This window comes from Paenibacillus sp. MZ03-122A (genome assembly GCF_024213325.1).
Classification (GTDB): Bacteria; Bacillota; Bacilli; order Paenibacillales; family Paenibacillaceae; genus Paenibacillus; species Paenibacillus polymyxa_B.
On record NZ_JANAVI010000007.1, the window covers coordinates 230,687 to 288,357 of the forward strand.

General features: G+C 50.1%; 44 protein-coding genes (2 of these 44 running past the window's edge). 8 read left to right on the top strand and 36 right to left on the bottom strand.

Annotation, left to right across the window (positions count from 1 at the left end; translation table 11 throughout):
• On the bottom strand, positions 1-1,200 hold the 5' portion of the coding sequence (gene melA / locus NLX74_RS17055) for an alpha-glucosidase/alpha-galactosidase (RefSeq protein WP_254329442.1). The gene continues 300 nt to the left of window position 1, outside the view; only the first 1,200 of its 1,500 coding nucleotides appear in the window; its start codon is at positions 1,198-1,200; the stop codon falls past the left edge of the window.
• Between the two features lie 218 nt (positions 1,201-1,418).
• Here melA (NLX74_RS17055) and NLX74_RS17060 point away from each other — a divergent pair, with 218 nt between their 5' ends.
• The 4 genes from NLX74_RS17060 to NLX74_RS17075 all read left to right on the top strand — a co-directional run bounded on the left by NLX74_RS17060 (position 1,419) and on the right by NLX74_RS17075 (position 6,802).
• On the top strand, positions 1,419-2,417 hold the full coding sequence (locus NLX74_RS17060) for a sugar-binding protein (protein ID WP_254329396.1): 999 nt from the start codon (positions 1,419-1,421) through the stop codon (positions 2,415-2,417).
• Positions 2,414-3,862: a sensor histidine kinase gene (locus NLX74_RS17065; RefSeq protein ID WP_254329397.1), complete on the top strand. Its 1,449-nt coding sequence runs from the start codon at positions 2,414-2,416 to the stop codon at positions 3,860-3,862. The genes NLX74_RS17060 and NLX74_RS17065 overlap by 4 nt, the downstream gene beginning before the upstream one ends.
• A complete protein-coding gene (locus NLX74_RS17070) occupies positions 3,837-5,174 on the top strand; it encodes an AraC family transcriptional regulator (RefSeq protein WP_254329398.1) in 1,338 nt (445 codons plus the stop codon). Before NLX74_RS17065 ends, NLX74_RS17070 begins: the two co-directional genes overlap by 26 nt.
• Before the next feature lie 227 nt (positions 5,175-5,401).
• Complete coding sequence (locus tag NLX74_RS17075) at positions 5,402-6,802, top strand: sugar porter family MFS transporter (protein WP_235307485.1); 1,401 nt, start codon at positions 5,402-5,404, stop codon at positions 6,800-6,802.
• A gap of 69 nt (positions 6,803-6,871) precedes the next feature.
• Here NLX74_RS17075 and NLX74_RS17080 read toward each other — a convergent pair whose 3' ends face one another.
• The 15 genes from NLX74_RS17080 to NLX74_RS17150 all read right to left on the bottom strand — a co-directional run bounded on the left by NLX74_RS17080 (position 6,872) and on the right by NLX74_RS17150 (position 27,226).
• Positions 6,872-7,783: an AraC family transcriptional regulator gene (locus NLX74_RS17080; protein ID WP_254329399.1), complete on the bottom strand. Its 912-nt coding sequence runs from the start codon at positions 7,781-7,783 to the stop codon at positions 6,872-6,874.
• A gap of 148 nt (positions 7,784-7,931) precedes the next feature.
• Positions 7,932-8,591, bottom strand: coding sequence for a TetR/AcrR family transcriptional regulator (locus NLX74_RS17085; protein WP_254329400.1), 660 nt, complete (start codon positions 8,589-8,591; stop codon positions 7,932-7,934).
• The gene (locus NLX74_RS17090; RefSeq protein ID WP_254329401.1) at positions 8,584-9,783 is read right to left on the bottom strand and encodes an MFS transporter; all 1,200 of its coding nucleotides are present in this window, start codon (positions 9,781-9,783) and stop codon (positions 8,584-8,586) included. The genes NLX74_RS17085 and NLX74_RS17090 overlap by 8 nt, the downstream gene beginning before the upstream one ends.
• A 340-nt stretch (positions 9,784-10,123) precedes the next feature.
• A complete protein-coding gene (locus NLX74_RS17095; RefSeq protein WP_254329402.1) occupies positions 10,124-11,962 on the bottom strand; it encodes an ABC transporter ATP-binding protein in 1,839 nt (612 codons plus the stop codon).
• Positions 11,943-13,679: an ABC transporter ATP-binding protein gene (locus NLX74_RS17100; RefSeq protein WP_254329443.1), complete on the bottom strand. Its 1,737-nt coding sequence runs from the start codon at positions 13,677-13,679 to the stop codon at positions 11,943-11,945. The genes NLX74_RS17095 and NLX74_RS17100 overlap by 20 nt, the downstream gene beginning before the upstream one ends.
• A gap of 241 nt (positions 13,680-13,920) precedes the next feature.
• The gene (locus tag NLX74_RS17105) at positions 13,921-15,057 is read right to left on the bottom strand and encodes a homocitrate synthase/isopropylmalate synthase family protein (protein WP_254329403.1); all 1,137 of its coding nucleotides are present in this window, start codon (positions 15,055-15,057) and stop codon (positions 13,921-13,923) included.
• Positions 15,035-15,799 (bottom strand): HesA/MoeB/ThiF family protein, encoded by a 765-nt coding sequence (locus NLX74_RS17110; RefSeq protein WP_254329404.1) that lies wholly within the window; start codon positions 15,797-15,799, stop codon positions 15,035-15,037. Before NLX74_RS17110 ends, NLX74_RS17105 begins: the two co-directional genes overlap by 23 nt.
• A gap of 91 nt (positions 15,800-15,890) precedes the next feature.
• Positions 15,891-16,280, bottom strand: coding sequence for a NifB/NifX family molybdenum-iron cluster-binding protein (locus NLX74_RS17115; protein WP_254329405.1), 390 nt, complete (start codon positions 16,278-16,280; stop codon positions 15,891-15,893).
• On the bottom strand, positions 16,277-17,584 hold the full coding sequence (nifN, locus tag NLX74_RS17120; protein ID WP_254329406.1) for a nitrogenase iron-molybdenum cofactor biosynthesis protein NifN: 1,308 nt from the start codon (positions 17,582-17,584) through the stop codon (positions 16,277-16,279). Before nifN ends, NLX74_RS17115 begins: the two co-directional genes overlap by 4 nt.
• Positions 17,574-18,935 (bottom strand): nitrogenase iron-molybdenum cofactor biosynthesis protein NifE, encoded by a 1,362-nt coding sequence (gene nifE / locus NLX74_RS17125; RefSeq protein ID WP_069291235.1) that lies wholly within the window; start codon positions 18,933-18,935, stop codon positions 17,574-17,576. Before nifE ends, nifN begins: the two co-directional genes overlap by 11 nt.
• Positions 18,936-19,014: 79 nt before the next feature.
• On the bottom strand, positions 19,015-20,544 hold the full coding sequence (gene nifK / locus NLX74_RS17130) for a nitrogenase molybdenum-iron protein subunit beta (protein ID WP_254329407.1): 1,530 nt from the start codon (positions 20,542-20,544) through the stop codon (positions 19,015-19,017).
• A complete protein-coding gene (nifD, locus tag NLX74_RS17135; protein ID WP_254329408.1) occupies positions 20,541-21,989 on the bottom strand; it encodes a nitrogenase molybdenum-iron protein alpha chain in 1,449 nt (482 codons plus the stop codon). The genes nifK and nifD overlap by 4 nt, the downstream gene beginning before the upstream one ends.
• 87 nt (positions 21,990-22,076) lie before the next feature.
• Positions 22,077-22,943, bottom strand: coding sequence for a nitrogenase iron protein (gene nifH, locus NLX74_RS17140; protein WP_254329409.1), 867 nt, complete (start codon positions 22,941-22,943; stop codon positions 22,077-22,079).
• Positions 22,944-22,949: 6 nt separating this feature from the next.
• Positions 22,950-24,449 carry a nitrogenase cofactor biosynthesis protein NifB gene (gene nifB / locus NLX74_RS17145; protein ID WP_254329410.1) on the bottom strand — a complete coding sequence of 500 codons (1,500 nt, stop codon included), beginning with the start codon at positions 24,447-24,449 and terminating at the stop codon, positions 22,950-22,952.
• Between the two features lie 305 nt (positions 24,450-24,754).
• On the bottom strand, positions 24,755-27,226 hold the full coding sequence (locus NLX74_RS17150; RefSeq protein WP_254329411.1) for a rhamnogalacturonan lyase: 2,472 nt from the start codon (positions 27,224-27,226) through the stop codon (positions 24,755-24,757).
• Positions 27,227-27,594: 368 nt separating this feature from the next.
• On the opposite strand from NLX74_RS17150, the gene NLX74_RS17155 reads away from it, so the two are divergent.
• From NLX74_RS17155 to NLX74_RS17170, 4 genes are all read left to right on the top strand, one after another.
• Positions 27,595-28,179: an RNA polymerase sigma factor gene (locus NLX74_RS17155; protein WP_235307469.1), complete on the top strand. Its 585-nt coding sequence runs from the start codon at positions 27,595-27,597 to the stop codon at positions 28,177-28,179.
• Entirely contained in the window at positions 28,151-29,350 is a 1,200-nt protein-coding gene (locus NLX74_RS17160) for a DUF4179 domain-containing protein (RefSeq protein ID WP_254329412.1), read from the top strand. Before NLX74_RS17155 ends, NLX74_RS17160 begins: the two co-directional genes overlap by 29 nt.
• 68 nt (positions 29,351-29,418) lie before the next feature.
• Positions 29,419-29,994, top strand: a complete 576-nt coding sequence (locus NLX74_RS17165) for a hypothetical protein (protein WP_254329413.1) — start codon at positions 29,419-29,421, stop codon at positions 29,992-29,994.
• Between the two features lie 223 nt (positions 29,995-30,217).
• A complete protein-coding gene (locus tag NLX74_RS17170; protein ID WP_235307466.1) occupies positions 30,218-31,225 on the top strand; it encodes a DUF5643 domain-containing protein in 1,008 nt (335 codons plus the stop codon).
• Positions 31,226-31,521: 296 nt separating this feature from the next.
• On the opposite strand, the gene NLX74_RS17175 is transcribed toward NLX74_RS17170, so the two are convergent.
• The 20 genes from NLX74_RS17175 to NLX74_RS17270 all read right to left on the bottom strand — a co-directional run.
• Complete coding sequence (locus NLX74_RS17175; protein WP_254329414.1) at positions 31,522-34,815, bottom strand: DUF5704 domain-containing protein; 3,294 nt, start codon at positions 34,813-34,815, stop codon at positions 31,522-31,524.
• A 3-nt stretch (positions 34,816-34,818) separates the two neighbouring features.
• Positions 34,819-35,763 (bottom strand): copper amine oxidase N-terminal domain-containing protein, encoded by a 945-nt coding sequence (locus NLX74_RS17180; RefSeq protein ID WP_254329415.1) that lies wholly within the window; start codon positions 35,761-35,763, stop codon positions 34,819-34,821.
• A gap of 440 nt (positions 35,764-36,203) precedes the next feature.
• Positions 36,204-38,504, bottom strand: a complete 2,301-nt coding sequence (locus tag NLX74_RS17185; RefSeq protein WP_254329444.1) for a glycoside hydrolase family 127 protein — start codon at positions 38,502-38,504, stop codon at positions 36,204-36,206.
• 85 nt (positions 38,505-38,589) lie between these two features.
• On the bottom strand, positions 38,590-39,813 hold the full coding sequence (locus NLX74_RS17190) for an NAD(P)/FAD-dependent oxidoreductase (RefSeq protein WP_254329416.1): 1,224 nt from the start codon (positions 39,811-39,813) through the stop codon (positions 38,590-38,592).
• Positions 39,810-40,145, bottom strand: a complete 336-nt coding sequence (locus NLX74_RS17195) for a (2Fe-2S)-binding protein (protein ID WP_254329417.1) — start codon at positions 40,143-40,145, stop codon at positions 39,810-39,812. Before NLX74_RS17195 ends, NLX74_RS17190 begins: the two co-directional genes overlap by 4 nt.
• Positions 40,142-40,456, bottom strand: a complete 315-nt coding sequence (locus tag NLX74_RS17200) for a (2Fe-2S)-binding protein (RefSeq protein WP_254329418.1) — start codon at positions 40,454-40,456, stop codon at positions 40,142-40,144. The genes NLX74_RS17195 and NLX74_RS17200 overlap by 4 nt, the downstream gene beginning before the upstream one ends.
• A complete protein-coding gene (locus NLX74_RS17205; RefSeq protein ID WP_254329419.1) occupies positions 40,449-41,885 on the bottom strand; it encodes an aldehyde dehydrogenase family protein in 1,437 nt (478 codons plus the stop codon). The genes NLX74_RS17200 and NLX74_RS17205 overlap by 8 nt, the downstream gene beginning before the upstream one ends.
• A gap of 15 nt (positions 41,886-41,900) precedes the next feature.
• Positions 41,901-42,788, bottom strand: coding sequence for a dihydrodipicolinate synthase family protein (locus tag NLX74_RS17210; protein WP_254329420.1), 888 nt, complete (start codon positions 42,786-42,788; stop codon positions 41,901-41,903).
• Positions 42,789-42,851: 63 nt separating this feature from the next.
• Positions 42,852-43,853: a proline racemase family protein gene (locus tag NLX74_RS17215; RefSeq protein WP_254329421.1), complete on the bottom strand. Its 1,002-nt coding sequence runs from the start codon at positions 43,851-43,853 to the stop codon at positions 42,852-42,854.
• On the bottom strand, positions 43,850-45,058 hold the full coding sequence (locus tag NLX74_RS17220) for an NAD(P)/FAD-dependent oxidoreductase (RefSeq protein ID WP_254329422.1): 1,209 nt from the start codon (positions 45,056-45,058) through the stop codon (positions 43,850-43,852). The genes NLX74_RS17215 and NLX74_RS17220 overlap by 4 nt, the downstream gene beginning before the upstream one ends.
• A 47-nt stretch (positions 45,059-45,105) precedes the next feature.
• Complete coding sequence (locus tag NLX74_RS17225; protein WP_254329423.1) at positions 45,106-46,140, bottom strand: Ig domain-containing protein; 1,035 nt, start codon at positions 46,138-46,140, stop codon at positions 45,106-45,108.
• Between the two features lie 37 nt (positions 46,141-46,177).
• A complete protein-coding gene (locus NLX74_RS17230; protein ID WP_254329424.1) occupies positions 46,178-46,633 on the bottom strand; it encodes a hypothetical protein in 456 nt (151 codons plus the stop codon).
• A gap of 67 nt (positions 46,634-46,700) precedes the next feature.
• Positions 46,701-47,810, bottom strand: coding sequence for a M24 family metallopeptidase (locus tag NLX74_RS17235; protein ID WP_254329425.1), 1,110 nt, complete (start codon positions 47,808-47,810; stop codon positions 46,701-46,703).
• Between the two features lie 164 nt (positions 47,811-47,974).
• Positions 47,975-48,901 (bottom strand): carbohydrate ABC transporter permease, encoded by a 927-nt coding sequence (locus NLX74_RS17240; RefSeq protein WP_254329426.1) that lies wholly within the window; start codon positions 48,899-48,901, stop codon positions 47,975-47,977.
• Positions 48,898-49,803, bottom strand: coding sequence for a carbohydrate ABC transporter permease (locus tag NLX74_RS17245; protein ID WP_235307454.1), 906 nt, complete (start codon positions 49,801-49,803; stop codon positions 48,898-48,900). Before NLX74_RS17245 ends, NLX74_RS17240 begins: the two co-directional genes overlap by 4 nt.
• A 33-nt stretch (positions 49,804-49,836) precedes the next feature.
• A complete protein-coding gene (locus NLX74_RS17250; RefSeq protein WP_254329427.1) occupies positions 49,837-51,192 on the bottom strand; it encodes an ABC transporter substrate-binding protein in 1,356 nt (451 codons plus the stop codon).
• 123 nt (positions 51,193-51,315) lie between these two features.
• Positions 51,316-52,908, bottom strand: a complete 1,593-nt coding sequence (locus NLX74_RS17255) for a response regulator (RefSeq protein ID WP_254329428.1) — start codon at positions 52,906-52,908, stop codon at positions 51,316-51,318.
• A 16-nt stretch (positions 52,909-52,924) separates the two neighbouring features.
• Positions 52,925-54,751, bottom strand: coding sequence for a cache domain-containing sensor histidine kinase (locus NLX74_RS17260; protein ID WP_254329429.1), 1,827 nt, complete (start codon positions 54,749-54,751; stop codon positions 52,925-52,927).
• 13 nt (positions 54,752-54,764) lie between these two features.
• Positions 54,765-56,063, bottom strand: a complete 1,299-nt coding sequence (gene melA, locus NLX74_RS17265; protein ID WP_254329430.1) for an alpha-glucosidase/alpha-galactosidase — start codon at positions 56,061-56,063, stop codon at positions 54,765-54,767.
• 135 nt (positions 56,064-56,198) lie between these two features.
• On the bottom strand, positions 56,199-57,671 hold the 3' end of the coding sequence (locus tag NLX74_RS17270; RefSeq protein ID WP_254329431.1) for a DUF5695 domain-containing protein. Its footprint extends 2,556 nt past the window's final position; the window shows 1,473 of its 4,029 coding nt (coding positions 2,557-4,029); the start codon falls outside the window, past its right edge; its stop codon occupies positions 56,199-56,201.

Sequence of the window (57,671 nt, forward strand, 5' to 3'; positions counted from 1 at the left end):
ATCATCTCCGTGTACAGCCGCTTCGACAGCCAAACGCTGGACGGAAATACTTACATTGCAGACGGCAGCAAGACCGAGCGGAAGATCTCCTACATGTGGCATGGAGATACCATTCCGATCCACGTATCCAGGTGCTTCAATAATCGCATCGTCCGGCAAATTGGAAATCACACCGTTATTAACGACATTAAAATGCCCCCGGTATACACGTCCGGTTTCCAGACCTTCGATAATGTATGAACCATGCTCTTCACCGCGATTTTCGACCTTGTACTCCAATGGGTCTTCTTTCATCCAATTAGGGAAATCTGTTTCAAACCAATTACGTCCTTCTGTACATACACGCAGATAGCCGCCTGTTTCTCCGTTGATCCAGCTGCCTAGATCAATCCAGTCCATAATTTCATTCGGACGCTTCCGGTACCAAGGTACATATTCACTGAGATGACCATTCGACTCTGTGCTGTAATAGCCAAAACGACGAAGCATGTCGATGCGTACCTTTTCGGTGCGGCTATATTCGGGATGTTTTTCAAAAACCTCCAGCAGTCCGGCTGTCAGATCCTTGCCTTCATGTGACGCCTGAATGTACCACGTCTGGTGATTGATTCCGGCACACACAATGTCCACATCCTGCTTCTCCAGACCATACACCTCGGCAATTTGGTGATGCCCATGCTGGACGCCGTGACATAGACCGATTGTACGCACACCGCTGTATTTATTGCAGGCCCACGTCATCATCGCCATGGGGTTCGAGTAGTTCAGCAGCAATACATCCGGTGCACTTAGCTCGCGGATATCCTTGCAAATCTCCAGCATTTCAGCAATGCCGCGCTGACCATACATGATGCCTCCTGCACACAGGGTATCGCCCACGCATTGATCCACGCCATATTTCAGCGGAATATCCACATCGGTCGCAAAGGCTTCAAGACCGCCAACCCGGATGGTACAAATGACGTATTTGGCATCCTTTAAAGCTATCTTTCGGTCCGTAGAGGACTGTATTTGTATCGATAAACCGTTCTCCAGAATATCCCGTTGGCACAGCTCAGTGACCATATCCAAATTGTGCTCACTGATGTCCGTAAAAGCCACTTCAATATCATTAAATTCCGGCACCGTTAACAGATCTCGTAAAATTCCACGGGTAAAACCGATGCTTCCTGCTCCAATAAACGCTACTTTAAATGACACGGCATTCAACCTCCGGTAATTAGAATGGGTATATACCGTCATTGTAGCAATAGGCTCGTAGAAAGCGTTATCAAAATCATGACCAGTTTCGTATTTAGGTGTCAAAAATCCTAACTTCCGCATTAATAAATGCTGCTTGCCGTTGACGATAGCTGCCTACGCTTCTTTTGTTGCTGTATAATGAGTTAAGTCTCTAAATATTGACAAAGGAGCAATACATGTCAAACCGTAAATGGACATTTATCCTTATCCCCGTCTTCCTGCTATTTGCCTGGCTGCTCTTTCAGTTCACTCTGTCTTCTTTTCAGATTCACCAATTTGCAGAGTTATTGAAAACAGTTTCTCCAAAAGACGGGGTTTCCGATACAAAAGTCGTACTGATATCACAGGAGTTGGATAATTATTACTGGCGGTCAATCGAACAAGGAGCCCGAAAGGAAGCGGAACAGTACGGTATGCGGCTCGATTATATCGGGCCGGACCGCATTAATCCGTCCGAGCAGGTCAAACTGCTGGATAAAGCGATCGCCAGTAAGGCGGATGCAATTCTGGTTCAGGGGATAAATGATCCAGAGTATCGCCGATTAATCGACAAAGCAGCCGGACTTGGCATACCCGTCATCACGATCGATACGGATGAACCAGACTCCCGTAGACTAGCTTACGTGGGAACGGATAACGAAGGAGCAGGAAAACGGATGGGCGCGCTATTAGCGAAAGCCTCTGGAGAGCGTGGCGACATCGGAGTTATGATCAGTAGCGAGCGTGTCGAGAATCAGCGACTCAGGCTTGCTGGATTTCGTTCCGTGATCGGTCGTTATCCCAAGCTCCGCATTGTGGAGATTCGCTCCTCAAATATTTCACGGCTTCAGGCAGCACAGCAAGCTCAGAACATGCTCACCCGGTATCCGCAGATCCGCTACATGGTCGGATTCAGTGCGCTGGACGGCCTTGGCATTCTGGAAGCCTCGGAGCGGCGCGGCGCGCGGAGTTTGCAGATTTTCGCTTTTGACGATATGACCGAGACGTTGGAAGCCATCAGAGATGGCAAAATTGAACTGACCATTGTTCAACAGCCAGAGGAAATGGGGGCTAAGGCCATAAAATTGCTGAATGATTATCTAAAGGGGAATGCCCCCCAGGAATTAACCTACACCAGAATATATGAGATGCATGCGGACACTCCCGACAACATGTCCGGAGATGACAGACGATGACGATCAGAACGAAGCTGCTTCTGTTCATCCCTCTTCTAGTTGTGTTCGCCAATATCATCGCTTATTTTGTATTCCAAAGCGGAAAGGTCGTACAACAGAGCTACGATGAAATGCTTGGCCGAATTCTCCTCATTGAGCAAACCTCCGAATCGGCGGAGAGCAACTTAAAGCTCCTATATGCCTATCTGCTTAATCCAAGAGGCGATAAGGCTGTGCAGGGTCCGACAGAATACCAATTAATGCAGTTGAAAGCCAGAATTCAGGAAGTCTCCGACTCGACCGACCCTTCTTTCGCCGAAGAGGACTACATGAATCTGTTGGCCACATTTCTTGAACAGAAACAAGCCGCAGTTCTGGATGCAAAGGCACAAGATCCACAATCGGCTTTTGAACATTATATTGAAGCGGAAAAAACCGTCAGCTATATTCATGAGGAGGGTCAGCAACTGATCGATGCTGAACTGGCTTATTACCGGCCAATCATTGAGAACATCCGGAACAAGAATGAGCGAATGAACGGATGGGGAGTCGCGTTGTTCGGCATGAACGCGCTGATGGGGGGGTTGCTTGCAATCTGGGTCTCGCGCAGCATTACTGGCCCTGTCGGCAGACTTGTCGGACTGGCGAAGCGAATCGCCACAGGTGATCTGAATATTAGGCCCCAACCGCGACGGGATGACGAGCTAGGCGTACTGTCGGACGCCATTTCGCAAATGTCCACCGATTTGAGCATCCTTATCGAGAAGGATAAACAGAGTCTGGAAATGCGGCGGCTTGTGAAGGAACTGGAGCTTCTGGCTCTGCAAAATCAAATTAACCCGCACTTTTTATTTAATACCTTAAATGTGCTCTCCAAGCTGGCGATCCTGGAAGGGGCGGAGAAAACCAGCGACCTGATCGTTTCGCTGTCCAATCTGCTACGGTACAGCCTGCAGAAGCTGGACAAACCCGTAACTCTCCAGGAGGAACTGGATCATATCCGCGAATACGTAACCATCCAGCAGGCGCGCTTCAGGGACAGGATTCGCTTTGATCTTCACTTTGACGCTTCCGTACTTCAGCAGCAAATTCCGGCCCTGACGATCCAGCCATTTATTGAAAACGCTTTTCTTCATGGTGTGGAAGATATGGAAAGCGGAGCCATTATCGTGTTAACGCTGTCGAGAGCGAACGAAGATGTACAAATTGAAATTTCGGACAACGGAAAGGGCATGACGGAGGAAACCCGACTGTCCGTACTCCGTCTTAAAGGCGAAGCCGAAAGCGGCAGTTCAACAGGACTTGGAATGCAAAATGTGTTTAGGCGGCTGCAGTTGTTTTACGGAAAGGAAGAAGAAATGGTTGAAATCAATAGCAATATCGGACGAGGTACTACCATAACCATACGAATTCCAGTCAAGAAGGAGAGTGAGCGGACTGATGTATCGGTTGTTGATCGCGGATGACGAGGCTTTGGAGAGGGAAGGACTGGAATTGACAGTGGAACGGGCGATGCCGGGGATATTCCGGTTTATTCATGCTGGCAACGGCCGCATGGCGATTGAATGCGCGGAAGAGCACCGTCCCCATATTGCCATTCTGGATATCAATATGCCCGGAATTGACGGGCTTGAAGCGCTTCGTGAATTAAAGGAGCGGCTTTCCGATACCCGATTCGTGCTCGTCACTGCCTACGATTATTTTGCCTATGCCCAGAAGGCGCTCTCTTTGGGCGTAAAAGAATATATTCTGAAGCCGGCGAAGCGAGAACTCATCATCGGCACATTGAAACGACTGATTGAAGAAATTGAGTGCGAGAAGCGGGCACGTACGGAAGAATTGGAGCTTAGGCATAAAATCTCACAGTTAATGCCGCTCGCAGAAAATGAGCTGGCTTTAATGCTTATGGTCGACCAGACCGTGGATTCGAGCGCTTCCCAGCTATCAGAATGGCTGGACTTTCCTCTTGATCAGGGAAGCGCCATCATTGCCGCCTTTGACGGATATACGGACGAGCAGGATAAAAAGAAAATTTACGATCATTTCCGAAGCTATGTAAAAACGCATGGCCCGAATGCCATTGTAAGCTCTTTGATCGACCATCATGTAGCCACTTTTTTACGCAAGCCGTCTGCCACCAGCGAAAACGACTGGCGCCAGTTGGTTAAACACCTCGTTCAGCAGCTTTCCGAGCTTGCCCAGCAGCAACTTGGTATAAAGACAGCCATTGGAATTGGATCGCTGCATAGCGGTGAGGAAGGACTTCGCAAGTCCTATTTCGAAGCCGTTTTTGCCTCCACCCTACGCAAGCGGGATGGAGGTTACTGCCACTTTGACGAACTGAAGTCATCAGAGGCTGGAAACGCTTCTTTGCTTGCCATCAAAGCGGAGAATGGAATGCTTCAGCAGACGTACGTCATGTCAGCACTGCAACGGATACGCGAACAGCGAGAGGTTCAAACACTGACTATGCTGGGTAGGGCGAAAATGTATATCGAGGAACGGTTCAACGATGATCTTTCGCTGGAAGAAGTGGCTGATTTTGTCCATTTGAATCCTCACTACTTCAGTAAAATTTTCAAACAGGAATACGGAGAAACATTTATCGACTTTGTAACCCGGCTGCGGATTGATAAAGCCATCTCTCTGATTAAGGCTGGCAACCTTACTCTTAAGGAAATCAGCTTTGAAGTGGGTTATAAGGACCCGAACTATTTTAGCCGTGTCTTTAAGAAGATAACGGGCGTTCCTCCTACTGAGTTCAAAGGCCAAAAATAGTAGAGATTCATCCATGCCGACTATCGGCATGGATTTTTTTAAGCTCGAATGACAAGGTAATGCTAGGTTCAGCCCCTCTATCTCCGATTCGGGAACCGAAGCCAAAATCGTGCATGAAAAGGTCCGTTTATTGAAGACGATAACCCGCCTTTCTTTTATAAGCGCATGTTATACTTCTCCTCGAAGAACGGAATGAGGTTCCAGAGATCTGGAGGGGAGATGATCATATGGCAGTAATCATCAATAATGAAAGCGCTAAACAGAAAGCGCTTCAATCAGAAAAACCCAATATGCTTTTTGTGACGTTGGTATCCATCGTAGCTGCGCTCGGAGGCATCCTGTTCGGTTTTGATATCGCGGTTGTTTCGGGAGCAGTCGAATTCCTACAGCAGCGTTTTTCGCTGAGCGAATTTCAGGTTGGTTGGGCCGTTTCAAGTCTGATTGTCGGGAGTGTCACCGGAGCAGCTCTCTCCGGCTACATGAGTGAAAAGATCGGCAGAAAAAAGGTATTACTGGCCGCCGGATTTTTATTCGTCATCGGCTCGATCTGCTCTGCGCTTCAAGACACGTTCACCGGGTATGTTATCTTTCGCATGATCGGCGGCATTGGCATAGGAATCACTTCCACCGTTTGTCCGGTGTACAACGCGGAGATCGCCCCCGCCAAATACCGAGGCCGTTTGGTTGCTTTAAATCAGTTGGCGATCGTAACAGGGATTTTCCTGGTTTATTTTCAGAATTCGTGGATCGTCAGCATGGGAGATGAAGCCTGGGGTGTCTCAACAGCCTGGCGCTGGATGTTCGGAGTGGGAGCCGTTCCGGGACTGATCTTTATGCTCTTGATGCTCTTCATACCCGAAAGCCCGCGATGGCTTATTAAACAAAATCGGCCCTATGAAGCGCTGCCGATTTTGCTGAAAATTCACGGTGAAGAAGCCGCTAAGCAGGAAGTGCTTGATATCAAGGAATCATTCAAAAATGAGAACAACTCATTGAAGCAATTGTTTGCTCCCGGTATTCGGGTCGCTCTCTTTATCGGTGTCATGCTCGCCATTATGCAGCATATTACCGGCATCAATGCCATTTTGTATTACGCGCCGGTTATCTTTAAAGGAATGGGACTCGGTACGGACGCTTCTTTGACCCAGACCATTTGGATCGGGTTGATCAATGTGTTGTTCACCATCGTATCCGTATGGCTGATCGACAAAGCGGGACGAAAAGTCCTGCTGATCATCGGCACCTCATTGATGACCTGCTGTTTGGTCATTATTGGAGCCGCATTCAAAATGGGTTTGACCACCGGACCGCTCGTACTCATCCTAATATTGATCTACGTGGCCTCCTATGCTATATCGCTTGGGCCGATCGTATGGGTCATGATCTCAGAGATCTTTCCGAACCGCATTCGCGGCAAAGCGGTAGCCATCGCTTCGATGGCATTGTGGGCCGGCGATTATCTGGTATCGCAGGCATTCCCTCCTCTGCTGAGTTCAGCCGGCCCGTCCAATACCTTCTGGTTATTCGGAGCCATCTCGTTGTTCGTCGTAGTCTTTATATGGCGCAAGGTTCCCGAAACCAAGGGGAGATCACTTGAACAGATGGAAAATATGTGGCTTGGGAAATGACCCAACTTTAGCCACGCCCTCTGAGTCATACCGACCTTAAATCGGCAATGGTTCAGAGGCTTCTTATTATCAGCTCCTATCCTCCTCCGCATAGTTCCTCACATTGCGCTCCACAGCTGAGCGGTATTCTACAGGGGTTTGGCCTGTGTGCTTTTTGAACAACATATGAAAATACTGCCTGCTGGCCACGCCTACATAATCGGCAATTTCTTGAATGGGAATGTCCGTTTGCTGAAGAAGCATACGGGCCTTGTCCATTCGCAGCATCGTTAAATACGCGGTAAGCGTTTGCCCAGTATGTTTTTTGAAAATACGGTGCAAATAACCTGGGTGCAGATTCACGGCTGCCGCCATGTCCTTAACCACAATATCTCGGTCATAGTTCAGATGGAGAAATTCAATGCATCGTTTGATGTACATATCCGCTTGCTGCGTGTTGCTGCGCTCTGCCTCTTCTCGTAGACGTGCAATTCGTACTAGCAATTGCATAAAAAGCATCTCGGCCATTGCACCCGGCTGTTCTTTGCGTTGGTCCAGCTCCAGTACGAGACTTTTCAGCGCATAATATACCTCTTCCGGGTCCGATAGTACCAAATACGGGAACGGACGTGACATGAGCGTCGTGACCTCCTGCTCCTCTGCTGCCATTTGTCGGATAGACGGTCCTACTCTCACTCCCTCCGAAAAACCAAACTCTACATTTAGCATCCGGCACGGTTGTTCTCCTTCCACCACCAGTCGATGCGGTACACCTGCGTCTAGCATAATAAACTCGCCTTTACGCAGCGTGATGCTTTCTTCCACATTCTCTCCCGTTTGTACATCTACCCTGCAAAAGCCGGAAATCATGTACATAATTTCGGTAGAATGATGATCGTGGTAAGACATGGTATAGTCATGCCATTGCTTGTAATAGTAAGCAAAAAAACGGGGAATATAATCCCCGTCACGCAGCCGTGGCTCAAACAGACTTCCGTTCATCCCCGCACCTCCACAAAATAGATAAGGCTAACACAGCAACGTATCTGCAACCGCTCTATTTTCACAGTTTAACAGACTGAGCCATGTACTTCTATTTCACTCCATCAGACGATCTGAAATCCTCTGGAATATGACAGGCGACTTCTGCCTAAAAGGTTGGGGATTTATCACTTTCTGGACTTAAATACTGAATTAACATTCCCGCAAATCGGTTAGCAATTTCTATATCATCGAGTTCGTTATTCCAATCGTCCTTGGACGTCAGACTCATTTTCTGGAGTATACCCATCATAGACGTGAAGATAAAATGAGCGGTCTTTAAGGGTTCCGTATCAGACTTCAATGATCCATCTTGGAATCCAGCTTCCAGAGCATCCATCAGGAAATGTCGTTCCTTTCCCCTGCTAACAAAATTTTTGTACTGTTCTTTGAGTTCTTGATTTGAATCATAAGCTTCGTAATGCAAATCGAATAAAAGAATAAACTTGATGTATTCCGGATGTTGCCAAGCGTAATCAATCCATGCATCAAGCATCGAAGTAAGCATCTTCTTCCCGCTCATTTCGGCTGAAGGCACCCTTCTAACAAATTCGGTCATGCTCTCCAGGATTTCCATCTGAACCTCAAAGATCAGTTCGTTCATGGACTGAAAGTGCTTATAGAATGTGACCCGGCTTACACCAGCCACGTTGCATACATCCTTAACATTAACTTTGAGAAAGCTTTGCTTCATAAAAAGTTCCTTCGCAGCAGCAATGAGCTCTTCCCGATTTTTGTTTTTCAAATTCTGGTGCCAGTTCTCAGTCATTAGCAACCATCCGTTTCTCATTTTTTGGTTTTTGTAAGGTTAAGAAAAGGGCAGATGCAAGAATAAGTGCACCAAAAATATAAGGAATATGAATGTGCTTGTCAAACAACAAACCCGCTAAAATAGGCCCCAATATATTGCCTAGGCTGGTATACGTCGTATTCAATCCGGCGGCATATCCTTGACGATCACCAGCTGAGTTCGCGATCATTGTACTTACGGTTGGCCTTAGGAAGGCATTAAAAGCAAAAAACAGTGCCGATACCGCCAGCAAATAACCTAAATTGATCTTAAGTAACATTAACAATAAAGCGATGGCTGTCATGATCAAAGAGAGACGTATTAGCTTCATCTCTCCAAGTCTCTTGATGAGATAATCGAGCAGCCAAATCTGCACAACGATGCCTATAATTGCACCAACCGTAATGATCATTGAGATTTTAGTGGCATCAAAACCGTATTTTCGTTCTACAAAAAGAGCATACACTGTTTCGTAATTCATCAAACCTAATGTCATGACCAGAATGAGGAGGAGATAACGAAAATAGGATGTCCGAAATGAATTTAGGATTTGGCTGCGAATTGGCTCCCGGCGGCCCCATTGGCTAGCGGGTTTTCGTTTTTCCTTGGGTAATGTCTCTGGCATACACAAGCTAAGCAGCGTAGCTACAAGTCCAAGTCCACCAGCAAAAAAATAGGGCACCCTGATGCCAAACTCAGCGATCATACCGCCTAACCCCGGACCAAGCACCATACCTAAATTCATGGAGGCACCCAAGTATCCCATTCCTTTAGCTCGGGTTTCAGAAGTGGTAATATCCGCGACGTAGGCCATATTGGAAGGAACCATTAGTCCAATACCTATCCCCCCGATAAATCGGGCAATATATAGAAGAGGCAATGTCGTAGAAACAGCAAACATGAGATCCGAGATGACCGTTAAAAACAGACCGGTGATGATCATGGATTTTCGACCCCATCTATCCGAAAGCTGCCCACCTAGGGGCGAAAAAATAAACTGTGCTGCTCCAAAAGCGGCAATAAGATACCCCGCAGCAGCTCCTGCCGCATTAAATTGTTTCAGATATTCAGGCAGAATGGGAATCACCATACCTTGACCCAATAAAGCAATAAACAAATTCAGCATCAGAATGAAAAGTGGAAATGTAGCAGACTTAGGTAAGCTGCTCATATTTGTAACCCCCTCCAACCATTTACACTATGTAACCCTTTACTATGTGTAAACCATATTAGTTGAAATAGGGGCCATTGTAAATAAAAATACAAACCTATTAAGCCTAGCTATTGGGCTCCTGTTTTGCAAACTCCTGTAACATGCCTCTTATTTGTTCTACCAATTTAGCAGGAGCTTTCTTGGGTGAACCCGTGTCACATGTCTTCTCCCAATTCCCATGCCACAACCAGAACAATGTCCTTTAATAGTACGTACCTGTAAAAAGGCATACTTAAAAAGGACCACCCCGGGGTAGTCCTCTTTAAGTATACCTGCAAAGCTGTTAATCGCGAGCCGCTTAAGAGCTTTGCTTTCTCAACTGACCATAATATAAATCACTGTAAAAGCCTTTGTGAGCCAGCAGTTCATCATGAGAACCCTGCTCCTCCAGACGGCCATCCTTCAAGACCAGAATCCGGTCAGCCTGACGAATGGTATTCAGCCGATGCGCGATGACGAAACTTGTTCGCCCCTGCATAAGCCGCTCCAGTCCTTCTTGTATCTTCATCTCAGTAATGGTGTCAATGCTGCTGGTTGCCTCGTCGAGTACAAGGATAGAAGGGTTGGCTAAAATAGCACGGGCAATAGCCAGCAGCTGTTTTTGCCCTTGACTGATGCCGCTGCCATTCACTTCCAGCACCTTGTCGTATCCGTCCTTCATCCGCATGATAAAGGAATGGGCGTTGGCCAATTTCGATGCTTGTTCAACCTCCTCATCGGTGGCGTCCAGTCTGCCGAAGCGGATATTTTCACGAATCGTCCCCTGAAACAGGAAGGAGTCCTGTAGCACAAATGCCATACGGGAACGCAAGCTTTCACGCCGGATGGTAATAATGTCGCGCCCGTCCAGCGTAATCGTTCCCTTGTCGGGGCTATAGAATCTGGAAAGGAGCTGGATCAGTGTCGTTTTCCCTGCCCCGGTTGGGCCGACTAGTGCGATCATTTCACCAGGTTTGGCTTCAAAGGAGATACCTTTCAGCGTAGCGCTTCCCTCATCATAACCGAAGGAAACATCCGTAAACCGCACCGCCCCCTCCACATGCGCTACCTCCACTGCCCCGCGTTCATCCTTGGACTCTTCATCTTCATCCAATATTTCAAATACACGCTCAGCTCCGGCAATAGCGGACAGCAGGGTGTTCCACTGGTTAGCCAAATCGTTCAGCGGTCTGGTGAACTGGCGGGCATATTCTACGAATACAATAATTGTACCTATAGTAATGGAGCCGCGAATGGCCAAAATCCCACCGATCCCCGCTACAATAGCAAAGCTGAGATTATTCAGTCCGTTCATCAGCTTCGGTATGAAGCCTGAAATCGTTTGGGCCCAGAAACCCGACAGCCGAATACGGTCATTACGCTCGCCAAAACCATAGATGACTCTCTTTTCCTGCGAAAATGCTTTAATAATCTGCTGCCCGGACAGCGTTTCTTCGATGTATCCGTTCAGTTCGCCCACATTCTTCTGGCGTTCCTTATATAAGGGCCCGGTACGACGTGTGATCCAGCGCATCCCGGCAGCCATTAACGGCACCACGATAAAAGTCAGCAGGGTCATCAGCGGGCTTAACCACAGCATCACCGTGAGTGTACCGATTAGCGTCAATATGCTCGAAAAAATCTGAATGGCGGAGCTGTTCAGCGTAGAACTGACATTTTCGATATCATTGGTCAAACGGCTCATGATCTCTCCCTGCTGACGTTTGCCGTAGAAAGGAATCGGTAGTCGATGCAAATGTGAAAACAGATCGAAACGCATGCGGTACACCGTCTCTTGGGCAATCTCGATCATCCAGATATTTTGCAGCCAGGAGGTCAGCGAGTTGAGCAGATATACAGCTCCTAATCCGATGAGAAAATAAATCCACGTGCGTCCACCTGGACCTTCGAGAAAATCATCAACCGCCACGCCGACCAGATATGGACCCAGCAGAGCTAGCCCGGAGCTGAGCAGGACCATGAACAGTACCAGCATCAGTTTGGCCTTACGGCGAGCCAGATAAGCCCATATCCGTCCTAAGGTGCCAGACCAGTTCTTCGCTTTGGCCTTGTGGCGTCCTTCAGCTCCCGCTGGATTTCGCAGCACACCAGACGGCGGTGTAGGCTGACGGAACGGTTCAATGAGTTCCTTGAACATGCGACTCCTCCTTTCCATATTGTGATTCATAGATACGCCGATACAGATCCGAACTATCCATGAGATGCTCATGGCTTCCACTTGCCATCAGGCGACCCTCATCCAGCAGTAAAATCTGATTTGCCGATGCGGTCGAGCTGATCTTCTGCGTAATGAGAAATGTCGTGCAGGACAGACCATCGAGTGCATTCAGTAGTGCTGCTTCTGTCCCTACATCCAGCGCACTTGTGCTGTCGTCCAAAATCAACACTGCCGGCTGACGTACCAGTGCGCGGGCAATCGAAAGCCGCTGTTTCTGTCCGCCAGACAGATTGACGCCACGCTGCCCGAGCATCGTGTCATAGCCTTGCGGCAAGCGTTCAATCATATTATGGATTTGCGCCATGCGTGCGGCTTTCTGAATTTGCTCCAGGCTGGCACTCTCCAGCCCCCAAGCAATATTATCCCGAATCGACCCGGTGAATAGCAGCACTTCCTGAGGGACATAGCCAATCGCCTCTCGTAATATGGACGCATCCAGTTCACGAGCGTCCTTTCCGTCAAAGCGCACATGACCTTCATCTTCTTCATACAGACGTGTAATCAACTGCACAAGTGAGGATTTTCCCGAGCCAGTGGCCCCCATAATAGCTATCCGCTCGCCCGGTCGCGCCCTAAAAGACATATCCTTTAGTACAGCCAAATCACTGCCCGGATAATGAAAGCTCACCCGGTCCATTTCCACCTGTCCCTTAATCCGTGTATGATGTGTTGAAACAGACTCCATCTCTGACCCATCTTCATTAGATGTTTCCAAGACCTCTCGAATCCGCCCGGTAGATGCAGTAGCTCGGGAAAATACAACAACGATACCCGACAAGGCAGACAAGGCCCCAATCGTCCGCAGTGAATAATTGACGACTGCGACCACCTGTCCTACACTGGCATCCCCAGTGGAAATTTGACCGCGTCCGAACCAAAGTACTGCAATAATCCCTGCATTCATCGTAAACAAAATGAACGGCATCGTCGTTTCTGTCCAGCGTAAAGCGGACACCGTCCCTTTCATCAATTCGCCTCCATAATGGGCAAAACGTTCGATTTCATGCCGCATCCGCACAAAAACCCGGATGAGCCGAATTCCTGTCAGGTTCTCCTGAATCACTCCGTTAACGTCATCCAGGCGACGCTGGACACCCTTAAATAAAGTGACCGTTCGCCGCATCATCACCAGCACAAACACGAACAGCACCGGGGCCATAACCGCCAATAGCAGCCCAAGCCTGAAATGTACAACCAGTGCCATCACAATACTGCCGATGACTACAAGCGGAACCCGTGTCATAAACCGCAGGCTCATAAACACCGTATCTTGTACTTGCGTGACATCCCCGGTCAGGCGCGTAATCAGCGACGAAGTGGCAAAACGTTTAAACACAGGATACGAAAAAGATTGCACTTTACGGTACAACTTTTCCCGCAAATCATAGCCGAAGCCCTGACTTGCATGTGAAGCAAAAAAAGAGCTGGATATGCCCGCCATAAAAGCGATAACGGCACTCCCCACCAGTACACTGCCCCATAACCAGACGACGGACAAATCCTGCTGTCGGATGCCCTCATCAATGATTTTAGAGATCAAATATGGCTGCGATAGCTCTAGCGTCAATTCCAGCAACATCATCACGAGCGCTGCGATGGCTGGAACCCGATATTTTTTCAGAAAAGAAAACATCATTCCCACAAGCATTCCTCCAATTGCCCATAGCCGTCCTTCCAGATCAGCGTGTCATGGTTATATGAATCAAGACCTGCTGTAAAACCATATATACGCACTTTATACAGCACTATATTTTATTATACCCTTCTGAACGGCTTCGTTTAACCAGCAAATTGGAGACTCGGGTTGTGAAATTAAAAGATATACAAGAAAGCGTTCCAGTCACGGTCACACTTACCGGACGGGAACGCCTTTTCGGTTATTTCGGCAGCTCTGCCGGATAATACTGCAGCCAGCGCCTTAAATCCGCGCTATGGATGACACGCTTGGGATCTTCACCGACTAGGCGAAGTCGCTCCAGCACAAACTTGATTTCACCGGAGCCTGCCTCGATTCCTTCCTGCTCCAGCATATATTGAACTGCACTTCTGCCCGAATGCTTGCCGAGTATGAACGAATGGTCAGTGCCCAGCTCGTTTGGATCAAGGGCCTGATAGGCGGCACGCTCCTTTAGCAGACCGTTGATATGTATGCCGGATTCATGGGCGAATACCATGTCTCCCACAATGGGCTTGCCTTCGGGAACGATTCGGTTGGAGGCTTTAGACACCAGTGCAGCCAGCGGGTTCAGCAGTTCGGGACGGACGTTGCAGGTTCCTTGATATAGGTCCCTCCACGACATCACCACCTCCTCCAGCGCCGTATTGCCTGCTCTTTCCCCAAGTCCCGACACCGTGGTACTGGCCCAGACAGCTCCCGCCTGCAAAGCTGCCAGTGTATTGGCAAGCGCTAGACCATAATCATTATGACAGTGAATCTCAAGCTCCACATCCTGCGGCACGCGCGATACAAGCCTGTCTATACGGGCAGCTATCGCAGCGGGATGGTGAACAGACAGCGTATCGGCATATCTGAAGCGCCGGATGCCATCCCTGTAGAGCTGATTCGCCAACTGCTCAAGGAACAGGTCATCTGCCCTTGAAGCATCCTCAAAGCCTACGGAAACAGTCAATCCTTTACACTGACCGTAATCGACAGACTTGCGGATCAGCTCTGTCACCTGCTCAGGATTCATACCCAGCTTGGCCTTCATCTGCACCGTCGACACGGGAACCGAAATATGGGCCCAGCCGACGCCTGTCGATTCAGCTGCATCAATATCCGTGAACACCGCGCGATTCCAGGTCATTAGCTTCATCTGAAGTCCGAGAGCAGCAATCCTGGCAATAGACCTGCACTCCGCCTTTCCCATTGCCGGAATTCCGATCTCAGCCTGCTCCACCCCCGCCGAATCCAGCATGATGGCAATTTCAGTTTTCTCCTCGGCCGAAAAGGCAACGCCCGGAGCCTGTTCTCCGTCACGAAGTGTCGTATCACAAATATGCAACTGACTCATCTATATCCCCTCCCGTTCCGCAGCAAGGACAACACGGGTTGCGTTTGACTGCTATGGTGCAGCTGCTCATATCCAGCACATTCATACGGTACATACGGTCAGTGAACAGATTGCCCGCATCTGTAATCCATTTGACCGCTTCCAGTGCAGCCATACAGCCAATCAAACCGGAGGTAGCTCCCAGAACCGGGAATCCCAGAGGCTCCCAAGGCTGTCCGCCTTCCGGGTAGAGACATTCCAGGCATGCCGTCCTACCGGGATCAATGGTCATCAATGATACTTCATAGGCGTACATGGCCGCTTCTATCATCGGTCTGCTATGTCGAACACATAGTCTGTTCAGCGCATATCTTTCCGGAAAGTCATACCGTGCATCAATCACGATATCCGCCGCTTCTACCCATGGTCCAGAGGATCCTTCCGTGATTCTGTGGGCGTAGCCCTCAAGTTGGGTCTCTGGGTTAATACGATACAAATGCTGCAATGCCGTCTCCATCCGTTCCTCCCCGATTCGTCCGCTGTCCATCAGCACCTGCCGGTTCATATCGGGTAAATGGATTACGCCCTCATGGGCCAATATCAGCTTTCCCACTCCGGCAGCGGCCAGGTACATGGCCGCTGTTCCTCCCAATCCTCCGATGCCTGCGACCATAACAGTAGCTTGCTTTAGCTTGTTCTGACCTTCCACTCCCAGCAGCTTCAACTGGCGTCCGTATCTACTGTCTTCCAGCAGCTGTACCATTCTCCACCCCCTCCATATGCGGCCCCGCCATTAAGATATTCGGTCCGCAGGATCTTGACACCATATCTGGTTTCTCTTCCTTACAGAAGGCTCATGATTCGGCTTTGCCACTGCCCTCCTCAGCATGCAGGATTTTGGCAAGCCACATGGGCGGATTACGAGCCAGCATATTCTGGAGACGCTGGACCTGCTCCTCAATGGTGCTGCCGAAGGCCACCTTCACAGGCATAATGGTCCGCTTGGTAACCTGTGCGGCGGCCGAAGCGCCGATCTGTACCAGAAAGATCAAGGCACAATCCTCGATCAGGCTAATTCGGCTGGCGATCTTGCCCGCCTCGTTCTCATCGCTCCCCAGGGCTATCCGCCGATGCTCCAGGAACTGGACGCCTGAGTGCCGGATTTCGAATACAGTGAACATAGGACTCTGCCCAAAATGAGCATTCACAAGCACACCGTCTTCCGTCGCAAATGCAACCTTCATCCTCCCTTCCCCCTCTCGGCAAGTAATACATTGCCCACCTTATTCACCCATTCCATGGTTCCACGGTATCCGACGCTTACGGATGTGTGGGCGCCCAGCTCGTCATACACCGGCAAGCCTGCCGGCACGAATGAGGCGCCAGCCCGTGCCGCTCCCTTTCTTCCATGCGAATTGCTGATCCACAAATCAACGCCCTGCGCGCTCTCCTCTGCGTCATCCAGATCACCGATCCAGACTTCCCGTTCTGTCTTTTGCAGTGCGGGCGTGCTGCAGGGTGTTATTAGCCGTTTCAGTTCCACTCCCATCTCCTCCAGCCAGGCTGCGGTCGACAGCATATGATCCGGTTCTAGCGCCACTACAGCGGAAGCGCCGGAATAATAGAAATGGGCATCCAGTATGCTGTCCAACAGATTTTCACGCTGCCAGCGGAAGCGAACAGGGGCTGGCTCGCGGCTGATTTTCTGCAGAAAATGTATGAATGCATCGCTCGCGGCCAAGCCAGACAGACCCGTGAACAAGTGGTAGGGAATGCCTGCGGCATGAGTCAGCCTGCGCGCCGGACGCTCCATGCTCGCGCCAATGGCAATGGTGCAGGAAGACTCCAGCATCTGGCAGGCTGAATCCAGCGGAGTCCCCCCTCTCGTCAAAGGGGAAAAACCTGTCAGCAGATGACCGGACAAGGAAGTGGAGATATCGGGGAGTGTAATAACCTCCAGGCCGAAGGAAGCAATAATATCCTTGATTTCCATGACATCTCCGGCAGTCAGATAAGAAGCCGGCAGCAGATTGACCTGCGTCCGGCGCTGTTTTTTGGGGGACTTGCCTCCGACTAACCCGAGTACGGCATCCACTAGCGACTCTACTGTACTGCTGTAGCCCGTCTCCAGAGAACCGTGAAAATCAGGCAGCGATACAGAAAACAGCAGACTGTCCTTCAATGCCCGTTCTCGCTTGAATGCCTTTACCCTAGACTGAAAATCAACGCCTGCCACCTCGGTGAGGGCCGTGCTGATCACGCCGATGACATCTGGATGGTGTTTGGACCAGATATGATCCAGCGCCTCCTCCAGATTCCGATCTGCATCAAATATAACGTCCATCTCTTGCAGCGCAGAGGTCTGAACGGCAATCGGCTCTCGAAAATGGCGAGTCAGCAGCGCCTTGGAGAAGGCCGAGCAGCCCTGAGCGCCGTGCAGCAAAGGCATTGAGCGATACATCCCCTGCAGAGCCAGCACGCCGCCCAAAGGCTGTCCTACCTTGAGCGGGTTGACACTGACAGGCTTCGTGGCGGATTTAATCGGCAAATTCCGTCTCCTCCTCCCATGGAGCCAATTTGGCGGTCAGTTCCCATACCGGATGCTGTAGCGTATGCACAAGCTGTTTCGCCAGAGATAACAGCCCGTCATAGCCCGCATAGGCTTTGTGCCGTTCTTGATTGATGTCCACAAAAGGAATTTGTTCCTTAAGCGCCATATACATGTTCCGGCCCCCGGCAATGACCATGTCTGCCTTGCGGCTCCGTACGGTCTTGAGAATCTGCCGGGCGCCGCCTTCCGGGATGTATTCCGCATCATCTCCGATACGGTCAGCAATCCGGGATACATCCTCGGCAGTGCTTTTATTCGTGCCTACACCAACCACCTTAATGCCCAGCTCCTGCAAAGCCGTAATGACAGACCAGCTCTTTACACCCCCGGTATAGAGCACTGCCCGCTTTCCTTTCAGCTGCTTGCGGTAGGGCTCCAGCTCCAGCGATAGCCTCATTTCCTCCCGTGCGGCCAGCTTATCCACCCGTCTCTCCACATCACGATCTCCGGTCAGGTAAGCCATCTGTCGCAAGGAATAACTCGTCTCCTTTGCTCCATAAAATGAACCTTCAAAATAAGGAATGCCGTATTTACGCTCCATTTGGACTGCCAGACCCAGCAAAGCCCGGCTACATACGACCATATTGGCCTTGGCACGATGCGCCCATCCCACCTCACGAAACCGACCGTCTCCGGTAATTCGGGACAGGATACTCATTCCCGCCTGCTGCATCAGCCGCTCGATATGCCACATCTCGCCGGCGATATTGTATTCCCCAATGAGATTGATATCATGGGAGGTTGTCTGTTCCGGCTCGGTGCTGCCGATAATATGCTGGAACAGCACGTCTCCGGCCAGCCGGGTCCCGAGATTCTTGCTGCCCACAAATCCCGGGCTGTTCACCGGAATGATCGGCGTTCCCAGCTGCTCTGATTCAGCCTTGCAAACTCCCTCGATATCTTCACCCGTGAGGGCTGTGACGCATGTGGTATAGACGAATACAGCGGGAGGAGCAAAGCGGCTGACAATGTAGCGGATCGATTCATGCAGCTTTTGTTCACTACCAAAAATGATGTCCTGTTCTCCAAGATCAGTAGTGAAGCCATACGCCGACAGCTCCGGGCCGCTGGACAGGCTGCCTCTGCTCTCCCAGCTATTGCCGAGACACGCAATCGGCCCGTGCACCAGATGAGCCGCATCTGCAATGGGGATCAGTGTAATCTGGGCCCCGTCAAAGGAGCAGCCACCCGAAGCCTCCCCCGGCACAGGCCGGGGACAGGGCGTGCTTTTGGGAATTTTTTTGCCGCAGGATACCTCCAGCCTTCCGTTAGACACAGCCGGCTCCATCCGCACAACCCCCTTATTTCAGATAGAATCCATTGAAATCACAAGCAAGCTGTCAACTTCCATCTACGCGATACAGCAGTTAGCGCACTAGATCAAAGCTATGATCCGGAGCCTGCTCCTCCATGACATCCAGTACGGTATTCACGAATTGGGTAAGCAGATTTAGCGCACCCTGGTAGCCGATAATCGGATAACGATGCAAATGATGCCTGTCGAAGATCGGAAAGCCCACACGGAGCAATGGAATTTTCGCTTCTTTCGCCGCGAACTTCAGGTGGGAGCTACCAATAGCCAGGTCTACTGGGGTCTGGAACAGCAGCGAACGCATATGCCACAAATCCTGACCGGAATGAACCGTGGCTTCTGCACCGTAAGGGCTGGACTTCAGCAGAAGCTCTGCTTCCTTCTCAAATTTCCGGTCCCCATTGGAGCACACAATATGCACCGGCTCCATGCCCAGCTCCAGACAAAAGCCAATCAGGCCGATGAGCATATCCGGGTCTCCCGCCATAGCCACTCGTTTGCCGTGCAGATAAGCATGCGAATCCATCATGGCATCCACAATTCGGGCGCGCTCCTGCTTCAATGCCTCGGGAATTTCTCTTCCAGACAGGCGGCTAATCTCCTCAAGCAACCGATCTGTAGCCCGGATGCCCAGCGGTGTGGAGATGGAGAACACCTGCTGCCCCCAGGTTTGCTTCATATAACCTAATGTTTTACGAAGAGAGTACTGCTGGATCGCCAACGTGCCGGCAGCATCTGCGGCCTTGGGCACATCCTCAAGCGGCGTTCCCCCGTTATAGTAGCTGTACTCTCCAGTAGCCCCTGAATCAAAATTACTGCTGTGGTCACCTAGAATGGTATACGTAGCGCCGAACATCCCCAGTATGCGCCGCATTTCCGCAAAATTGCCCGTATATCCGTCAAACCCGAGCAGCACATTCAGCTTCAATTCATGACCAGGCTGCGGCGTCCGGCCTGACTTGTTATACAGCGTCTCCAGCACAGAGCGCAGCATGACGTCATAGCCTGTAATATGTGAACCGGAGAAGCTGGGGGTATTGGCAAAAGGAACCGGCATATCCTCGGGAAGGGCTCCCTCCTGACGGGCATTGGCCAGGAAGGCAGACAGATCATCCCCGATCACCTCTGCCATACAGGTCGTGCATACCGCAATCATCTCCGGCTGATACAAGGCAATGCAGTTCTCTATACCGTCAATGAGGTTGCGCATGCCGCCGAATACGGCGGCATCCTCGGTCATCGAGGTGGAGACGGCAGGAACAGGCTCTTTGAAGTGGCGGGCAAGATGGCTGCGGAAATAAGCCGTACAGCCCTGTGAGCCATGAATGAACGGGAGCGTTTTTTCGAAGCCCAGCGCAGCCATGACCGCTCCCAGCGGCTGACAAGCCTTGGCCGGGTTCACAACTACGGCTGTACGAGCGAAATTCTTATCCTTGTATTCCTTGGTCTTGGTATACTCCAGGGTGGCGGTAACCTCCTCTGGCGAGCAAGGGGCCTCAAAAGCCCGTTTCTCCTCACGCTGGCGCACATATTTATCCTGCCGAAACAACTGATTGTGATCGACAATGTTCAGACGCTCGCTCATACCGACACCTCCGCAGTCTGCCGTGATGGCAGCAGGCTCCATACTGGACTGTTTATGGTCATATCCATATCACGCGCAAAAATCTTAAAGCCGTCAAAACCATGATAAGGCCCGCTGTAATCCCAGGAGTGCATTTGACGGAAGGGAATGCCCATTTTGTGATACACGTATTTCTCCTTGACTCCGGCGCCCATTAAGTCAATATTCAGCCGCTGGGCCAATTCCTCCAGTTCATAGGCCGTTGGATCATCGTACAAAACAGTGCCTTCCTTTACATCGGGAAACGTCTTTTCGTAATCATCCTTATGGGCAAATTCATAGCCTGTAGCCACAATTTCCATACCCAGATCCTCATAGGCACCGATGGTATGCCTTGCCCGCAGCCCGCCAATCAGAAGCATCACCTTTTTGCCTTCCAGACGTGGGCGGTATTTACGGATGACCGCCTCCATCTGCGGCATATATTGGGCAATGACCTGCTCACATTTTTCCTGAATCGTCTCGTCAAAGCGGGCAGCAATCGCTCTGAGGCTTTCCATCGTCTTCGTCGGGCCAAAGAAGTTATATTCCATCCAGGGAATTCCGTATTCCTGCTCCATTGTTGTGCACATATAATTCATGGAACGATGACAATGGATCAGATTGAGCTTGGATTTATGGGCAATCCCCAGCTCATTGATCGTACCGTCACCCGACCACTGCGCTATGACCCGCAGTCCCATTTCCTCCAGCAAAATGCGCGAGGCCCAGGCATCACCGCCGATATTGTAGTCCCCGATAATGGAGACATCATAAGGCCCGCACTCCTTTAGCTCACGGCGTCCCATTAGAAAATCTCGGATAGCATCATTGGCAATGTGATGACCCAGAGACTGACTCACCCCGCGAAAGCCCTCACAACGTACAGGAATGACCGGAATGCCCAGCTCCTCTGTCATCTTTTTGGCCACAGCCCCGATATCATCACCAATCAGTCCGACCGGACATTCAGATTGTACGGAGATGCCTTTGGCCAGCGGGAACATCTCCTTAATTTCCCTGCAGATCACCTCCAGCTTCTTATCTCCGCCGAACACGATATCCTTTTCCTGAAAATTGCTGGTAATCTGCATGGCGGTAAAATTATCGATGCCCAATACCCCATTCGCATAATTGCGTCGGGTACCCCAACTGTATTGCCCGCAGCCGATGGGACCATGGCTAATGTGCACCATGTCTTTAATCGGGCCCCATACCACACCCTTGGAGCCTGCAAAAGCACACCCCCTTGCTGTCATAACGCCGGGCCGTGATTTCATGTTGGACTTGATGGAACAGGTTCCGCAGTTCACAAGCTCCTCATCCGCGATCTCAAAATGCTTGGTCCGATCCTTCTTGGCCTTCTCGGGATATATCTCCAGTATCTCCTCTACGATCTGCTTTCCCTTATCCACAATACTGCTCATTTGGCCTATTCCTCCCTCCTGCGAGCTGTGCGTTCAGCTCCCCCACCATCACACGATGATTCCGTCATTAAGCCTTCTGGCTACAGCCTACTGCCCAGACGCCTCAGCTTTGTTAATTGCGGTTTCTTCATCCTCAATAATGCCGAATTCCATCAATAGCTCCTCCAGATCTTCCATGGAAATAGGAGTAGGAACCGTCAGCATATCGTTATTCAAAATCTTACCTGCCAGCTCTTCATACTCCGCAGCCTGCTTATGTTCCGGGTTATATTGGGTAACAGTCATACGGCGCAGCTCAGCATGCTGCACAACATTGTCACGCGGCAAAAAGTGGATCATCTGCGTATTCAGTCTTCTTGCAAGCTCTGTAATCAATTCCGCTTCCAGGTCCGTATTCCGGCTGTTGCAGATTAATCCGCCCAAACGCACCCCGCCGCTGTTAGCATACTTCAATATCCCGCGCGCAATATTGTTGGCAGCGTACATAGCCATCATTTCGCCTGAGCATACAATGTAGATTTCCTGCGCCTTCTTCTCCCGGATCGGCATGGCGAAGCCCCCGCACACGACGTCCCCCAGTACATCGTAGGATACAAAATCCAGCCCTTCGTAGGCCCCCTCTTCCTCCAGAAAATTAATGGCTGTGATGATGCCGCGTCCTGCACAGCCGACACCAGGCTCTGGCCCGCCGCATTCCACGTTCAGAATGTCACCGAAGCCCTTCTGGACAACATCCTCCAGCTCCAAATCCTCTACCGTGCCCCTTTCAGCAGCCAGATGTAGCACGGTCTGTTGGGCCTTCGTATTCAAAATAAGACGGGTGGAGTCTGCCTTGGGATCACAGCCTACGATCATAATTTTTTGTTTGAATTTGGTCGCGAGTTGAGCCAGTGTATTCTGCGAGGTTGTCGATTTGCCGATACCGCCTTTACCGTAAAACGCAATTTGTCTCATATTTTCTCAGCCTCCAAAATGTTCAATGGGTAAATCCGAATGATTGCCCTTAACTCCCTTATTGCGCTTACTTCCCTTATTGCTCTGCACAGGATACATATAACGCAGAAATTTTACATATTCCAGAACGGATTCCTCAATATCCCCGCCGCATACAATAGGCAGCACGCCAGCTTCCTGCAATGCCTCTTTGGGAGCTTCGCCTATGCCGGACGACAGCAGCAATGCACAGTCATGCACCATGGAAAGGATCTCCTTCATCGTCTCGACCTTGTCTCCATTGCAATCGGCTTTCCCATGGCAGTAGGATTGCACCTTACGAATGCCTATGAAATTTACGATAGTCCCGTCGCTTTCATAGATCATGAATTCCTTGGCACGACCGAAATGCTGATTCACCTTCCCTCCGCCACGACTGGCCACAGCGATTAGGACTGGCTTTGAGGTAAAGCTTGCTTCAGGCTTATCCTCCGATAACGGGCAGCTACATCCAACCCCGGTTGACGTTTTTTTGTGGTGCGATTGTCCCTCCTTGCGTTCCATTCTCACTCTCACCTTCTCATCCAGTTCTTTCTGAAATTGTGCCCTTGCCTCTTCATCCATGGGAGGAGCAGCCGCAATGTTCTCCCATGTAAAATCCTGATTGCGATCCTCGCCCAGCAGTCCAATCGCATCCGCCCTGCACTGACGGCAATGGCGCATAATGACAGCTCCCGCCTCAGCACATTGCTCCTGCAGCTGCCGGACCAGACGGGGACGGGGGGCCCGCATCCCTTCCTGCTCATACTGACTGCCGGGTGCGATGATGAGCGGCATAATGTTGTGCAGTACCGCGCCGTGCTCCTTGACCACCCTGGCTACCTCTGGCAGATGGGCATCATTGACTTCGGGAATCAGCACCGAGTTTACCTTGCACAATACGCCTCTCGAAGCCAGCATCTTCAAGCCTGCCAGCTGGCGGTCAATCAACAGCCGCGCGGCCTCCTCTCCTGCATAGCGTTTTCCTTCATCGTAGACCCATCCATAAATGCGGCTCCCCACCACTGGATCTACAGCATTAATCGTGATCGTGACATGCGAAATACCCAACTCTACAATCCTGTCGATATGCCTGATCAAGGTAAGGCCATTCGTGCTGAGACAGAATATGACATCCTTAACTGTCTCACGGACCCGGCGGAAGGTATCGAAGGTTGCCTCCGCATTGGCCAGCGGATCTCCAGGTCCCGCAATGCCGACAACGGACAGTTGCATCAGCTGTGCCGCTACGCCATAGGTCTTGCTCGCCGCCTGCTCCGGCGTGAGCAGTTCACTAACAACGCCGGGACGGCTTTCATTGACGCAATCGAATTTGCGGTTGCAATAATGGCACTGAATATTGCATGCCGGGGCTACTGGAAGATGAATGCGTGCAAAATAGCGATGTGCCTCTTCGTTATAACAGGGATGTCGTCTAAGGGTGTCCAATGCTAAGGGGGTTTCCGAGAGATCAGCTAAAGAGTCCATTCATTCCCTCCTCTCTACGTTATATTCCCTAACACAATTCTCTGTTTTTGCCTGGAATATAATTACATCTTAGAGACAGGGACAAATACAGTCAATTCGCTTCTCCATGAAATCCCTGACATTTATCCTCATTTCACATATGTGTCAAATTTTACGTCAAGTAATGTATCGTACACTTTACATGTGCGCGGTTACATTTCATATTCTCAATAACATCAAGACGTAAAAAAAGAGAGTCCGTAAATACGGCTCTCCTTTTGAGACAAGAAATTTCATTATATATTTTGGGAAATAGTCTCCTCTTATCATTCCTTCACATCTATTTCCGTCCCATCGACTTTCGTTCCATCGACTTCTTTTTCATCTACCTCTGCTGCCTTTGCCTCATCCACCTCTGCTGCCTCTACTTCATCCGCTTCGTCACTGCTCTCTTCCTCTATTAAGGCTTTTGGCGTGTAGAGCTTGGGAATCGGCACATTCGCCCAATCCATATCGGACGCAAAGTAAAAGCTCGTATAGGACGGCTGGTTATACCCGGTATTTTGACGTGCCACATCCGTGCGATACTGCGGATCATGCATCAACGTGTACAATTTATGCGTCGTAGGTTCTGTGCTCAGATAGATACGGATTGCTGAGCTATCCGCTGTACGGACGAGCATTTCCTCCCGCCAATCTCCGAAAATGTCGGCTACCAGCGATGGCGTTCCTTTCGTATAGTTGTTCGTTTTGGTTCCAGTGGCGGTCAACAATGTACCTCGTTTCCAATCCTCAATGGTTGGGGTTACATCAATTGCGCCGTTTACGATTTGTGTGGTCATATCAGCTGCCCATTTGATACTCATATTGGTACCGGGCATCTTCGTATCCAGCTGTTTACCCGCTGCGGTCCACAGGCCTATGGCCCAGGTCTCCAGACCTCGCTGATCCGGGTCTATGTCACCGACCATTCCCCGACCTGTATCCTTGCCGGAATATGCGCCGTAAATGATTTCACCTGTTTTGGCATCCCGCAAAGAATAGCCATATGGAGCGTAAGTGCCACCTTCATGTACCATAAAGATTTCTTTGCCGGGGCGATCCGGGTCAATATCGGTTACATGCAGCGCATCACCATGTCCCAATCTGGCGGTTTGACCCCGAGTTGCGCTTTCAGGAGGCATGACATCAAATGAGCTGTACAACAGGCTGCCATCATGGTCAATCGTGGCGGAACCGTATACGATTTCGTCCTTGCCGTCACCGTCCACATCCACCACGCTCAAAGAATGCGCTCCTTGTGTGGTCAAGGTGCCAAATTTCGGGTCCGTTCCATCACGCCCATGCGGACTATCGTTAAATGGATTGGTCATCGGTGTCCAGCCACTGTCTACCATCCAATGTTTTTGGAGATGGCGACCATCCCATGTGTAGGTAGCCAAGGTGGAACGCGTATAATAGCCGCGTGCAAATACGGCGTACGGCTTGCGCCCGTCCAGGTAAGCCACACCTGCCAGGAAGCGGTCCACGCGGTTGGCGGGTTCAATTCGGGCCATAGCGTAGTCGCCCCACATGAGGCCATCGTCATGACGCTCCGGCTCATAGCGGATGGTATCCAGCTCAGCTCCCGTTTTCCCCTTGAAAATCGTCAAATACTCCGGTCCATCGACAATGAAGCCCTCGAACTCTCTCAGCTTGTTTTTGTCGCTCCGTGATGGTGCATATACATCCATAAAGTAGTCTGTCAGGCTTTCCGCATCCTTTCGGGATAACGGATAACTGTACTTCGGAGCGATGCCAAAGCATTCCTCCAGCGTAGCAGGCCATTGTCCCTTGACCACTTCTTCATGCTTCGTCCAGTTCATGAACATGTTCACCACATGCTCATAATAATCCGAGCGACTCAAACGGTAATCGTCCTCATGTGTAATCCCTGCTTTGCGATCCTCACGTGGCAGAGTAATATACTTTTCTTTTTTCGGCTTGCCCTTCTTATCAAAAGAAATCGTTTTGGTCCCTGGAGCCGTTTTGAACATCAGCTCGGCTTTACCATCGCCGTCAAAATCGTACACCATTATCTGTGTATAATGTGCACCTGATCGAATATTCACGCCCAAGTCGATCCGATACAACAGCTTGCCTTCGGCCGTATACGCATCGACATACGTATTTCCGGTATACCCCTTCTGAGATACATCCTTGGAGTTCGACGGGTCCCATTTTACAAAAAATTCATATTGCCCGTCTCCGTCCACATCCCCCACACTCATATCGTTGGCCGAATAAGTATAGGATTCACCTGCGGGTGTTACACCATCGGCAGGCTTTTGGAGAGGAAGTTCATAGTAACCCTGCTGCCATGGCTTCACTTTAGCGCTACGATCCTTTTCCTTACCTTTTACGACTGAAGCTACTCTGTACACCGCATTTCCGGTTCCTTCCTTATCCACATAGTTGGTGCTGTCAGTCACCGTCGCGATCTTCTTACCGTCACGGTATACGTTAAAGTCTGCTCCTGTCAGCCCCGTTGGACCGTAACCGTTCACTTCTTGAGCCAATAACCGCCAGCTTAAAAATATCCCCTCCTGCGTCACCGCAGCTACCAATCCGCGATCCAGCTTTTCCAGCTGAATGCTGCCGCTACGGTTCTGTTCTACTGCAATTGCTGATTCCGCCTGCAGTGTGGGTTCGGATAAGTCTTCCGCAGCCACTCCTCCAGTCGTCCCCGTCATCGCCAGCATCGCTGCCAACGCGGCGGTCAAGCTTCCCTTTCGCCACACGCCTTTCCCTCGAGCCATTCAGGTCGTCCTCCTCAATTGTATTGTGATGACAAGCTAATACCTGAAATGATTGCGCTTACATAAATTAAATTTCCTTACTATTATAGTTTTGCCGTTCCCCCAAACGCGTTTAAATATCCGAGGATTTCTCTACACAAATCCGTGTTGTTGTCCGTTTCAATTGAAATGTCCCCATTAGCCCGCTACTAACGGTCCATTTTTGAACCAACTATGTTAGTTGAAGTGAACATATCCGAATATCATAAGATGATAAAATGGACGAGCTGTGATCAAAACATACATACCTATCAAGGTTTCACAAAAATGATGTCACAAAACGGCCCGTTGCGATTGTTATATAGACATAAATACAAGGAGGTGAGCTCTTGCAGGCAACCATCCCCGGGGATCAACAGGATAAACACAGCCAGATCGAGCTGACCGTAGAACGCGTCAAGGCTGGTGAACAGCAGGCTTACGAAATCATTATTCGACAATTCGAGCGGCAGATGTACACCTACTGCTTCTATATTTTGAAGAATCATGAAGCCACAGAGGACGCGGTTCAGGACATATTCATCAGAGCCTATGAGCATCTTCATCAATACAGCAGACAGACCAGCTTCTCGGCATGGCTATACAAGATGGCCTATCATCACTTAATGAACATCAAAAGGAAACACAGCCGCTGGCTCAAACTGGTTCAGCAGGTCAAGGAACAAAAGTCAATCGCTCAGGTATCCCCTCATAAAAGTGTTATTGAAGAACTGTTGACTTATCTTACACCAGAAGAGCGCCATATTCTGCTACTGAAGGCTGTTGAGCAATACAGCTTTGAGGAGATTAGCAACATTATGGGCTTAAAGTCAGCAACCATCCGTAAAAAATACGAGCGGCTTCGGCGCAAGCTGCTGGACCAGAGAAGCAAAGGAGGACTTGTTAATGGACAAACATCCAACACCACCTTATGAGCGCGAAATGGACCGGTTGGAGAATTGGATCAATGAATCAGTCATGCCCAGAGGCAGTATGAGTGATCAAATTATGAAGGAGATTGAAAAAAGAGCCCTGCAAAGAAAGACGACGAAATCGAAATTTGCAAAACGGGCTGTTCTGGCGGCATCCGTAGTTGGCATATTAGGGACAGGAGTGGTAAGCGCCGGATTTGTATCACCCACGATGGCGGCCACACTCAAGCAAATTCCCGGAATTGGCAGTATTTTTTATGGATTGAGCTCGGATGAAATTCAGACTGCTGTAGATAAGGGCATTCTCAGTCATCCTAATGAAAGTGTGACTCATGACGGAATTACGCTGACATTAAGCGATGTTCTGTATGACGGTACACGCCTGTCTTTCTCCATTGAGCGTCAAGGCGAGAATATGCCGGAAACCTCTATGAATCCTTATATACCTATGGATGCCAAAACTGAAAATAGCGATGACGAATGGGTAAAAGCACATAAAGTGCCTGAGAAGGATCAGCTTAAGGGCTACCTTAAACGTCCAGAAGTACTGATAAATGACAAAAAAGTGGACTCTCAGCGATTCATGTTTGGGGATGATTCACGCAAAAATAATTCAGTTATAGGGGAATACATGCAGTTGGACTCCCTGCCAGATGAGTTTGATTTGACGGTCAGAACTTCAGTTACAGGTGTTGACGGGTCGTATGAATTTAAGGTTCCGGTAAAAGTGGACAACACCATGATTGCCGTTCAGCCGAATGAGACAAAGACCAGTGGCAGCTTCAGTTATACCGTGAAGGAACTGAACTCCACCTCAACAACGACTCGTCTAGTGCTGGACAGTACAGGTGAAGTGCCTGCTTCCCCGGAGCAAACGGGAGAGTATGCGCCAACGATGATGTATTACGATATTGTGGATGATCAGGGCAACGTTATTGAGCAACGCCAATTCGGTTATTTCTACAGTAAGCCTAGAACAAAATACCATGTGGATGAGCTGTATAATGCACTTAAGCCAAATACAAAATACGTGACGATTAAGCCTTTCACCTTGACCGTCAAGCCGGCTGATTGGAGTATTGTCGGTGAAGGCATGGGATCTGACGGCAAGCATAAAAGAGGAGATAAAACGTACATCAAGGAACTCGAAATGAAGATTCCCCTGAATAACTAATTAGAAATGATTCAAAAATACAGAAATTTCGCATAACACAAACTTCCGTGGAAGGAGCATATTATCCAATGCAACAGACAAGCTTTAAATTTACATTTCTAAAACAAGTATTACTTACAGCATCGGCTTTCGCAATATTGGGAACGGGAGCAGCATTACCAAAATTTATGTCCCCCATTGCAGTAGCCGCTAGTAACACGAAACCCGCACAAGCCGCTTCTTCCAAGCTTAGCCTGACGCAAAACGGGGTTACACTGAAACTTGGCGATGTGTCCTATGATGGCAAAATCCTGTCCTTCTCCATCGAACGGGAAGGCAAAAATTTGCCTAAGCAGGTCTTAAGTCCGTATATTCCAATGGACGCCAAAATAACTAATAAAAGTCTCAAAAAGCGCATGGTTCCTGAAAAAGATCAGAAAAAGGGCTATATCAAAATACCTGGGGTTCTGATAGAAGGGAACAAACTGAAAAGTTTTGGCATGTTTGGGGATAAAATATCCAAAAAAAATACGATAGAAGCTATATACAGTAAGCTGGATTCACTTCCAGACAGCTTTGAAATGACCGTCCAGGTAGGCGTTACCGGAATCAGCAAACCTTTTGAATTCAAAGTCCCTGTCAAAAAAGTCAACAAAGGTTCCTGAGAATCATGCCGAAGTGCTGATCAGCGGGAACAGACAGACCTTCAGTGATTCATGTATAGTGATGCTCTACATGAAAAGAATTCAGTTACAGGAGAGCTTACGCAGTAGGGCTCTCCTGTACAACACCAGGAGTGTTATATAGACGAATCAGACAAGGCAAAGTCGCCGTGATATTCAATGTATAGATTGGATATCACGGCTTCCGGAGAGGAGATATTCTAAAGTGCAACAGACAAACTCAAAATCCACATTTCTAAAACGGGTATTACTTACAACGTCGGCTTTCGCGATATTGGGATTAGGGGCAGCGATGCCAAAATTCATCTCCCCCATTGCAGCAGCAGCTACTGATGCAAAATCTGCGCAAGCCGCTTCTTCCAATCTGAGCCTGACGCAGGACGGGGTTACGCTGAAGCTTGGCGATGTGTTCTATGATGGCACACGCTTGTCCTTCTCCATCGAACGGGAAGGCAAAAATTTACCTGAGGGAGTCATGAGCCCATATATGCCAATAAACCCCAAAGGAACCAATGAAAAATTCAAAAAGCGCATGGTTCCTGAGAAAGATCAGAAGAAGGGCTATATCAAGACCCCCGAGGTTCTGGTAGACGGGAACAAATTGAAAAGCATCCATTCCATGTTTGGAGACAAAGTATCTCAAAAGAATGCCGTAGAAGCTGAATACAATCAGTTGGGTGCACTTCCAGACGAGTTTGAAATGACGATCCAGGTAGGGGTTACCGGAATCAGCAAGCCTTTTGAGTTTAAAGTCCCTGTTAAAAAGGACGGTAATATGGTGAGTATCAAGCCGAATAAAACCCAAAAGAGTGGGAAATTCAGTTACACAGTCAAACAGCTCGATATTACCTCCCATACAACCCGGCTGGTGCTGGATAGCGAAGGTCAAGTGCCTGCGTCTGCCAAGCAGACAGGAAAATACGCTCCATCCATGATGTATTATGACATTGTAGATGATCAGGGGAAAACGCTTCAGCAACGGAGAGTCGGCTTCTCAAATAGCAAGCCTAAAACGAAGTATCATATTGATGAACTGTACGGTGCTGTAGGCAGCAAACCCCGATATGTGACGATCAAACCGTATACATTTACAGTCGATCCCTCAAATTGGAGTATTGTCGGTCAAGGTAAGGGAGCTGACGGGAAATTTAAAAACGGCAATAAAACATACATTAAGGAACTCGAAATGAAGATTCCCGTGCCAGCCCAATAACATCAATGCAAGAAGCGAGCAAGCCTGAATGATTATCCAGGCTTGCTCGCTTTGTCTACTTTACACTAAGCCTTTCCTTCCTGGGCTTACTTTACTGGTTCTACTGGTTCTACTGGTTATACTGGTTATACAAGTATCAGAGTGGTCTCATTTATTGGCTCCCACTGCACCCGCACCAGAAAGATACATAAATATAAAAATATATAAATATATGAATATTATTACAGTAGCTTGTAAGTTTGTACAATATCGTTAAGGAAAGGTTTAGGCTATCCTTAATCTTGTATATATCCCAATTAGTGAGGGACAAATGAACTCAAATCGTCTCGGCTGGACTGATCTGTATGATAAAACACGACATCCCCGTCCTGTAAATGAAAGGTATGCCCGTACGGGTCTTTTATCTCTCTGCGGTAACCCTCCAGTAGCCACTGGTTCAACAGCGGGCCATTTATATACTGTAAATGTGGATGCTCAGCGTCCCCCTGACGCAGTGACTCCACATTAAAGCGGACGACGATAAAGCCCGTTTTCTTGAATATATCTGTATGCTCGTTTAGCTCCTGACGGCGACTGACTTCGCGCAAATTCGTGCCTTTGGTGACTGCGTACACATCAGCAGGCAGGCTATATTCGCCATACCAGCGCTGAATCGACGCATTAGCGCGATCCACGTTGACCCCATTCGGCAGGTCTGTCTTCGGACCAATCAAGGTACGCACAGCCGCAGGCAGCACCAGCCAGTCGTAGCGTCCAACCCAGGTCCTGCTGCGTGCAATACGCTGGGCATACAGAGAAACATAGCGTTCCAGTGTCAACTGGCTTTGTTGTGCTTCACTCAGCTCATGCTTGTATTGGTAGGCTGCCGTGTCCTGCATTTCCTCCATCGGCACATTGCGCAGCCGTTCATTCAAAATAACATATCGCTTTTCCCGGTCCTCCGCCGATCCCAAACGGATAAATTTTCGACTGCCGGAATGTGTATACAGATCTACCTCTTCCCGCTGTCGCCCATCTTTGCTCACCCAATAGAACGATGGCGTGATGCGAATACCATCCTTGGCGCTAAACATATTCCCTTTGGTCTTGAGGTCAAACTTGAAATGATAGCCTGTCTTGACCGCCACATTTGTATAACCTTCATATGGGTGACTGCCAGGGCGAACGGGCAAGGTGAATGGCTCCGGGTTCCCTCTAGGCAACCCGTCAATATTGCCAAGCCCCGTCCAATAGGACAGACCGCTATGCGTTGGACTTCCTTTTCGCTGCCGAAATACCCGCTCCCAATGGTAATCGGCAATATCCGTGATATGAAAATCGTACATCCGTCCGATGACCTCAATATTCACCACATCATTGGCTACATGATGGGCGATATCCGTGTTGGCATGGCGCTGTTCGGTGAACCCGTCCGGTGCATTTTCGGCAATGGTACGGAACTCTACTGTATAGTTGCCTTCATCCACCCATACGGGCAAATAAAAGTCTGTGTCGAGCTGCAGCACCGGAATGTCGATCCAGGTACCTCGTGGATAAAATAGTGTCTTTCCTTTGTCGTACACATCGAACGGAAATCTCACCTGCTTGGTTCGTACATATTTGGCATACTCCCGATCACCATAGCCAGGAATGTTCAAATGCGGACCTGCTGTCGAGATCGTCACCCGGAAAGGGCGCTCCAAAATAAGCGCGGATCGTCCCTTCGTAGGTTGGGTTTTCTGATTATGAGCAGCATCGTCCGACACACTAGACAGATTCACTACGGGAGTGTGGACAGTCACTGTATTGATTCCCTGTATCGGGAACGTTTTATCCGCACCTCCATTGATATTTCCCTTGAGAATAGCGTAAGTGATGTCACCGCTGCTGGGCGTATTGGACTTATTTATCTTATGCTTATCAATCACATGATTCGGACTGTACAGCACATCCGGCCCAATCGCTCCGGAAGAGGGTATAACGCCTGGCTTAGGGCCATTCACCTTGACGCGCTCCGGATTCATAATGATTTTATTTTCAAAGGTCAGAGTATCGTTCTCCACTTCGATTTCCTTTACGGCCCCTTCTGCCTTGGATTTCAGTGCACTGCGGTCATCAGGCACACTTGGCTTGCTGCTGCCACCGTTTTTGCTACGGCTGCCGCCATCCACTGTCCCGGGTGCAGGGGGCGGATAAAAATTGCCCTGAGTCGCTGCAACATAGGAAGGGGGTGTATAGGATTGCGGACGCAGGGTGATTGTTTCATTAGGTAACGCATAATTTCGGAGCGTAGCCTCCTTGATGCCATACACCTCCAAATTGTCTATCGCCCAATATGAATACAGACGAACGATTTGGTAAGTGTAGGTTCGCTTCACCGTCTCACTCCGCCGAGATTTTTTCTTAGGCCGCCAGGTCAACCGATATTCCCGTTTTACGTTAACCGTATATGTACACTGGCCTGTCATGTTCATAAACTTATGTTGAAAAAGGTATCTCTTCGCTTGCACATGACCGTATAGGCTTTCAGATGTAGGAATACCTTTGGATACGTCAAATTGTTCACTACCACGCTGGTCTGCTTTGATAACGGCAGATACTGTCGGGTCCAGTTCGGTAGTTTCCAAGCGCAGACCTGGAACGGGGCGGGAGCAGACAACACCTTTTGTTGGCTGTTCATTATCTTGGCAATCTGAGGGTGCTCCCTCTTGGCTTTCTCCAGGCTTAGGACAGCCCTGAGCTTCTTTGTAATACAAATAAGCGGTAAACTGCTCAAAAGAACCGTCATAGGTAAATCCGGGTACAATTCCTGGCAATATATCTCCGCTTGGCGGTTTACCTGTCGTGCTTTTTTTATAACCCACATACTCATATTTCGGGTTGGTTGGCGGGTTGAAATCATACGGCTGATCAGCTTTTAGCTCATCCTCTATTGGTGTGAATACGTTGTTAAGTGATTTACCATCAGTGGTAAAATGCTTGACGATTAGACCACTCTCCAGTTCAATCTTGAACAGGATGGGCTGGTAGATACGGTACGCTTCTACTTCCTTTGCGCAGGTGGGGCAACTCTCTTCCTTGATATCTTTGGCTATGACTTCCGCATTAAGCATCATGTTTACTGTAATTGGAATAATGGTGGAGTCCGTTCCAACCCCCTCTATTTGATAGGAACGAATATCGTCCTTCACTGTGCCTTTACTTATGTAACGTACGTATTCTTCATAGCTATCAGAACGAGATTTCTCAAAATATTTGATATAGTCAGGGTTCAGTTTGTTGTTCTCATCATTAGGTTTATAAAGTGATGCTTCAACACTTTTTATTTTTCTACCCGGGAAACTAAATTTGTAAGTAAAAGTAGCCTCACCATGCATCCCTTTTCCAGGCTGTTTACCACCGTTTGTGACCCACGTCCCTGCGATATTCTTCCACATATCGAAATACATCATACCGACAAAGTAACGATTATTCTTGTCTGCATAGTAGGACAGCGGAGTAATTTCTGTATTGGCTGCCGCCTTATTAATGGGAAAAGAAAAAGGTGGGAGCTGCAACAAAAGCAGTACCCCCACCAGCAATACGGCCAGAATGCGTTCAGTTTTCCCCATGTCTTAATTACCTTTCCACGGGTTAACCATTATTGGGATGTAGTCTCTCGACGCGAGATCAAAACCAATATACTCAATGTCTTGCAGCTTAAAGGTTTTATAATCCTTGTTGCTATAAAGGTTAGCGTCAGCGTACGAATATATTTTGTAATAGAGCATCTTTGTACCGTCTCCATTATCTTGCGTCATTTCATCTAGTGCAGGGCGAAGGCGCACATCCTTATTTTTAGTCAAGTAAAAAAGGCTGCCTGCTGTAGATTTTGTTTTGGCCCGCACTTTCAGGTATGGAACTCCCTTTGGACTCGTATAAGGCTCGACTGAATAAATATCGCGCAACAACTTAATAGGCAAGTCGGACAGTTTAAAGATCACTACTTTGTCATACGGCTGACCGACAACATTGTTTAGAAGACCAGGCATTGTGCCAATCGCCTTCTTATAAGGCTCAATACTCACCGCCTTATGCCCCGTATCCTCCAGCGCAGCAATTTCCTTCTTCCCAATCCAGACCCAGCGGCTGACCTTATCCCACTCTACCGTTTGCCCCAGACCCTCACTTACCAACCGCAGCGGCACAAAAGTACGGTTTTGCTTCAAAATAATCTTTGTCTCATACGTTTTGGTCTGTCCATCCACGGTAGCGGTATTTTGACCCACTGTCATGTTAACGGCATGTGCATCATTTTTAATCGACACAGCCAATTGACCGCCTGTTTTCTCCCAGCCTACCTTAGCCCCTAGCGCTTCGGATACAAAACGAATCGGAACCATCACATAATCGTTACTATCCTGAAAAGGTTTGGCATCTGGAAACTGTATTTTTTTCGCGTTTAACAAAACTTCAATGGGTTTGGTGCTGCTTGCTGCCTCCGTCGTTGGAATCGTACTTGTCGCGCCCCATAGCAACGTGACTGCGGTCAAACTCAACATCCATTTTTTCACACTCATCTCTCTATCCCCTTTGTCAGCTTAAACTTTAAACTATGTATATCATCTCTAATCTCATAAACTTATCGCATCCCCACTTTCGGAAAATACTGGATACAACTTATATATTATAGGGTTTCCCTATTACAAAATCTATAAGAAAAACTTCTAATACAAAGCATTCCAAACAAATAGACTCTATTGAGCACCCCCTCCCCCCTAAATCCATAGAACTGACTCTTTAAAAAGTTTTATATTTCCGCAAAATCTCAACAAAAAAGGGCTGCCTCTCCCCTATAAAGGAAGAAACAGCCCGTGTGCTTCACGCGCAACAAAACTATGAATATATCAGATCATACCACCATATGGATTATTCCAGCATCATCCAATATTTCTTACATCATAAATCATACCGGCCTAAAAATCAAACGTTACTTTTCTCTCACGTAACATTTCAAAGATCATTCATGTATACCTGGACTTCCAGCTTGATAGAGCTGCTCATACACCTCTTTATTGACCATTCTAAGCCCAAACAATCTGCGGATACGCTGTCCCGGCTTGGCCTTGAAGGTCACCGTCGCTTGATCCTTCCCCTCCAGATATGCAGCCGGAATAGCGGCATTAACGTTGTAAAACTTATCAGCCTCATCAAAACCTTCACTAAAAAGCTCAAGCAGATGACCGTTAATCAAAATATCAAAACCGCAGTTAGGCATTTCCAGCGTAGCTGTGTAGGTAATGACCAACAGCATCAGAGCAGATGGATCTGTATTTAAATCAAAAGAAAACCAGCCATCAATTCCCGCATTCCGGTAAGGTCGATTATTCACATATCCGGTGCGAGTCGAAGCATCTCCCTGGAAGTTATGATCCCGCTCCGGCTGCATTTCTCCGGGTTGGGCAAAATCAATCGTACACTGCTCCAGAATCGCCAGCTTTTCGCGTGCCGCTGTGTATTCCTGTTCCGCCTCCTGCCAAGCTCCCTTCGTAAAAATGTCCCAGTATACGGAATACGTACGGTCATGCATTTTATACAGAGGAGACAATTCCACATCCCGGGGATGCCCTGCATTCAAGGTACAAAACGTATTCGTCTTGCCTTCCACGGGCTGTATCCAGGCATCTAGCTCCTCCGTTAGAGGAATGAATACGGGTGTGTACAGGAAATCCTTGGCTTTAGGATCTTCTAAGGGTCCCAAGTCGCCTGCCAGCACCAGCGGTCCATACATGACAGCTACCCGACCCGGGTTATCCGGCATCTGCTCCAGCCTCAGCGACATCGGAATTGTCACCTCTACAACATCACCATCAATCCATGTTCTGGCGATAGAGACAAAGCTGTCCGGTTCCGATAAGACCAATTGTTCCTTGCCATTTACCCGAATGGTAATTCCTTGTTTAGCCCAATATGGATAGCGGATGAGTAGCGTAAATGGAGCTGGTTGATCGCATTGAATCTCCAGCGTCGTATGATCCGTCTCTGGATAGGAAGTGTTTTGTTTTAGCGTAACGCCTCTGTCCTTCCATTCCAGCGTGGAGGCAATGAACTGATTGACATACAGCTTATCGTGATCGTGAAAATAAATGCCGCTGCCGTAGCTCGCATGGTTTTCCATCCCTGTGCCGACACAGCACGTAAAATCGTCAAATTGGCTTTCAAAATGCTTGTGCCCGCCCATCGCCAGCGACAGAAAATACGTTACGCCCCCGTGAACCGGGTCCTGCGAAGCCAAAATATGATTGAATAGACCTCGCTCATAAAAGTCCGCTTCCTTGGCGGAAGCATTCCATTGAAACAGATGATTGGTCAGCTTAAGCATGTTATAGGTATTGCACGTCTCCGTCGTATGAGGCCCGATGCGATCATTCAAGCCATCTGGCGCTCCAAAATATTCTCCAAAGCTATTCCCGCCAATAACATACGAATGATGATCCACCACCCGCTCCCAAAAAAACTCCACCGTCTCTCGGCGCTTCGTGTCATTCGTGAGCTCATATTCCTTGGCAAGCCCGATCAGCTTCGGAATCTGTGTATTGGCGTGAATGCCCTGCAAACAGTCTTCCTGCGAGCTAAGTGGGTTCAGCACCAGCTTGTGCCAAAAGCACTCAGCCAGCCGCAAGTAGCGCTCTTCCCCGGTATCCGCATACAAGTCTGCCAATACCTCATTCATGCCTCCATATTCGCAAAACATCATCTGCTGCATCTGCTCATCGCTCATCGGCTTCATAATTCCTTCGAGCCAGTCTGCCAGCTTACGCTCCACATCTAATGCCTTATTACAGCCTGTCAAATGGTACGCATCCCGCAGGCCAGCGAATAACTTGTGTAGTGTATACAAGGGGGCCCAGGCACCGTTCAGGTCAAAGCCCTTCGAGCGAATATTTCCAGCAGACACCTCTTCAAAAAGTTCCTTTCCCCCTGGAATACCGGATACATATCCGTCACCATGCGCCGCCTGACAAACGTCTAGTTCATCCGTAATGTAATGTGCGATTTCTTTAAAACGCTCATCGCCTGTTGAAGCATACATCATGGAGCAAGCGGACAAATAATGTCCCAGTGTATGACCGGAAATAGTCATCGCTTCCCAGCCTTCATATTGAGGCGCTTTGGGCGTAAGTCCGGCATATTCCCGAAAACGCGCCAGCAGGCGGTCTGGTTGAAGCTCCAACAGATAAGATCGGTTCAGCTCCATCGCTTGTTTGAAGGGACCTTCAGCCAATACCACCTCGTTCAGTGCGAACGGCCTTGCTTTCATATGGGCTTTTGCTTTAAGAGTCACTTTCCGTTCCTCCTTTAAGGCGAATTTGGGATAAAAAACGCATACCAGACACAACGAGCCGTTACGCGCCACTGCCAGAGGTTTGCCCCCACTGCTGGTACAGCTGCATTCTCGCCTCTGTAATGCCGGGATGAAACTGAATCAGCGCATGCTTCCGTGCAAAATGGACCTCACGGATCGCCTCCTGTACCCGCTGTTCTCCGCCTGTTCCGCCGAGTCCAGCGGCATGGAGCATAGAAGCGGCGGCTAATCGACCTTGGGCCATCGCGACCAGCCCGCTTTCGATGCCGGTAATATTGCCGGCAACGTACAGCCCTTTGAGCGAGGTTTCCATTCGCTCACCATGCAGTGGAACATGCCCGCCTAGCTCAGGGCTGTACACGAATTTGCACCCGGCTACCGCCGCCAGCTCAGCGAGCGGATACAAGCCGCCGCTCAGCGCCACGAAGTCGGCGGGTTCGACGCGCTCGCTGCCGGGAATAGGCGAGCCGTCCGGTTTAACGTGGACCAGGGTCACGGATTCGACCCGGTCCTGCCCGTTGACGGACAGCACCGCCGTCCGCAACCGGATCGGGATATCCCACAGACGGAAGCCTCTGTGGGGATAGCAGCACGCGATGAGTTTCTCCATCCGCATCGCAGCTGCCAGCTTGCCGCCGGCGCGCATCCAGGCGGCCGGGGCCAGCCCCGACAGCTGAAGCAGTAGCTTGGCGGAGGCTGTCGGATCTGCCGCCGCACCAGCCAGCGGATTAGCACACGGCAGTGTAATCGCCGCCACCTTCACTCCGGCGACGGACAGCTCGCGGGCAATCGCCATCGACAATACGTTCATGCCTACTATGATGCCGCGTTCTCCCGGCTTGACGTAATGAACATTGGTCATCACCTGCGCAGCCCCGATGGACATTACGCCGGGCAATGTCCAACCATCCAGCGGAACGGGAATTTCGGCAGCTCCAGTCGCCAGCAATACGTAATCGGCAGTGAACAATCCACAGGAAGTGGAAATTTCCCACGTCGTTGTATATTCCATACCATGTACGGAAACGCCGCAGCGAATGTCTACCCTAAGTTCCCTGCAACGGGTAATCAACTCATCCGAAACGTGTTTTCCAACCCACCAGCATTGACTGCCTTCCTCATGATATTGCCCGGGCATACGTCCACCCGGCTCTGTAAACTCATCCAGTACCGTGACTGGCAATCCTTGCTCAGCAGCCGATACCGCTGCGGACAATCCGGCGGGACCCGCCCCAATGACGATGAGATGCGCCATTTCATTCATGTCACAATTCTCCCTGTGATTTCATTCGAAAGCTGCCGTCCGGTTTCCACCACCATACCTTCCTCCAGCTTGGTCAGGCAGGAACGGACGGTACCGAACGGATGAACCGTTAGGCGGCATTCGTTACAATGCCCAATGGCACAGTATACACCTCTGCCCGTACCGGATTCCTCATGCCTTCTCAGCAAACGGACACCGCTGGCCAGCAGTGCTGCTGCCAATGGCTCTCCAGCCAATCCCTGCATGGGACGACCGTCAAAAATAAAAGATACCTGCCGCCGTTCCGGCTTTGGTCCCAAAATAGGATGATTTACAATACGCATGCGGCTCATAAAGAACCTCCCTCTGCTAGCTGCCCGAACGTTATGGGACGCACGGGAGGCCTTTGGGATAACAGCTCCGCCTCCCGGCGGGCGGCAGGAACCTGATTGTAAAACCATGACTCCACCAATTGTCGGCATACCCTACCCTGACATGCCCCCATCGTCACCCGTGTAGTCATTTTAAGCTGGCGCACGGTGTCCGCGCCCATGCGGCAGGCCTGCTCCATCTGTGCGATACTCACTTCTTCGCAGCGACATACGAGCAAATGACCTGATGCACTCCCAATCGTCTCACTTCGTCCCGTCGCCCGTTTACTCATAGCTAATCGCGCAGGTTTTAATCGCTGAATAAAAGTCCAGCGCCGCCTGGCCCTGCTCCCGGGTATGTGAGCTGGATTGCTTCAGACCGCCGAACGGAGCCTGGTATTCAACACCAGCCGTCTCCTGATTAACCCGGACCATACCGGCGTTCGCCTCATCCAGAAACCGGTGAGCCAGCCGTAAATCGCGGGTGAATAGAGAGGCGCTTAATCCATAAATAGAGTCATTGCACAGTCGAATCGCATCCTCGAAGTCGTCCGCCTGCACGACCCCCATCACAGGCCCAAAAATCTCCTCCTGAATCAAAGGATGGGACGAATTCAGTCCAGTCGCGACCAGTGGACGCACATAATACCCGTTCTCCGTCCCGGCGGTGGCTCCGCCTTCAGCCAAAATGTCGGCTTCCCGGCGGGCGAGTGATATATAGGACATGACCTTCTCATACTGACCTGCGGATGCCAGAGGTCCAAGATACGCACTGGGGTCCAGTGCAGGGGCAATCTGGATTTTTTCCACCGCTTGGCGTAAGGCTTCCATGAACGTCTCATAGACAGACTGTTCCACAATTACCCGGCTGGTGGCCGTGCATTTTTGCCCGGCTGAACGGAAAGCTCCGCTGGCAATCATCGCCACCGCCTGTGCTACATCCGCGTCCTTCAGCACAATGGCGGCATTTTTACCGCCCATTTCGGTCTGGTACTTGATATTACGGCGTGCGCACCGTCCCGCAATGCCCAAACCTGTAGCAGTAGAACCCGTGAAGCTGACCGCATCCAGTACCGGATGCTCCAGTAAGGCATCGCCAATGCGGTTACCTTGCCCAATGACTAAGTTCAGTACACCGGGCGGAAGCTGCACCGACTCGAATAGCTCGGCGACCCGTACTGCCGTTAATGAAGCATGTTCGGCAGGCTTCCAGATGACCGTGTTTCCGCACAAGAGTGCAGGGGCGATTTTCCATAGCGGAATAGCTACCGGAAAATTCCACGGCGTAATGACAGCCGTTACACCCAGCGGAATGCGCTTCGTGTACTGGAGCACTCCCGGCTCATTCGAAGGAATGACTGTACCGATGGAACGTACGCCCTCTGCCGCATAGTACCGGAGCAGATGGACACCTCGCATGACCTCTCCGCGCATCTCGGTAATCGGCTTGCCCATCTCTCGGCTAGCCAGTTCAGCCAATTCAGGTAATGCTGCCTCTAGTAACCCGGCTGCTTTGAACAGATAAGCTCCCCGCGCTGCAGGACTTAAAGCAGCCCAGCCCGCCTGAGCCAGCCGTGCCGCATCCCCGGCCTGTGTAATATCGCCCGTCTCTGAAAAATGGACGACTCCCACCTCCTCCTTCAAGGCCGAAGGATTGTGAACCACCATTTCCTCGCCGGAAGGGCTCAGCCACTCACCGCCGATCCAATTTCGGCTCTCCATCGTCTTCACCTCCATTCAGGATGATACTTCGCTTGGACGAACCGCCACCTCAAATGCTTCGCGAATGCGGTCATAATCCGATTGCGGCAGCGCAAGTCTGGGCGGACGTGTCGGGCCGACCGGAAATCCAGCCAGCTCCATCATATATTTGATAGACTGTACTAATTGTGGGCTGGCATCATAGTGGAACAGCGGCAGCAGCCTGCGATACAACGCGGACGCTTCCGCCATATTGCCCGCCTGCGCAAGACGGAACAGCTCTACCCCTTCCTTGGGCAGCGCATTCGGTACCCCCGAAATCCAACCTGTCGCGCCGAATAACGCCCCCTCCATCGCCAGATTATCTACTCCGACCATGACCTCCAGCTCTGTTTGGGCCAAAATAGCGTGAATACGCCGTACATCACCGGAAAATTCCTTGACTGCTACGATATTTTCAATTCGCGACAAGTCCGCAAGAATATCTGGAGTCAAGTCAACCTTGTAATCATGGGGGTTGTTATACGCAATGATCGGCAGGCCCACCTCCGATAATGCTTCATAATGGGCCGTTACCTCGTGAGGCAGTGGATTGTAATTAATGGGCGGCAGTGCCATGACACCCGCAGCCCCTGCATCCTTCGCATGCTGAATCCAATGCACCACCTGTTTGGTGGACGGAGCTGCCGAGCCGACAACAACCGGGACACGCCCTGCCGCAGCGTCAATTACGGTATGCACAACCTGCGACCGTTCCTCCGGGGACAAAGCCGCATATTCTCCCAGCGATCCCGTAGGAACCAGTCCGCTAATGCCGCTTGCAATCAGATGCTCGCACAGCTCGGTCAGACGCTTATGGTCTACCTCCAGCTCTGCCGTGAACGGTGTAACCAAGGCCACATATACACCTTCAAAACGTGCCATATGCTTACCCACCCTTTCCCATCTTTATTTTCAAATTCAGCATTCGGGAATAATGTAAAATGCTCACATCAGCAAAAAACCTTCTTTAAGCGGGTCCTCGGGGTCCAACACAAATTGATGATGTCCCGTCACCCAAGCCGAGCCTGTAATTTGTGGAATGACTGCCGGATAAGGACCTATCTGCGTCTCGCCCACGATTTCAGCCCGGAACATGGAGCCTGTGATGCTTTCATGTACAAACGGCTCATGTAAGCCCAGTTTTCCCTTGGCGTGCAGCACCGCTACCTTGGCCGAGGTTCCTGTACCACAAGGAGAACGATCGATCCCTCCCGGTGGGATGACGACGACGTTGCGGCAATCGGCCTGCGGAGCCACAGGCTCCCCGTAAAATTCAATATGTGTCAATCCTTGAATAACCGGATTCTCAGGATGTACTACCTCAACAACAGCATTCACTGCCTCCCGAATCTGCACTGCTGTTTGTACAATTTTGGCCCCATTGCTCTGCTCCAGTGCAAGACCGATGGAAGCCGCCTCTACAATGCCGTAAAAGTTGCCTCCATACGCAATATCCAGCGTGACTTGCCCGATACCCTCTACCTGGACCTTCACCTCACGGCGGTACACAAAAGAAGGGATGTTTGTGAACGTTACTTGTCGCACCTTGCCCGCATCCACCTCCAGCCTCACTTGAACCGGGCCTGCCGGAGTGTCCAGCAATATCGATTTTTTATCCGCAGCAATCAGCCCGCCTTCCATCAGCGCTGTACATACTCCAATCGTATCGTGACCGCACATCGGTAAATAGCCGCCAGTCTCTATAAAGACCACCCCCATATCTGCACCTGGATGACAAGGTTCTGTTAAAATGCAGCCAGACATCACCTCATGCCCTCGCGGCTCGAACATCAGCAGACGGCGAAAATCATCATGATGTGCTGCCATATAAGTCATTTTTTCCAGCATCGTGTGACCTACCAGCTTAGGCGCGCCGTGAATGACCGTCCGCGTCGGATTGCCTCCCGTATGGGTATCAATGGTAGTAATTCTGCCCGTTACACTCATCCGGTTACCTCCCCGTGAACCTCGTGGCTGGTAAAAGCCTTGCCAAATCGGTCATATCGCAACGGCTCCACCGGAATGCAAGTGGATTCACCCCGTACCATTTCAGTCACCAGCTTCCCCGTCACCGCCGCAAGACTAATGCCATCCCCCTCATGACCAGAAGCGATATACAGCCCCGGTACTTCGTCCACTGCTGATACAATCGGCAAATGATCAGGTGTCCATGGACGTAAGCCGGTATACGCCCGCATCAGCGGTACATTCGCTAAAGCAGGAAAAAAGCGAATGGCTCTGCGGGCGATTAAGCGAATCACTTGCTGATCGACACCTGTGTCCATACCGACAAACTGACGGCTGCTGCCGATCAAAATATTTTGGGATGCGGTTGGCTCGAATACCAGCGCTACACCGTATTTTTCATAAAGCTCATCCACACTCCGCTGACCGCCAAACTTGCTCATCAGATAGCCGAACTCCATTACCTTGCGGTTCCCAATGGAAGGCATTCGGGCCGACACCAGTATATGCCCTTTACGCGGCATGATCGGAAGGTCCAAACCGAGTGAATGACCGATGCTGCGTGTCCACACACCTGCCGCCAATACCACTGCACCTGCATGGATAACGCCATTGGGCGTCTCTACCCCGCAGACGTTCCCCCCTTCATCCTTAAGGACAGATTGTATCGGTGTGCGGGGCAGTAGCCTCGCTCCCATAAGACACGCGGCCCTGGCTAGTGCATACGTCATCAACACCGGATTTACAGTGGAATCTGTCGCACACTCCAGTCCGCCCGGCAAATCTTTCGCTAAATGCGGCCATTCCTCTCGCAAATCCTGCTGATCCAGCATGCGAAACTGGAGTCCTTCCTGCTGCTGACGGGTTACCCATTGCTCAGCCGCCTGCATCTCCCGATCGTTTTCACAGACCAGAATACTGCCAGGCGCACGATACTCGAACTCATCCTCCAGTTCTCTAGCCAGCTCTGCCACCAGCTCCTGCGATACCAACGACATTCGACTGTCAAACCCGGGCTCTTTATCGATTGCCAATATATTTCCATCACAACGGGACGAAGTGCCTCCAGCAATCTCCCCTCGCTCAGCCAGCACGACCTTCATACCGGTCTTAGCCACATAATAAGCGATGGCTGTACCGATGATTCCACCGCCTACAATGACCAGATCCGCGGCATCCTGTTTCATTCGCTTCCCCTCCCTTCGACCGTTTTAATCTGTTTGAGAGGTATTCTTTACAGCTTAATCGTAAAGCTTTGTGTCACAGGCTTGCTCAGCTCATCATAATCCCGCAGCTGTACGGTAAACGTATACGTCTTGTTGCCTGCTCCGCTGTCTGCTGTTCCGCTAATCGTTCCTGTAAAGCGGTCCAGTGTGAAGCCTGCGGGCAGTTGACCGCCTGTCACCGTCCAATCGTAAAACGGTACGCCTCCCTTGGCCTCCAGCTTGGCCGTGTATGTTTTGCCTTTGACGGGTGCAGGCAATTCCTTTGTCATGATTTCTGGCGCGAGGAAAGGAGTCAGGTCCTTACGCAGCGGCCAGCCTGCTTTTTCTGCTACCAGTAGCGAAAGCTTCGTGTTCATCCAACGCCGGGTCGGAAACAGATGGCGCCAGCCTCCATTTTGACCGCTCAATCTGTCGACTTCTGCAAGCTCTCCAGAGAGATGATAGCTGTCGTCCAGCGCGGCTGGTCTGTGCTGATAAGCCATAATATCCGGGTCATTGCCCGCCACTTCCTTCAGCGCTTTGACACCCGGGAATGTGTCGCTGAATACAATCGCATGACCGAATTCATGCATGATCAGCCCATGCACATCCGTCACTTTGGACAGATCGGATTGATACCATTCTTCATCGTCCACGGATGTGAATGGAATCGCATCATCATAGAAATCCAGAATCAAACTATAGGAACGGTTCAGGTTCCCCGGGACGGTCACACCGTTACGTGTATGATAATTGCCATTCGTGGCTGGAAAGCCCGTAGAATAAGGCCCGTTCAGCCCTCTCATAAACACCCACATGCCTTTATAGGGTTTGTCATTCGTCACCTGTATTTCATTTTGCCAATCGTCTCCTGGCAGATGGTTTACCTCCGCGTTGGCAGGAACCTCATCGAACGGCGCCAGATCAAAGAAATAGAACCAGTCCTTTACCGCCAGCTCTGCGGCCTTTTTGGTATCCGCATCATTGAAATAAGGCCTGATCGTATCGAATCTGTAGTCAAAATGGAGGGGGACGGTGGGCTCTTTATTATCGTCCTGATCCAACACGCGAATCGGAATGGACTGAGTAGTCGTGTGACCATCATTTCCGGCAAACGGACATAGACAGCGTATAGTTCTCTATTTCACCGTTTCCTCCAATCCGGTCAGGATGGATGGCTAGCCGAAAATCTTTTTCCTCCTGTGCATTGGCAAAAGTCAGCGTTTTGCTTGCACCTTGCGCCGACAACGTACTTGGCAGATCCATCATCAGCCGGGACGTGCCCTGCGCATTTAACGTAACCGTTAACGGAAAAGCAGCATCCGCTGGCGGCATCACTTTTAGCTTCACATACGGGTTGGCTAGATACCCTTGCCAATCAACCAGATCTATACCATAATCGTTCACCGTCCGACTAAAGATGTCGATGACTTTTACATCCGACTCCGCTTCGGCATAAGCCGTCTGTTGCCCAGGAATAGCTGGTGTCAAAGCCACTATGAGAGAAGCTGCCAGCGCAGTCAGCCATATTTTCACATGCCTTTTTTGCGTGTTCATTCGATCCCTCCATCTCGTTTTTCGGATGACTTGCAGACCAGATCAATTGAACTGGAAAGTTACTTTCTTACAATAAAATCAGCTCTTTCGGTGAGGAGGTCAGTACCTGTACACCGTCATCTGTGATCAGCACATCGTCCTCAATCCGAACCCCGCCGAAGCCTGGAATATAAATGCCCGGTTCCACAGTAAGGACATGACCTGGTATGAGCACAGATTTACTTTCGCGGGACAGCCGTACCTGCTCATGAATTTCGAGACCAAAGCCGTGACCCAGACCGTGACCAAACTGCTCCCCATAGCCGTAAGAGGCAATCACATCCCGCCCCAGACTGTCTCCCTCCCGACCGCTTAAGCCGGGGCGAAGTCCTGCAATCGTCTTCAGATTTGCTTCCAGCACAATGGCATACAATTTCTCATGTTGTTCTGAGGGCTGGCCTACGAATACGGTACGCGTGATATCGGATAGATAACCACGCACATTTGCGCCAAAATCCATTGTGACGAACTCGTTCTGACCAATTTCCTTGTCACTGGCCAGTCCGTGCGGCAGCGCCGAACGCTCGCCTGAAGCGACAATGAACGCAAAACCGCCTGATTCCGCGCCTGCGAGCCGGAGCTGATATTCCAGTTCCGCCGCAATCCTCCGCTCTGTAACCCCAGGCTGAATATAATTCAGCACCTCCGTGAAGGCAGCATCGGTAATACGCGCAGCTTCGCTAATGGTGCGAATCTCTTCATCGTCCTTCACATCGCGCAGCCGTTCAATGACATCCTCCGTTTGCACGTACTCCAACGAGCCCAGCGCGGCTTGAAGCTGTCCCGACTGTTGAAGCGAGACATGTCGGCTCTCCAAACCCAGTCTATGGACACCCAATTTACTTGTGAGATCAGCCACGGTGTGGAAGATTTGCGCCTCATGCCGAATCACTGAATATTCCACTGCCTGATCTGTTGCCTGCATCATATAGCGGAAATCCGTCACTAAAAAAGCCTCTTCCTGCGTAACAAGCACAATTCCAGCGGAGCCTGTAAATCCGGTCATATATCTTCGATTAGGCCCATGTGTAATAAGCAGTGCATCTATCCCTAGAGCCGGGAATTCCGAGCGTAACCGGGCCAGTCTGCCTGGAACACCCTGTAACGGTTTTGTCTTTTGACTCTCTTCCTCTTTCACTCGTACGCCTCCTTATTCCACATCTCTTTTCAGGGCATATGCCTTAGAACACTCTCTCCACTTGCTTTGAACACATGTATGCTCTTCTCGCTGCCGCTTTCCCGTAAGTCCTGCGCCCAATTCTCCGTCTCTTTTTCAAGCACATCAGCGCGTCCCAGCTTCCTTTAGCCTTTAATCCCTGTCAATGTGATGCCTTCGATAAAATAGCGTTGTCCGATAAAAAATATCAGGACGATGGGAGCCAAAATCGTGCTGGAAGCCGCCATCAGGTAAGGCCAGTTGGTATTGTTCAATCCCCGGAAAGTCGCCAGCCCCAGCGCTAGCGTAAAATGCTTTTCGTCACTTAAGTAAATAATCGGGCCCAAAAAATCGTTCCACACATCAATAAATGTAAATATTCCGATCACGATCAATGCAGGCGAAGATAAAGGAATAATGACGCGCCATAGAACAGTCAGAGGCGTACCTCCGTCCATATAAGCCGCTTCGTCCAAATCGCGTGGAATCGTCAGCATGAATTGTCGCATCAAGAAGATGTTAAACGCCCCTCCACCAAACCATGCAGGAACAATCAGCGGCAGAAATGTATTCAGCCCGCCCAACTCACGCCACATCACGAAAGTGGGAATCAGTGTCACCGCGTAAGGCAGCATCATCGACCCGATCAGCAGGGAAAAAATCAGATTGCGTCCAGGCCAGCGCAGACGGGCAAAGGTAAATGCCGATACAATTGAGGTCAACATCACTCCTGCCAGCACACATACCTCAATCATGAACGTATTCATAAAATACCTGCCGAACGGTACCGAAGTCAGCGCTTCCGGGTAATTGCTCCATTGAAAAGGAGAGGGTATCCACTCTGGCGGGAACACGAAAATTTGGGATGTCCCCATCAGGGAGCTGCGAATGAGCCATACGAATGGCAACAGCATTAAAACACTACCTATAATTAAAACGACATACAGTACAACACGGCTGATTGGGAATGGTTTGGAACGGGTGGCGGTAGCAGGACTTCGGGAGCGTTCAGGCTGTGGCAACGGATGTTGTGGTGTTTCTAAAGGATTGACAGAAGAAGTGACCTGATTCATGAACGTTCCCCTCCTTCATAGTGAACCCACTTTTTGGATGTGGAGAAAATCAGAACCGTTAGCACCATGATGACGAAAAATAAGATCCAGGCCAGCGCTGAGGCGTAGCCGATTTTAGTCTCCGTAAAGGCTGTACGCCACAAGTAGAACACATAGAACAGGGTTGAATTGTTAGGTCCCCCGTTGGTCATAACATACGCCTGATTGAAGGCCTGAAAGGTGCTGATTAAAGACATGACCAGATTGAAAAAGATGGTCGGTGTCATCGAAGGAATGGTAATGTGAAAAAATTTATGCCACCTATTGCCGCCGTCTACCTCAGCTGCTTCATACAGATGGGTGGGAACCGACTGAAGTCCCGCCAAAAAGATAATGACCGTGTTCCCGATCCCCCAGGTGCTCATCATAATCAGCGAGGGTATTGCAGTGCTCTCGTCATAAATCCATTTGCTCCCTGGCAGTCCAACGCCCTCCAGCAGCGAATTTAACAGACCAAAATCCGGGTTGAACATCCATAGCCACAGCATCGTGTTGGCAATACTCGGCACAATGGTAGGTAAATAATAAATCGTACGGAACACCGACAAACCCTTCACCTTTTGATTTAATAACAGCGCAATGATAAAAGCTGCCGCCAAGCCTAGAGGTACGCTGCCCAGTGCATAATATGTGGTCACGAACATGGATTGGGAAAAGGTAGCATCCTCGGTCAAAATGGTTCGATAATTGTCCAATCCGATAAAGGTCATCTGTCCGCCAATCGTCCAATCGGTTAAGCTGAATACGAACGAGGCTGCGATCGGTCCAATTGTAAATATCATTAATCCGAGGATGGCAGGAAGCGCGAATAGCAGACCCCAGTTTCGCTCCATGCGCATCATTCCTGATTTTGGTCGCTTCATGGGCTGTTCTCCTTTCGCAGCTGTCCCGCCGCATTATTCATCCGGGTATACCCCTTGAAGCAATGGCTGAATGATGGGCTCCAGTTCATCCAGCGCCTGCTGCGGCGTCTTCTTGTTCGTCCAAATCAGATCCAGCCCTGGGGTCAGCTTGGAACCGATATCAGGCCAGTTGCGAAGGGTCGAAGTGGACGGCTTGATCGCATAATCTCTGGCATACTCAATGCCAGCCTTTTGAAATTCCGGTGGGTGTGCGGCATTATTAGTCCATGACTGGATGGCCTGCTCATCGGTATAATATTTTTCCTCGATAGGCATCCACAGACCGGACTTGAACAAATCCACCTTTTCGGGATTGTTATGGTACAAATAAAATTCGAGCGCTTCCCTCGGATGCTTGGTGCTCTGGAAAATGACCGTGGCTCCCGCAACGATCATCGTTTTGAGCTCTTTTAGCTTCGGCAGAACGCCGATACTCCATTGCAGTTGCTTGTTGTTCGAAAAATCGAGCAGGGACCATGTCCCGTCCACCACCATGGCGACCTTTCTTGTCTGAAGCCGAATCGTATTGGACGGCATGTCCTGCTGCTGGATCAAATCAGGAGAAACATGCTCCTTGAAAACCAGATCCTGCAACTTCTGAAATACCTCCACCGACTCAGGACTGTTCAGGGTGTACTTCTTGCCTGTTTTATCAGTCAAACCTCCACCGTTGCTCGCTAAAAGCGGCCCCCAGGAGCTGCGGTCATTGCCGAAGGCAAAGCCGTATTGCACAATATTTTTCGGATCAAATCCACTGTCTCCTGGATGCTTGCCGTTCTGATCCTTGGTCAGCTTTTTGGCAATTTCCAGAAATTCATCCCATGCCCACGCTTTTTGAGGATCAGCCGGAGGGACGGGTACCCCTGCTTCTGTAAACAACTCCTTGTTGTAAAATAACTGCATCACTTCCAATGCGGTGTAATTTCCGATAGACTTGCCGGGTTCGCTGTAGAGATAGGAGGATTTGAGCTTGTTTTTTAATTCGGGATATTCGTCATAATAAGAGGATAAATCCAGGAGTCTGCCTTCACTTGCCCATTTCATCGTGAGGGAATCGCCCAGGTAGGCGATATCAGGAAGCTGATTGGCAGCCATTAACGTGTTAATTTTCGTCGTGTAGTCACCAGGGACATGCTCGCCCTTCACCCGGATGTTCGGATGCGATGCATTAAAGCTTTGAATCATTTTTTCCATCGCCTGCTTCTCGTCATTGCTTCCCCAGTACATGAACTTGAGTTCAACCGCATTGGGATTAGCCGGTTCACCAGCGTTACCACCGCAAGCCGTCAGCCCTGTCAACATCGCCGTCATCACGAGAGCCATCCATGTCCGTAACCTTCGTTTCAGCAAATCAACCGGCCCCTTCCTGAACTGGTTTCTCCTTACAAGCCTATTATGCGCCGAGAGCCCAGAGCCGACCACCCAACGACTCCAGACTCTCTTTGTTTTGGTATGATTTTTTTAACAGCGCGTTTACAAAAATGTTTTACGAAACTCCGTCGGGGTCAGTCCGGTATACTTTTTAAAGGCAATACTAAAATAGTTCGTATCTGTGAATCCCACTACCTCCGCTACCTCCGCCACCTTGCGATTCGGGTCCAGCAGCAGTTCTCGGGCTCGCTCAAAGCGAACACGCGTCTGGTAGTCGGCGAAGCTTTCACCTGTAACCTGCTTGAAACGGGCACTCAAATACTTGGGGCTCATATTCATGTACTCTGCCAGACGGTTCAGCCCGCCATCCTCCTGAAGATGCTCCCGAATCCATTCCTTGGCCCGTTGGAATTTGCGTGGAATGACCTTCTCGCGTGATTCTCGGACATGGCGGCCCACTCGGACAAAATAGCGCGATACATAATCAATCATCTCGGGCCCATGCCGCAATCGGGACAGCTCCAACAACGGGTCCTGTTCCTGCATGGACGTTTGTCCTACAGATGCATCACTCTGGACGATGCGCATGACGAACAAAACGAGCTGAGTGACAATCATTTTCACCTGCTTGACAGGCAAGCCCGCCAATTGTCCTGACCATTCCTGTAAAATCGCATGTACGGCAGCATCATTGCCCGCTCGAATTTCCGTAATCATCAGCAGTTCCTTCTCCAGTAATTGATTGCTGTTCAGCTCGGCCGCCTGAATGCTCTCATAGGGAATGATCTGGCTATAGCCCACCCACCCCCGATGCTCCGCCGCTTGCACAGCTTCCTCATACGCTTCGGGAAGTTGCTCCATCCGTTGTACGGGACGGCTAATCCCGATGGACAGGCCCTGGCTCAATCGTTCCTGCACGGCCTGACGAATCTGCTGTGCCATCCGCTCCGCCGCCCTGCAAGATGCCGTCGCCAGCAGCACAACACGCCGATCGCGGGAAACCGCCGCACTATGCGCCTTCGCCCCGGCTGCTGCCGCAGCCTCCCCCGCCAGTCCGGCGAATACATGGCTGCTTTTATGCATGGAACCGTGTGGCTTGCTAGTGGCGGTTGCCTCCTGCTGCGACGCCTCCTCCAGCTCGCAGCACAGTACGGTATAAGGCGGTTCACTCGTCTCGCCGAAAAATCCCAGCCCGTCCATCTCTCGAATGACCTCGGCTGCAGGACGCCGCTGCTGGAGCAAATCCAGCAGTAGATGCTCCCTGTACAATGGCTCCAATGAACGATGGCGGTGAATGGCATCCTCCTCGCTTCTTCGCCATTGCGCAATGCGATCCTCAGCCCGGCTCAATGCCGCTTCAAAATCCCCGCTGGTCACCGGCTTGAGCAAATAATCGACCGCTTGAAGCGAAACTGCCTGACGAATATATGTCATAGATTCGTACCCTGTTAGAAATAATAACGGGGTCCGCTGATCCTTTTCCCGAATGGTTTTTGCTACGTCCAGTCCACTCATATCCGGTAAATTAATATCCAGTAAAATCATGTCCGGTCGCTGCTCCGTATACAAACGTAATGCCGTTGCGCCGTCCTCCGCCACATCACTGACTTCCACTGACAGGCCACTTTCCGCCACCATCAGCTTCAGTCCTTCCCGAATATGATATTCGTCGTCCACAATCAGCAGCCGGTACATGCCATCCTCCCCTTTCTTATTCGGTTCGAATGGGTGCCAGTAAGGTAACCGAGGTGTACTGATCCGGCTCGCTTGTCACGGACAGTCCATATTGCGGACCATAATGCCGAAGACGTTCATGCACATTCCGCAGCCCAAAGCCAATAGCACTCCCTCGTTCCGCATCCAGCGACTTCCGGATATCGTTCAGACGCTCGGCTCCAATACCGCCCCCATCATCACTGACCGTCAAACGCAACATATCCCCTTCCCTTGTACCGGATAACATGATATAGCCACGGTCGGTGCGCCCTTTTAAGCCGTGGTAAATAGCATTTTCGACGAGTGGCTGGAGGATTAGTTTGGGTACATAAAATCCGCAAATATCCTCCTCGACCTCGCAAATCCACTCGAACGAATTCCTAAATCTGAACTGCTGCACCTTCACATAGGCGCTTACATGCTCGACTTCCTGTCCCAAACTGATTTGCTCTCGGCCATAACTTAGCGAAATGCGAAAACATTTACCGAAGGCTCCGATTACCTCTGCCATATCCCGTTGCCCATTCGCCAATGCCATTCCCTTCAGTGATTCTAGCGTGTTGTACAAAAAATGCGGATTAATCTGCGCCTGAAGCGCGCGAAACTCAGCCTGCTTACGCGACAGCAATGCTTCGTAGACCTGACCGTACAGTTCATGATTTTTTTGCATCATATGAAGAAAACGCTCCCCGATCTGCCCTACCTCATCCTTAGGATTAAAAACAACGGAAGTAGGAGCTTCGAAAGCTTGGGCTGAGCCTGTAGCGCTCACACTCCCATCGACCGCCATCAATCGGCTCAATTGAAGCAGGGGGCGACGAATCGTGTCACTTAGCCGATAAGACAGCATCCAGCCCAGCATCAATGCAATCAAAAAAATCCAGATGGTCCAGGCGCCGATTTTCCGCGCATCCTCGAACAGCACGGACTGATCGACTTTTTGCAGCAGCGTCCATTGTCCTTCATTTAACGGGCCATAAGAGATCATCGTCTGGCGGCCGTTCCATGTTCTCCAGTCCTTCGTAAGCACAGGCCTATCCACAGCCGATTTGGCAATCTGCCGCAATAGCGCTTGGTCCGCAACACCCTGCTCCGGCAATCGGTATACAGACTCGCCCTCCTGATCCAGCACCCACATCTGGGTATTGCCGTCTGTTTCATGAAAAGCAAGCCCCCGAAACAGACTGGCCTTGTCGATTTCCAGCAGCAAAAATCCGAGGGGCGCATAATCTCCAGTCGTTTTTCGAAGCAGCTTCCCCACATAGATGCGATCCTCCGCCATCCCGCGTCCGGATTCAAACGGCGAATGAGCCATCCACATCATGGGCCGCTCGGCGAGTAGGCGGCGATAGTACACACGTGCTTCCTCTAATGTAGGAAGGCCGCCAAAACGGACCGAAACATTCCCTTGATAGAGAGAATGCTTGAGCCCGCCATTGGCGGCATATATGAGTGAGGACGTGATATACGGCTTGGTCTGGGTTTGCGTACGGACCACCATACTGAGTGTTTCATCGTTCCGTAAATATTCATAATCATCTTTCGGCTTGGTCTCCAGCGTAGACTGCACATCAGGATTGCTGAGAATGGAATTGGTCAGATCATTCAAATCGGAGAGCGTCGCATTGACGTAATTTTCACTCATTTGCCGGGACTGCATAGCCAGTGCCTCCGACTTCTCACCAAGGGAATGGGCCGCGATCTGGTAAAAGGTAAAGGTCAGTACCACCATCGGAATGACGGTGAGTACCAGCGTCAGTACAATAAATTTCCCACGGATTGTAGGAATCCCGGCGAACTTTTGACGACCCCGGCCTCCCATTCATCTGCCTCTCTTAGACATAGGCTGGGAGCCATGTCCCGTGGGCTGCAATCAGGTCATCACACAGAGAAACAATATCATCCATGGACAGCTCTGCGGACGTGTGCGGGTCCAGCATCGCGGCGTGATAAATGTGCTCCTTTTTCCTGGTGATTGCAGCTTCAATTGTTAACAGATGGGTATTAATATTCGTCCGGTTCAGCGCAGCGCATTGGGGTGGCAAATCCCCGACAAAGGTTGGCGTAACCCCGTTACGATTCACCAGACAAGGTACCTCCACACAGGCTTCCTTCGGCAGATTGGTAATTAAGCCTGTGTTCATCACATTGCCGCCAATGGCAAAAGGTTGATTCGTTTCAATCGCCTCAAATATATAAGAGGCATACTCGTTTGACCGTTCATGCCGCAGATCCTGATTGCTCAAAAGCTCCTCACGCATCGTTTCCCATCGTGCAATCTGGCTCACACAGCGGCGCGGGTATTCATCCAAAGGAATATTGAAGCGCTCGATCAGCTCAGGGTATGCCCGTTTGATAAAATACGGATGATACTCCGCATTATGCTCGGACGATTCCGTAATGTAATAGCCGAATTTTAGCATCATTTCAAAGCGCACCATATCCTGATGCTTTTCCTGCTGCTTAGCGGCGGCTCGTTTTTTAATCTCAGGATATAAATCCACACCATCCTTGCTCACTTCGAGCAACCACGCCATATGATTGATGCCTGCAATTTTTGCCTTTACACCTTCCTGCTCCAGCCCGAGGCTTTTAAACAGCTCCGGTATACACGCCTGCACACTATGACACAGCCCTACCGTACGGACACCGCCATAAACGTTCATCACATTCGTCAGCACGGCCATCGGATTCGTGTAGTTAAGAAACCATGCATTCGGGCATACCTCGCGCACATCTGCCGCAAAATCGAGCATCACCGGAATTGTACGTAAATTGCGGAAAATACCGCCAATGCCGACCGTATCGGCAATCGTTTGGCGCAGGCCGTATTTTTTGGGAATTTCAAAATCCGTAATTGTACACGGATCATAGCCGCCTACCTGGATGGCGTTTACCACATAGGTCGCCCCACGCAGTGCTTCCTTGCGGTCAGTGTAGGAGCGAATCACACAGGTGCTCCCTGTTGTTTTTTTCAAATTGGATAAAATATTTTCCGAATCTTTCAGCCTTATGGGATCAATATCAAACAACGCCAGTTCAAAGCCCTGCAATGCAGGCGTCAACATACAATCGCCAAGCACATTTTTAGCAAATACCGTACTACCTGCACCCAGAAATGTAATCTTGCTCATACTTTTTCCCCCATTCACATTTTTGTTCGCAGCTTTGCACTCCAAATGCAAGGATACCCACCGCCACTCTCCCCTTTACAGGAGGAAAGTGACGATGGGAAAGGTTACTCATAACTATGCGTTGTTGCCTCCCATTCAGGATCCCCCCGCTGATTTAGCGGAGCTGATAGGCCGAGGCGGTAAGGCAGATGTTACCGAGGGTGTCGTAATTGGCGGGGTTACTAAAGTCTCCGGGCTAACCGGTGTTACCGATGGAGCCGCAGCTCCTCCTGCCTCAATCACGGTTACCTTCGCAATTGCCTTTAACTCTGTCCCTTCTACTTTGCCCTTCAACTCAAACGAACCTGGAGCACCATATTGTACAGGGGCTATATCCTCCCATTCCACAGCCACCCATTTAGTGGAGCCTTCTCCATACGTAGCTTCCACTACGCTTGGCAGTTCCGGTTTTTCACCGACATGTGTCGTTACATTTACTTCTTTTAACGCGGTAATTTTCTCAGTTACCGCCAGATTCTGTGCTGTACCGGAGGCCAGACCTGCCACCTCGGTTGCATTCAAAGCACGGCTGTAGATACGGAATTCATCCACCAGACCATTGAAATACGGATCAGGGTACTGAGATTTGCCGATAAAATTATTTTTGGTCTGACCCAGACTGATAGGATTTAAGGTCAAGTTGGTATTGCGTCCCACTTCTTTTCCATCCACGTACAAAATACCTGTGGAACCCGAAAGCGTGACTGCAACATGCTTCCATACGCCCGTCGGCAGTACAGGGCCTTCAATCGTCTGCTCCTGTCCCTGCCCGTTGCCTTGGTTGGTAATGGCAAACAGCATGGTATTTCCTGCTTTAGGCGTCAGGAACATATATTCATTCGTCCCGGAGCCAAAGTCAAAAATCCGCACATAATCGCTCAGGGTGTTCGCTTTAACCCAGCCGGATACGGTCAATTGCTGTGCCCGACTGACAATACCTGCCGGAAGCTGCACATAGCTGTCCTTGCCGTTCAGACTGACAGCATTGCCTGTTTTACCCGCAGCCCATGCAGCCGTCCCCTTCACGGCAGCATCATTGCCGCTGTCTGATGAATCCGCAACTACAGAACCGCTTGTTTCATCAAACTTGTAAACTACAAGCTGTTCAAGTAACGGAGCCGCCGGTTCAGCTACCACCGTTACTTTAGCCTCCGCTGACAACTGAGAATCGCTGGCTGTCAGCTTGAACACATACGTTCCCGGCTCGGAAACGTCCACCTTCGTGCGCAGCGATGTTTTGTTACTGAATGTGACCTTCGCGTCCTGTGGTCCTTCAACCAGACTCCACTCGTTTGTCACCTTTCCTTGCGGAAGCCCATCATCCGTAGCCGTGCCTTTCAGAATGATCTGATCCGGCAGCTTTACCTTCGAATCTTTGCCGGCATCCACGACAGGTGCTTTGTTCGGATCAGGTGTGGTCGATGTCAGCTCTACCGTGTAAGAGGATGCTGTACCAATCTCCAATTTAAGCTTGTTGGAAGGCGCATACGCATTAAACTTCCCTTGTGATTGACCGCCTACTTTAACCATATACGTTCCTTTTTTCAAACCGTCAAATGTAACGTACGT

Bases quoted from the DNA above. Each gene is read 5' to 3' on its own strand.
- NLX74_RS17060 (WP_254329396.1), top strand. From the start codon at position 1,419: ATGTCAAACCGTAAATGGACATTTATCCTTATCCCCGTCTTCCTGCTA.
- NLX74_RS17065 (WP_254329397.1), top strand. From the start codon at position 2,414: ATGACGATCAGAACGAAGCTGCTTCTGTTCATCCCTCTTCTAGTTGTG.
- NLX74_RS17070 (WP_254329398.1), top strand. From the start codon at position 3,837: ATGTATCGGTTGTTGATCGCGGATGACGAGGCTTTGGAGAGGGAAGGA.
- NLX74_RS17075 (WP_235307485.1), top strand. From the start codon at position 5,402: ATGGCAGTAATCATCAATAATGAAAGCGCTAAACAGAAAGCGCTTCAA.
- NLX74_RS17080 (WP_254329399.1), bottom strand. From the start codon at position 7,783: ATGAACGGAAGTCTGTTTGAGCCACGGCTGCGTGACGGGGATTATATT.
- NLX74_RS17085 (WP_254329400.1), bottom strand. From the start codon at position 8,591: ATGACTGAGAACTGGCACCAGAATTTGAAAAACAAAAATCGGGAAGAG.
- NLX74_RS17090 (WP_254329401.1), bottom strand. From the start codon at position 9,783: ATGAGCAGCTTACCTAAGTCTGCTACATTTCCACTTTTCATTCTGATG.
- NLX74_RS17095 (WP_254329402.1), bottom strand. From the start codon at position 11,962: ATGTTCAAGGAACTCATTGAACCGTTCCGTCAGCCTACACCGCCGTCT.
- NLX74_RS17100 (WP_254329443.1), bottom strand. From the start codon at position 13,679: ATGATGTTTTCTTTTCTGAAAAAATATCGGGTTCCAGCCATCGCAGCG.
- NLX74_RS17105 (WP_254329403.1), bottom strand. From the start codon at position 15,057: ATGAGTCAGTTGCATATTTGTGATACGACACTTCGTGACGGAGAACAG.
- NLX74_RS17110 (WP_254329404.1), bottom strand. From the start codon at position 15,799: ATGGTACAGCTGCTGGAAGACAGTAGATACGGACGCCAGTTGAAGCTG.
- NLX74_RS17115 (WP_254329405.1), bottom strand. From the start codon at position 16,280: ATGAAGGTTGCATTTGCGACGGAAGACGGTGTGCTTGTGAATGCTCAT.
- nifE (WP_069291235.1), bottom strand. From the start codon at position 18,935: ATGGAGCCGGCTGTGTCTAACGGAAGGCTGGAGGTATCCTGCGGCAAA.
- nifK (WP_254329407.1), bottom strand. From the start codon at position 20,544: ATGAGCGAGCGTCTGAACATTGTCGATCACAATCAGTTGTTTCGGCAG.
- nifD (WP_254329408.1), bottom strand. From the start codon at position 21,989: ATGAGCAGTATTGTGGATAAGGGAAAGCAGATCGTAGAGGAGATACTG.
- nifH (WP_254329409.1), bottom strand. From the start codon at position 22,943: ATGAGACAAATTGCGTTTTACGGTAAAGGCGGTATCGGCAAATCGACA.
- nifB (WP_254329410.1), bottom strand. From the start codon at position 24,449: ATGGACTCTTTAGCTGATCTCTCGGAAACCCCCTTAGCATTGGACACC.
- NLX74_RS17150 (WP_254329411.1), bottom strand. From the start codon at position 27,226: ATGGCTCGAGGGAAAGGCGTGTGGCGAAAGGGAAGCTTGACCGCCGCG.
- NLX74_RS17160 (WP_254329412.1), top strand. From the start codon at position 28,151: ATGGACAAACATCCAACACCACCTTATGAGCGCGAAATGGACCGGTTG.
- NLX74_RS17165 (WP_254329413.1), top strand. From the start codon at position 29,419: ATGCAACAGACAAGCTTTAAATTTACATTTCTAAAACAAGTATTACTT.
- NLX74_RS17175 (WP_254329414.1), bottom strand. From the start codon at position 34,815: ATGGGGAAAACTGAACGCATTCTGGCCGTATTGCTGGTGGGGGTACTG.
- NLX74_RS17180 (WP_254329415.1), bottom strand. From the start codon at position 35,763: ATGAGTGTGAAAAAATGGATGTTGAGTTTGACCGCAGTCACGTTGCTA.
- NLX74_RS17185 (WP_254329444.1), bottom strand. From the start codon at position 38,504: ATGAAAGCAAGGCCGTTCGCACTGAACGAGGTGGTATTGGCTGAAGGT.
- NLX74_RS17190 (WP_254329416.1), bottom strand. From the start codon at position 39,813: ATGAATGAAATGGCGCATCTCATCGTCATTGGGGCGGGTCCCGCCGGA.
- NLX74_RS17195 (WP_254329417.1), bottom strand. From the start codon at position 40,145: ATGAGCCGCATGCGTATTGTAAATCATCCTATTTTGGGACCAAAGCCG.
- NLX74_RS17200 (WP_254329418.1), bottom strand. From the start codon at position 40,456: ATGAGTAAACGGGCGACGGGACGAAGTGAGACGATTGGGAGTGCATCA.
- NLX74_RS17205 (WP_254329419.1), bottom strand. From the start codon at position 41,885: ATGGAGAGCCGAAATTGGATCGGCGGTGAGTGGCTGAGCCCTTCCGGC.
- NLX74_RS17210 (WP_254329420.1), bottom strand. From the start codon at position 42,788: ATGGCACGTTTTGAAGGTGTATATGTGGCCTTGGTTACACCGTTCACG.
- NLX74_RS17215 (WP_254329421.1), bottom strand. From the start codon at position 43,853: ATGAGTGTAACGGGCAGAATTACTACCATTGATACCCATACGGGAGGC.
- NLX74_RS17220 (WP_254329422.1), bottom strand. From the start codon at position 45,058: ATGAAACAGGATGCCGCGGATCTGGTCATTGTAGGCGGTGGAATCATC.
- NLX74_RS17230 (WP_254329424.1), bottom strand. From the start codon at position 46,633: ATGAACACGCAAAAAAGGCATGTGAAAATATGGCTGACTGCGCTGGCA.
- NLX74_RS17240 (WP_254329426.1), bottom strand. From the start codon at position 48,901: ATGAATCAGGTCACTTCTTCTGTCAATCCTTTAGAAACACCACAACAT.
- NLX74_RS17245 (WP_235307454.1), bottom strand. From the start codon at position 49,803: ATGAAGCGACCAAAATCAGGAATGATGCGCATGGAGCGAAACTGGGGT.
- NLX74_RS17255 (WP_254329428.1), bottom strand. From the start codon at position 52,908: ATGTACCGGCTGCTGATTGTGGACGACGAATATCATATTCGGGAAGGA.
- NLX74_RS17260 (WP_254329429.1), bottom strand. From the start codon at position 54,751: ATGGGAGGCCGGGGTCGTCAAAAGTTCGCCGGGATTCCTACAATCCGT.
- melA (WP_254329430.1), bottom strand. From the start codon at position 56,063: ATGAGCAAGATTACATTTCTGGGTGCAGGTAGTACGGTATTTGCTAAA.